Source organism: Streptomyces sp. col6 (assembly GCF_008042035.1).
Lineage (GTDB): Bacteria > Actinomycetota > Actinomycetes > Streptomycetales > Streptomycetaceae > Streptomyces.
On record NZ_RDBL01000002.1, the window covers coordinates 483871 to 540588 of the forward strand.

Annotated in this window: 47 protein-coding genes and 2 pseudogenes (1 of these 49 only partly in view); 28 read left to right on the plus strand and 21 right to left on the minus strand. The window is 73.0% G+C overall.

The window, feature by feature from the left end; genetic code table 11:
- Positions 1-297, plus strand: a pseudogene (locus tag EAO73_RS02260) (hypothetical protein); the annotation flags it as partial.
- Here EAO73_RS02260 and EAO73_RS02265 read toward each other — a convergent pair.
- The 3 genes from EAO73_RS02265 to EAO73_RS02275 form a co-directional block, all read right to left on the minus strand.
- Positions 275-838, minus strand: coding sequence for an N-acetyltransferase family protein (locus EAO73_RS02265; protein ID WP_412074557.1), 564 nt, complete (start codon positions 836-838; stop codon positions 275-277). The pseudogene EAO73_RS02260 and the gene EAO73_RS02265 overlap by 23 nt on opposite strands.
- 44 nt (positions 839-882) lie before the next feature.
- Positions 883-2466, minus strand: a complete 1584-nt coding sequence (locus EAO73_RS02270; RefSeq protein ID WP_147969754.1) for an alpha/beta hydrolase — start codon at positions 2464-2466, stop codon at positions 883-885.
- Positions 2467-2582: 116 nt separating this feature from the next.
- Positions 2583-3629, minus strand: a complete 1047-nt coding sequence (locus EAO73_RS02275; protein ID WP_147969755.1) for an Rv2578c family radical SAM protein — start codon at positions 3627-3629, stop codon at positions 2583-2585.
- Between the two features lie 148 nt (positions 3630-3777).
- Between EAO73_RS02275 and EAO73_RS02280 the strand changes: the two genes are divergently transcribed.
- The 4 genes from EAO73_RS02280 to EAO73_RS02295 all read left to right on the plus strand — a co-directional run bounded on the left by EAO73_RS02280 (position 3778) and on the right by EAO73_RS02295 (position 10280).
- Complete coding sequence (locus tag EAO73_RS02280) at positions 3778-4221, plus strand: SRPBCC family protein (protein ID WP_147969756.1); 444 nt, start codon at positions 3778-3780, stop codon at positions 4219-4221.
- A 185-nt stretch (positions 4222-4406) separates the two neighbouring features.
- Positions 4407-6869 (plus strand): MFS transporter, encoded by a 2463-nt coding sequence (locus EAO73_RS02285; RefSeq protein WP_147969757.1) that lies wholly within the window; start codon positions 4407-4409, stop codon positions 6867-6869.
- A gap of 155 nt (positions 6870-7024) precedes the next feature.
- The gene (locus EAO73_RS02290) at positions 7025-9466 is read left to right on the plus strand and encodes a SpoIIE family protein phosphatase (RefSeq protein ID WP_147969758.1); all 2442 of its coding nucleotides are present in this window, start codon (positions 7025-7027) and stop codon (positions 9464-9466) included.
- Positions 9467-9560: 94 nt separating this feature from the next.
- Positions 9561-10280, plus strand: a complete 720-nt coding sequence (locus EAO73_RS02295; RefSeq protein ID WP_147969759.1) for a class I SAM-dependent methyltransferase — start codon at positions 9561-9563, stop codon at positions 10278-10280.
- A gap of 53 nt (positions 10281-10333) precedes the next feature.
- Here the strand turns inward: EAO73_RS02295 and EAO73_RS02300 are convergent.
- Positions 10334-11225 (minus strand): annotated as a pseudogene (locus tag EAO73_RS02300) (acyltransferase family protein); the annotation flags it as partial.
- Between the two features lie 15 nt (positions 11226-11240).
- Here EAO73_RS02300 and EAO73_RS02305 point away from each other — a divergent pair.
- Complete coding sequence (locus EAO73_RS02305; protein ID WP_224756147.1) at positions 11241-11459, plus strand: hypothetical protein; 219 nt, start codon at positions 11241-11243, stop codon at positions 11457-11459.
- Positions 11460-11478: 19 nt separating this feature from the next.
- Here EAO73_RS02305 and EAO73_RS02310 read toward each other — a convergent pair whose 3' ends face one another.
- Positions 11479-12381: a LysR family transcriptional regulator gene (locus EAO73_RS02310; RefSeq protein ID WP_147969760.1), complete on the minus strand. Its 903-nt coding sequence runs from the start codon at positions 12379-12381 to the stop codon at positions 11479-11481.
- A gap of 154 nt (positions 12382-12535) precedes the next feature.
- Here EAO73_RS02310 and EAO73_RS02315 point away from each other — a divergent pair, with 154 nt between their 5' ends.
- The 7 genes from EAO73_RS02315 to EAO73_RS02345 all read left to right on the plus strand — a co-directional run bounded on the left by EAO73_RS02315 (position 12536) and on the right by EAO73_RS02345 (position 19768).
- Positions 12536-13537 carry an aldo/keto reductase gene (locus EAO73_RS02315; RefSeq protein ID WP_147969761.1) on the plus strand — a complete coding sequence of 334 codons (1002 nt, stop codon included), beginning with the start codon at positions 12536-12538 and terminating at the stop codon, positions 13535-13537.
- 113 nt (positions 13538-13650) lie between these two features.
- Positions 13651-14484 carry a M55 family metallopeptidase gene (locus tag EAO73_RS02320; protein WP_147969762.1) on the plus strand — a complete coding sequence of 278 codons (834 nt, stop codon included), beginning with the start codon at positions 13651-13653 and terminating at the stop codon, positions 14482-14484.
- Complete coding sequence (locus tag EAO73_RS02325) at positions 14477-15820, plus strand: M20/M25/M40 family metallo-hydrolase (RefSeq protein ID WP_147969763.1); 1344 nt, start codon at positions 14477-14479, stop codon at positions 15818-15820. The genes EAO73_RS02320 and EAO73_RS02325 overlap by 8 nt, the downstream gene beginning before the upstream one ends.
- 24 nt (positions 15821-15844) lie before the next feature.
- A complete protein-coding gene (locus EAO73_RS02330; protein ID WP_147969764.1) occupies positions 15845-17833 on the plus strand; it encodes a prolyl oligopeptidase family serine peptidase in 1989 nt (662 codons plus the stop codon).
- On the plus strand, positions 17830-18789 hold the full coding sequence (locus tag EAO73_RS02335; RefSeq protein WP_147969765.1) for a S66 peptidase family protein: 960 nt from the start codon (positions 17830-17832) through the stop codon (positions 18787-18789). The genes EAO73_RS02330 and EAO73_RS02335 overlap by 4 nt, the downstream gene beginning before the upstream one ends.
- 121 nt (positions 18790-18910) lie before the next feature.
- Positions 18911-19150, plus strand: coding sequence for a LapA family protein (locus tag EAO73_RS02340; protein WP_147969766.1), 240 nt, complete (start codon positions 18911-18913; stop codon positions 19148-19150).
- Positions 19151-19213: 63 nt separating this feature from the next.
- The gene (locus tag EAO73_RS02345) at positions 19214-19768 is read left to right on the plus strand and encodes a GNAT family N-acetyltransferase (RefSeq protein ID WP_147969767.1); all 555 of its coding nucleotides are present in this window, start codon (positions 19214-19216) and stop codon (positions 19766-19768) included.
- Between the two features lie 2 nt (positions 19769-19770).
- Here the strand turns inward: EAO73_RS02345 and EAO73_RS02350 are convergent, their stop codons facing one another.
- Positions 19771-21639, minus strand: coding sequence for a transketolase (locus EAO73_RS02350; RefSeq protein WP_147969768.1), 1869 nt, complete (start codon positions 21637-21639; stop codon positions 19771-19773).
- A gap of 226 nt (positions 21640-21865) precedes the next feature.
- Entirely contained in the window at positions 21866-23017 is a 1152-nt protein-coding gene (locus tag EAO73_RS02355; protein ID WP_191133902.1) for a cellulase family glycosylhydrolase, read from the minus strand.
- A 425-nt stretch (positions 23018-23442) separates the two neighbouring features.
- Here EAO73_RS02355 and EAO73_RS02360 point away from each other — a divergent pair, with 425 nt between their 5' ends.
- Positions 23443-24402: an ROK family protein gene (locus tag EAO73_RS02360; protein WP_147969991.1), complete on the plus strand. Its 960-nt coding sequence runs from the start codon at positions 23443-23445 to the stop codon at positions 24400-24402.
- A 226-nt stretch (positions 24403-24628) separates the two neighbouring features.
- Here EAO73_RS02360 and EAO73_RS02365 read toward each other — a convergent pair whose 3' ends face one another.
- The 3 genes from EAO73_RS02365 to EAO73_RS02375 form a co-directional block, all read right to left on the minus strand.
- The gene (locus EAO73_RS02365; protein WP_147969992.1) at positions 24629-25504 is read right to left on the minus strand and encodes a carbohydrate ABC transporter permease; all 876 of its coding nucleotides are present in this window, start codon (positions 25502-25504) and stop codon (positions 24629-24631) included.
- 23 nt (positions 25505-25527) lie between these two features.
- Positions 25528-26499 (minus strand): carbohydrate ABC transporter permease, encoded by a 972-nt coding sequence (locus EAO73_RS02370; RefSeq protein WP_147969769.1) that lies wholly within the window; start codon positions 26497-26499, stop codon positions 25528-25530.
- Positions 26500-26588: 89 nt separating this feature from the next.
- A complete protein-coding gene (locus EAO73_RS02375) occupies positions 26589-27908 on the minus strand; it encodes an ABC transporter substrate-binding protein (RefSeq protein ID WP_147969770.1) in 1320 nt (439 codons plus the stop codon).
- Between the two features lie 267 nt (positions 27909-28175).
- Between EAO73_RS02375 and EAO73_RS02380 the strand changes: the two genes are divergently transcribed.
- Both EAO73_RS02380 and EAO73_RS02385 read left to right on the plus strand, forming a co-directional pair.
- On the plus strand, positions 28176-30584 hold the full coding sequence (locus EAO73_RS02380; RefSeq protein WP_147969771.1) for a glycoside hydrolase family 2 protein: 2409 nt from the start codon (positions 28176-28178) through the stop codon (positions 30582-30584).
- Positions 30581-31606: a LacI family DNA-binding transcriptional regulator gene (locus EAO73_RS02385; protein ID WP_147969772.1), complete on the plus strand. Its 1026-nt coding sequence runs from the start codon at positions 30581-30583 to the stop codon at positions 31604-31606. The genes EAO73_RS02380 and EAO73_RS02385 overlap by 4 nt, the downstream gene beginning before the upstream one ends.
- Positions 31607-31650: 44 nt before the next feature.
- Here EAO73_RS02385 and EAO73_RS02390 read toward each other — a convergent pair whose 3' ends face one another.
- Positions 31651-31986, minus strand: coding sequence for a DUF6204 family protein (locus EAO73_RS02390; protein ID WP_147969773.1), 336 nt, complete (start codon positions 31984-31986; stop codon positions 31651-31653).
- Positions 31987-32204: 218 nt separating this feature from the next.
- On the opposite strand from EAO73_RS02390, the gene EAO73_RS02395 reads away from it, so the two are divergent.
- Together EAO73_RS02395 and EAO73_RS02400 are read left to right on the plus strand one after the other, a co-directional pair.
- Positions 32205-34175 (plus strand): DUF5107 domain-containing protein, encoded by a 1971-nt coding sequence (locus EAO73_RS02395; RefSeq protein ID WP_147969774.1) that lies wholly within the window; start codon positions 32205-32207, stop codon positions 34173-34175.
- Positions 34176-34218: 43 nt separating this feature from the next.
- Complete coding sequence (locus tag EAO73_RS02400; RefSeq protein ID WP_147969775.1) at positions 34219-34755, plus strand: AAA family ATPase; 537 nt, start codon at positions 34219-34221, stop codon at positions 34753-34755.
- 40 nt (positions 34756-34795) lie between these two features.
- Here EAO73_RS02400 and EAO73_RS02405 read toward each other — a convergent pair whose 3' ends face one another.
- The 3 genes from EAO73_RS02405 to EAO73_RS02415 form a co-directional block, all read right to left on the minus strand.
- Positions 34796-35149 (minus strand): VOC family protein, encoded by a 354-nt coding sequence (locus EAO73_RS02405; RefSeq protein ID WP_147969776.1) that lies wholly within the window; start codon positions 35147-35149, stop codon positions 34796-34798.
- Between the two features lie 59 nt (positions 35150-35208).
- Positions 35209-36018 carry a methyltransferase domain-containing protein gene (locus EAO73_RS02410; RefSeq protein ID WP_147969777.1) on the minus strand — a complete coding sequence of 270 codons (810 nt, stop codon included), beginning with the start codon at positions 36016-36018 and terminating at the stop codon, positions 35209-35211.
- 176 nt (positions 36019-36194) lie between these two features.
- The gene (locus EAO73_RS02415; RefSeq protein WP_147969778.1) at positions 36195-37700 is read right to left on the minus strand and encodes a bifunctional phosphatase PAP2/diacylglycerol kinase family protein; all 1506 of its coding nucleotides are present in this window, start codon (positions 37698-37700) and stop codon (positions 36195-36197) included.
- A 127-nt stretch (positions 37701-37827) separates the two neighbouring features.
- On the opposite strand from EAO73_RS02415, the gene EAO73_RS02420 reads away from it, so the two are divergent.
- The 3 genes from EAO73_RS02420 (at position 37828) to EAO73_RS02430 (ending at position 41132) form a co-directional block, all read left to right on the plus strand.
- Complete coding sequence (locus EAO73_RS02420; RefSeq protein WP_147969779.1) at positions 37828-38604, plus strand: IclR family transcriptional regulator; 777 nt, start codon at positions 37828-37830, stop codon at positions 38602-38604.
- A 106-nt stretch (positions 38605-38710) separates the two neighbouring features.
- Positions 38711-39961 (plus strand): aminotransferase class I/II-fold pyridoxal phosphate-dependent enzyme, encoded by a 1251-nt coding sequence (locus EAO73_RS02425; RefSeq protein ID WP_147969780.1) that lies wholly within the window; start codon positions 38711-38713, stop codon positions 39959-39961.
- A 34-nt stretch (positions 39962-39995) separates the two neighbouring features.
- Positions 39996-41132 carry an MBL fold metallo-hydrolase gene (locus EAO73_RS02430; RefSeq protein WP_224756148.1) on the plus strand — a complete coding sequence of 379 codons (1137 nt, stop codon included), beginning with the start codon at positions 39996-39998 and terminating at the stop codon, positions 41130-41132.
- On the opposite strand, the gene EAO73_RS02435 is transcribed toward EAO73_RS02430, so the two are convergent.
- Both EAO73_RS02435 and EAO73_RS02440 read right to left on the minus strand, forming a co-directional pair.
- Positions 41080-41706 carry a DedA family protein gene (locus tag EAO73_RS02435; protein WP_147969781.1) on the minus strand — a complete coding sequence of 209 codons (627 nt, stop codon included), beginning with the start codon at positions 41704-41706 and terminating at the stop codon, positions 41080-41082. The two genes, EAO73_RS02430 and EAO73_RS02435, sit on opposite strands and share 53 nt — an antisense overlap.
- Positions 41703-42485 (minus strand): MBL fold metallo-hydrolase, encoded by a 783-nt coding sequence (locus EAO73_RS02440; protein ID WP_147969782.1) that lies wholly within the window; start codon positions 42483-42485, stop codon positions 41703-41705. The genes EAO73_RS02435 and EAO73_RS02440 overlap by 4 nt, the downstream gene beginning before the upstream one ends.
- A gap of 221 nt (positions 42486-42706) precedes the next feature.
- Here EAO73_RS02440 and EAO73_RS02445 point away from each other — a divergent pair, with 221 nt between their 5' ends.
- Both EAO73_RS02445 and EAO73_RS02450 read left to right on the plus strand, forming a co-directional pair.
- A complete protein-coding gene (locus EAO73_RS02445; protein ID WP_147969783.1) occupies positions 42707-43111 on the plus strand; it encodes a hypothetical protein in 405 nt (134 codons plus the stop codon).
- Positions 43112-43195: 84 nt separating this feature from the next.
- Positions 43196-45286 (plus strand): phage holin family protein, encoded by a 2091-nt coding sequence (locus tag EAO73_RS02450; protein WP_147969784.1) that lies wholly within the window; start codon positions 43196-43198, stop codon positions 45284-45286.
- Here the strand turns inward: EAO73_RS02450 and EAO73_RS02455 are convergent, their stop codons facing one another.
- The 3 genes from EAO73_RS02455 to EAO73_RS02465 form a co-directional block, all read right to left on the minus strand.
- Positions 45287-46339 (minus strand): LacI family DNA-binding transcriptional regulator, encoded by a 1053-nt coding sequence (locus EAO73_RS02455; RefSeq protein ID WP_147969785.1) that lies wholly within the window; start codon positions 46337-46339, stop codon positions 45287-45289.
- A gap of 74 nt (positions 46340-46413) precedes the next feature.
- Positions 46414-47007, minus strand: a complete 594-nt coding sequence (locus EAO73_RS02460; protein WP_147969786.1) for a DUF305 domain-containing protein — start codon at positions 47005-47007, stop codon at positions 46414-46416.
- A 76-nt stretch (positions 47008-47083) separates the two neighbouring features.
- Positions 47084-48073: a DUF1996 domain-containing protein gene (locus EAO73_RS02465; RefSeq protein WP_191133903.1), complete on the minus strand. Its 990-nt coding sequence runs from the start codon at positions 48071-48073 to the stop codon at positions 47084-47086.
- 247 nt (positions 48074-48320) lie between these two features.
- On the opposite strand from EAO73_RS02465, the gene ligA reads away from it, so the two are divergent.
- The 4 genes from ligA (at position 48321) to secD (ending at position 54554) form a co-directional block, all read left to right on the plus strand.
- Positions 48321-50420, plus strand: coding sequence for an NAD-dependent DNA ligase LigA (gene ligA, locus EAO73_RS02470; RefSeq protein WP_191133904.1), 2100 nt, complete (start codon positions 48321-48323; stop codon positions 50418-50420).
- A 229-nt stretch (positions 50421-50649) separates the two neighbouring features.
- Positions 50650-51462: a rod shape-determining protein gene (locus EAO73_RS02475; RefSeq protein ID WP_147969789.1), complete on the plus strand. Its 813-nt coding sequence runs from the start codon at positions 50650-50652 to the stop codon at positions 51460-51462.
- 200 nt (positions 51463-51662) lie between these two features.
- Positions 51663-52220, plus strand: coding sequence for a hypothetical protein (locus EAO73_RS02480; RefSeq protein WP_147969790.1), 558 nt, complete (start codon positions 51663-51665; stop codon positions 52218-52220).
- Between the two features lie 42 nt (positions 52221-52262).
- Positions 52263-54554 (plus strand): protein translocase subunit SecD, encoded by a 2292-nt coding sequence (secD, locus tag EAO73_RS02485; protein ID WP_147969791.1) that lies wholly within the window; start codon positions 52263-52265, stop codon positions 54552-54554.
- A 49-nt stretch (positions 54555-54603) separates the two neighbouring features.
- Here the strand turns inward: secD and EAO73_RS02490 are convergent, their stop codons facing one another.
- Positions 54604-55413 carry a helix-turn-helix domain-containing protein gene (locus EAO73_RS02490; RefSeq protein ID WP_147969792.1) on the minus strand — a complete coding sequence of 270 codons (810 nt, stop codon included), beginning with the start codon at positions 55411-55413 and terminating at the stop codon, positions 54604-54606.
- Positions 55414-55476: 63 nt separating this feature from the next.
- Between EAO73_RS02490 and EAO73_RS02495 the strand changes: the two genes are divergently transcribed.
- Entirely contained in the window at positions 55477-55782 is a 306-nt protein-coding gene (locus EAO73_RS02495; RefSeq protein ID WP_147969793.1) for a 4a-hydroxytetrahydrobiopterin dehydratase, read from the plus strand.
- A 12-nt stretch (positions 55783-55794) separates the two neighbouring features.
- Here the strand turns inward: EAO73_RS02495 and EAO73_RS02500 are convergent, their stop codons facing one another.
- On the minus strand, positions 55795-56718 hold the 3' portion of the coding sequence (locus EAO73_RS02500) for a LysR family transcriptional regulator (protein WP_147969794.1). The gene runs 39 nt beyond the window's last position; the window shows 924 of its 963 coding nt (coding positions 40-963); its start codon lies beyond the right edge, outside the window; its stop codon occupies positions 55795-55797.

The following is a 56718-nucleotide window of genomic DNA, read 5'->3' on the forward strand; positions in this document are numbered from 1 at the left end:
CCCTCACCCCGCCGGCAGCCGGCTGAGTGCATCCCGGGCCGCGTCCGCCAGCCGGGGCCGGGGCAGGGCCGCCTCCTCACCACCCTGCGCGCCCCGGAGTCCGCCCCCGCGCTGGTCACCACCCTGTCCCGGCTGCTCGGCCCGGACGAACCGCACTGGCGGGTCGCCCTGGCGTGCGTCGAGGGCCTGGGATCCCTGGGAGACGCCGCCGCCCGCCCGGTCCTGGAGGCGGCCCTGCCCCGGCCCCGGCTGGCGGACGCGGCCCGGGATGCACTCAGCCGGCTGCCGGCGGGGTGAGGGTGCGCACGTACCGCACCTCCGGCACCGCGGCGCCGTCCACGTCGAAGGGCTCCTCGGCCCCGTCCGCGTGGAAGCCCGCGCGCTCGTAGAAGCGGCGGGCCGGGGCGTTCTCCTTCAGCACCCACAGGGCGAGGTCCGGATACCCGGCCGCGGCGGCGCGCGTGAGCACCTCGGTCATCAGGGCCCGGCCCACGCCCGTCCCGGTCTGTTCCGGGAGGACGTAGATCGCGTACAGCTCCCCGCGTTCGAGCCGGCGTCCGTCCTCGCGGTACGGGCCGAGGGCCGCCCAGCCGACGACGCCGGCGCCAGGCCGCTCGGCGACCACGTTGACGACGCCGTTCCGCGAGGCCAGATGGCGGCGCCGGAGTGCCGCGTCCTCGGCGATGTCCATCGCGTCCAGGTGGGCCTGCGGCATCAGCCCCGCGTAGGCGCTCTGCCAGCCGCGTACCCGGACCGTCGCGACGGCCTCGCAGTCCCAGAGCGTCATGTCGCGGACATGCGGAGCGGGGGCGTGCGCGGGGGCCGGTCGATCGATCACTCGGCCATCCTCGCGCACGCCCCCGGGGAAGGCACTGACTTTTCTCAGCCCCGGAATCCCAGCAGGCCGTGCAGCACGCTGCCCCGGTCGCCGTCCGGACGCGCCGCCGGGCGGGCCGACTTGGCGGTTTCCGGTTTCGGGTCGGGGGTCTTCGCGCAGACCGCGTCCGCGTCGCCGCGGCCGGCGCGGGGGACGGTGCCCGTGGCGAGGTAGTCCGTCAGGTAGCGGTCCAGGCAGGCGTTGCCGCTCAGGGTGACGCCGTGGTTGGCGCCGCCCTGCTCGACGACCAGGCGGGAGCCGCGCAGCTTGCGGTGGAGGGTCACTCCGCCCTCGTACGGGGTGGCCGCGTCGTCCGTCGCCTGGAAGAGGAGCACCGGGGGCAGGGCGTGGTTGGACACCCGTACCGGATTCAGCGGCTCCACCGGCCAGTCGGCGCACGGAGCGTTGTACCAGGTGTTGCCCCAGGCCATGAAGGGCGCCTTCGCGTGCACCCGCCAGGTGTCGTTGCGCCAGGTGTTCCAGTCGCGCGGCCAGGAGGCGTCCCGGCACTGCACGGCCGTGTAGACCGAGTAGCCGTTGTCGCCGTCCGCGTCCACCGCGCCGAACCGTTCGAATGCCGCGACGAGCGGCTTCGCGTCCTTGTCGTTGACGTAGGCGGCGAACGCCTCGGCCAGGACCGGCCAGTAGCCGTTGTAGTAGCCACCCGGCAGGAACGTGTCGTCCAGCTCGCCCGCGCCGACCTTCTTGCCCGCCGGACGCTTCTTCACCGCGTCCCGCATCCGGTACCAGGCGGCCTCGACCTTCGCCGGGTCGCTGCCCAGGTGGTAACTGGCGTCGTACTTGGCGACCCACGCGGCGAATGCCTTGTGCCGGGCGTCGAACGCGTAGTCCTGGGTCAGGTTGTCCTCGTACCAGACGCCCTCGGGGTCCACGTTCGAGTCGAGCACGAGGCGCCGGACGCGGTCCGGGAACAGCTTGGCGTACACCGCGCCGAGGTAGGTGCCGTAGGAGTAACCGAAGTAGTTGAGCTGCCGCGAGCCGGTCGCGCGCCGGATCACGTCCAGGTCCTTGGCCGCGCTCACCGTGTCCATGTACGGGAGCAGGTCCGGGTACTTCTCGCCGCAGGCGGCCGCGAAGTCACGGGCGCGGTTGCGGTTGACCCGCTCGCCCCCGAGGGACTGCGGCACCGGGTCGGGCCGGACCGGGTCGAAGTACCCGGGCACGCAGTCCAGGGCGGGCCGGCTCTTCCCGACGCCGCGCGGGTCAAAACCGATCACGTCGTACTGCGAGGCGACCGCCTTCGGCAGCGACGCGGCGACGAACGGGGCCATCGAGAGGCCGCTGCCGCCGGGGCCGCCCGGGTTCACGAGCAGCGGTCCCTGGAAGGTCTTCGAGGTGTGCGGCACGCGGGTCAGCGCCAGGGTGACCTGACGGCCCGCCGGGTCGTCGTGGTCGAGGGGTGCGCGCACCGTCGCGCACTGGAGCGTGGGGGACGACTTCGTCCCGCAGTCCTTCCAGGCGAGCGGTGCGGCACGCGGTGTCGCGGTGTCCGCCGCGGCCGGTGCGGCGGTCACCAGACCGGCGACCGTCGCCCCGGCGGCGAGCAGCATGACTGGACGGTTCGTCATAGGGCCTCCCGTGATGGGGAACACGGCTGCGGGTGACGCAGCCCCCGCCGCATGTTCCCCGCAATCGGCGCCGGAAGGACCCGTTGTGGTGAGAGATGACCCGTTTGCGCGACCGCTCAGAGCAGGGTCAGCTGGGTGGGCTCCGAACCGTCGAGCGGCGGATGTGTCTCGCGCCGGGGGAGCTTGCGCGCCGTGCCCCGGTGCGAGGGCCCGATGCCGTACTCGGCCGCCAACTCGTGCACGTACCGGGTGATGCGCCGCTGATACCAGGTCGGCGCGTAGGCGCCGTCCGCGTACAGCCGCTCGTAGCGCCGTACGAGGTGCGGGTGGTGGCGGCCCAGCCACTCCATGAACCACTCGCGGGCGCCGGGGCGCAGATGCAGCACGAGCGGGGTCACCGAGGTGGCGCCGGCGGCGGCGATCGCGCGGACGGTGGCCCGCAGCTGCTCGGGGCTGTCGCCGAGATGGGGGATGACGGGTGCCATCAGCACCCCGCACCCGATGCCGGCCTCGCTCAGCTTCCGTACGGCGTCGAGCCGGCGCTCGGGCGAGGGTGTGCCCGGCTCCACGGTCCGCCACAGCTCGGGGTCGACGAAGCCCACCGAGACCGAGACGCCGACCTCGGTGATCTCGGCGGCCTGCCGCAGCAGCTCCAGGTCGCGCAGGATCAGCGTGCCCTTCGTCAGGATCGAGAACGGGTTCGCGTGGTCGCGCAGGGCGGTCAGGATGCCGGGCATCAGCCGGTAGCGGCCCTCCGCCCGCTGGTAGCAGTCGACGTTGGTGCCCATCGCGATGTGCGCCCCGTGCCAGCGCGGCGAGGCGATCTCGCGGCGGACCAGTTCGGGGGCGTTGACCTTGACGACGATCTGCGAGTCGAAGCCGAGTCCGGTGTCGAGGTCGAGATAGCTGTGGGTCTTGCGGGCGAAGCAGTACACGCACGCGTGCGAGCAGCCCCGGTACGGGTTCACCGTCCATTCGAACGGCATCCGGGAGGCCCCGGGCACCCGGTTCACGATCGAACGGGCCCGGACCTCGTGGAAGGTGATGCCGCGGAATTCAGGGGTGTCGAAGGTGCGCGTCGTCACCGCGTCCGCGGCGAAGAGCGCACCCGCACCGCTTGTGGGGGTATTGGCGTTGTTCTCGGCCAGATTGTCCCAGCGCATGGACGCCTCCTCGGTAGTTCTGGACCGAGAATAGAACACTTGTTCCCATGATCGTTTTTTACCCTTCGTCCCGGCCCGGATTTTGAGCGGGACACGCGAGGTGATTGGCTCAGCACACCCCGAACAACCGAGTGCTGGAGGAACAGCCATGGCGCAGGTCGAAGCCACGACGGAGCGGACCATCGCGGCGGACGCGGAGGCGGTGTTCGACGCGCTGGCCGACTACAAGGACGTCCGGGGCAAGGTGCTGCCCGCCCACTTCAGCGAGTACGAGGTGCGCGAGGGCGGCGACGGCGAGGGCACCCTCGTCCACTGGAAGCTCCAGGCCACCAGCAAGCGGGTGCGCGACTGCCTCCTGGAGGTCACCGAGCCGACCGACGGGCAGCTCGTGGAGAAGGACCGCAACTCCTCGATGGTCACGACCTGGACCGTCACCCCCGCCGGCGAGGGCAGGTCCACGGCCGTCGTCACGACCGTCTGGGACGGCGCCGGGGGCATCGGCGGCTTCTTCGAGCGGACCTTCGCGCCCAAGGGCCTCGGCCGCATCTACGACGAACTGCTGGCGAACCTCGCCGCCGAGGTCGAGAACTGACCCTTCGTCCGCCCCACCCGGCCTCACCGGTTCGGGTGGTCTTTGCGGCCGGGCGGTTGTGCGCCGTAGTGCCTCCCACCGGGGGATACGCCCCCTGAGTGCGCCGCCGGCGCCCCCCGTCGCGTTTGCCCTCACTTGTCGCGCGATGCGAGAAATGTGCGGCAGCGCAACGAGGGGAGCGGCACGTGGTGGGTGGCATCACACTGTTGGAGGACGAGCCGGGCGGCCCGGGGGACGCCGAGGCGACGCTCGCGACCGCCCCGCCCCCACCACCGCCCGCCGCGAAGGAGACGGCCGCCGGCGAGCCGGACGGCGGGACCGCGACGGACCCCCGCCGCATCCGGCTGGTCTTCGTCGGGCTGATGCTCACGCTCCTGCTCGCGGCGCTCGACCAGATGATCGTGGCCACCGCGCTCCCGAAGATCGTCGGTGAGCTGCACGGCCTGGAGAAGATGTCCTGGGCGGTCACCGCCTATCTGCTCGCCTCCACCATCGGACTGCCGGTCTACGGCAAGCTCGGCGACCTCTTCGGGCGCAAGGGCGTCTTCCAGTTCGCGATCGTCGTCTTCGTCGTCGGCTCGGCACTGGCCGGCTGGTCCCGCACGATGGACCAGCTGATCGCCTTCCGGGCGCTCCAGGGCGTCGGCGGCGGCGGGCTGATGATCGGGGTGCAGGCGATCATCGCGGACGTGGTCCCGCCCCGTGAGCGCGGCCGGTTCATGGGACTCATCGGCGCCGCGTTCGGCCTCGCCTCGGTGGCCGGCCCGCTGCTCGGCGGCTTCTTCACCGACCACGCCTCCTGGCGCTGGTGCTTCTACATCAATGTGCCGTTCGGCCTGGTCACCCTCGCTGTGATCACCGTCGTGCTCAAGCTGCCCCGGCCCACGGTGCGGCCCCGGCTCGACATCCTCGGCGCCGCGCTCCTCGCCGCCGCCTCCACCTGCCTGGTGCTGCTGACCAGCTGGGGCGGCACGGAGTACGCCTGGGGCTCGGGCACCATCCTGGGCCTCGGCGCCGGAGCTGCCGGAACGACTCTGCTGTTCGTCCTCGTCGAGCGCCGCGCCCCCGAGCCGATCATCCCGCTGCGGCTGTTCCGCGACTCGATCTTCAACGTGACCGCCCTGGTCGGCGCGGTCGTCGGCGTCGCGCTGTTCGGAGCGGCCAGCTATCTGCCGACCTTCCTCCAGATGGTCGACGGGGCCACCGCCACAGAGTCCGGCCTGCTGATGCTCCCCATGATGGGCGGCATCGTCGGGGCCTCCGTCGTCTCGGGCCAGCTCATCTCCCGCACCGGGCGCTACCGCGTCTACCCGATCGCGGGCAGCGCGATCTCGGCGGTGGGCATGTGGCTGCTGTCCCGGCTGGAGACCGACACCCCGCGCTTCGAGTACAGCATCGCGCAGGCGGTCCTCGGCCTCGGGATCGGGCTGATCATGCCGGTGCTGGTCCTCGCCGTGCAGAACTCCGTACGGCCGGCCGACCTCGGCACCGCCACCAGCGCCAACAACTACTTCCGGCAGATCGGCGGCAGCGTCGGCGCCGCCGTCTTCGGCACTCTGTTCGCCGGGCGGCTGGCCGACGCGCTCGTCGTCCGGCTGCCCTCCGGCGCGGATCTCCCCGACCCGGAGTCGATCACCCCGCAGCTGGTGCACGCGATGGAGCCCGCGCTGCGGGACGCCTACATCCAGGCGTACGCCGACGCGATGCCCCGGATCTTCCTCTACCTCGTGCCGGTCCTCGTGCTCGGCCTGTTCTTCGCCTTCTTCCTCAAGGAGAAACCGCTGGTGTCCCACAGCCCCGAAACCACCGCAGGACCCGAGACCACCACCGAATACACCCCGATCCCCTCCGCCCGCACCGACCCCGCCGCCCCGTCCGCCGGATACCTCTCCGGCGTCCCGGTCTCCGGCAGCGTCCAGCACTCCGACGGCACGAAGGTCCCGCGCGCCGCCCTCACCCTCATCGACGTCCAGGGCCAGCAGGTCGGCCGGGGCGCCAGCGGCGAGGAGGGCCGGTACGCGCTCAGCGTGCCGGGCGCCGGTTCGTACGTCCTCATCGCCGCCGCCGGTGGCCACCAGCCGCAGGCCGTCAGCGTCACCGTCGGCGAACGCCCCGTCGAACTGGACGTGGTGCTCGGCGGCGCGGGCCGGCTCGCGGGCACCGTCGTGACGGCGGACGGTGTGCCCGTACGGGACGCGGCCGTCACCCTGACCGACGTGCGCGGCGAGGTCGTCGCCTCCACGCGCAGCGGCCGCGAGGGCGGCTACGTGATCACGGAGCTGGTCGCCGGCGAGTACACCCTCGCCGCCTCGGCCCCGGCGTTCCGGCCCGCCGCGCTCCCGGTCAGCGTGCAGGCGGCCAGGGAGACCCGGCAGGACATCGAGCTGGCCGGCGGCGCCGTGCTGCGCGGCATCGTCCGGGCCACGGCCGGGCGGCCCGTCGAGGACGCCCGCGTCACGCTCCTGGACGCGGCGGGCAACGTGGTCGACACCGTGACCACCGGCCCCGACGGCGCGTTCCGGTTCGTCGACCTGTCCACCGGCGAGTACACGGTGATCGCGGCCGGCTACCCGCCCGTCGCCACCGTCCTCCAGGTCGCGGGCGGCGGACGCACCGAACGGGACCTCCAGCTCGGGCACGAGGACTGAACACCCGGGCCGCGCGGGGGTGGTGCGCCCTCCGGTGCGCCAGGCGCACCACCCCCGGGGGTGATTCCGCCGATGACCCGCGGACGCCGGTCGCGGCCCCGTACCGTGGAGTCACGCGCCGCGGCATGTCGCGGTGAGGAAGGAGCCTTCCCCTCATGGACCTCGGTGTGCCGCCGCAGAGGGCACCACAGCAGCGTGACGCCGCGGCGGGCCGCGTGCCGCTCGCCGTGGCCGTCGTCGACACGGAGGGACGCGTCTCGCACTGGTCGACCGGTGCGAGAAAGCTCTTCGGCGTCGCCCGTGAGGACGCGGTGGGCTGCCCGGCCGGTGAACTCCTCCCCGTATCGGGTGTGCTGGCCGGAGGCGACGGGGCGTACGACGGGCAGGGGCCGACGCTGGACGGCTCGCTCAGCGGGGACTTCGACTACCCGGCGGCGGGCTGTGCCCGCCTCGACGAACCCGGGCGCGGCCGGATCGACGTGCTGTGGTGGGCCTACCCGCTCGTCGGCCCCGGACCGGAACAGCTGCTGGTGCTCGCCGCCGACCGCGCCCACCTGCGGGACGCGGCGGACGGCGAGGACGGCACGGCCCGTACGGTCGCCCCCGGCTTCGCCCGGCACACCGACTTCCCCGGCCACGTGGAGCTGTCCGCGCGGCTGCCGGAGATCCTGCCGAACATGAGCGTCCAGGAGGCCACCAGGATCGTCGGCCAGGTCCTCGAACTGGGCTATCCCATCCTGGAGTTCAGTCACCACGACCGCATCCCCGTCACCCCGGACTGGGGCGTGCCCAAGCGCGCCGGAGTGCCGCCGGCGCGCGAGGAGTGGCACGGCGAGGACGCGAGGGTGGTCCCGCAGCGCGCCGCGCCCCGCCCCGAGCTGGACCTCGAGTACGCGGCGGTCCGCGAGCGGCTGGAATTCCTCAACGAGGTGAGCGGCCGCATCGGCACCTCCCTCGACCTCGAACGCACCATCCGCGAGGTCACCAGCGCCGCCGTGCCCCGCTTCACCGACTTCGCGGGTACGCATCTGCGCGCCGCCGTCCTCGCCGGTGAGGGCTTCCCCGACGGACCGCCCGACGTCACCACCGTCTGGCACCGCGTCTGGGTCGAGCACAACGACGAACCGGGCCGCTGGGACGACACCGTGCCCGTCGGCGAGGCCATCGCCTTCCCGGAGCACACCCCGTTCTTCCAGTGCATGGTCACCGGGGAACCGGTCGTCGTCCCGTACGTCAGCGAGGAGTTGAGCAACCGGATCTCGGGCGAGTTCGAGAAGCGCGACCTGCGCCCCCTGATCACGCACCGCTCCCTGCTCATCGTCCCGCTCAAGGCCCGCGACGTGGTCCTCGGCTTCATGGTCCTGATGCGCCGCCCCGGCCGTGAGCCCTTCGACGACATGGACCGCACCACCGGCGCCGAACTCGCCGCGCGGGCCGGGCTCGTCCTCGACAACGCCCGCATGTACACGTACCAGGAGAACGTCGCCGATACGCTCCAGGACAGCATGCTGCCCAACGTCGAGCCCCGTATGGCCGGTTGCGACATCGCCACCCGCTATCTGCCGGGCACCCGGCTCGGCCGGATCGGCGGCGACTGGTTCGACTCGGTGAAGCTCCCCGGCTCGCGCACCGCGCTGGTCGTCGGCGACGTGATGGGGCACGGGCTCAACTCCGCAGCGATGATGGGGCAGTTGCGGACCGCCGTGCTGACCATGGCCACCATGGAGATGCCGCCGGCCCAGCTGCTGCGCAACCTCGACGACCTGGCCCAGCGCCTCGGCGAGCAGTACCTCGCGACCTGCCTCTACGCGGTGTACGACCCCATCGCGGGCGAGCTCCAGATCGCCAACGCGGGCCACATCCCGCCGGTCCTGGTCCGGGCCGAGGACGGCCGGGCCGAATTGCTCGACCTGCCGACCGGGGCGCCCATCGGAGTCGGTGGCGTCGCCTTCGAGACCGCGACCGTGCGGGTGCGCCCCGGCGACCGTCTCGTCCTGTGCACGGACGGCCTGGTGGAGGTGCGCGGCCAGGACATCGGGGCCGGGCTCGCCGCGCTCTGCGCCTCCGCCGCCCATCCCGCCGCGTCGATGGACGACGCCTGCGACACCATCATCCGCGCCCTGAACACCGGCGGTGGGCGCAAGGACGACGTCGCCCTGCTGATGGCCCGGCTCAACGGCATCGCGGACGAGGACGTCGCGGAATGGCAGTTGGCGCTCGACCCGCGCGAGGTGTCCCGGGCCCGTCGCCTGGTGCGCGGCCAGCTGCTCGACTGGGAGCTGCCCGACGCCGTGGAGGCGGCCGAATTGATGGTCAGCGAGCTGGTGACCAACGCGTTCAAGCACGGGCGCACCCACCACATCGGGCTCCGTCTGGTCCGCACCGACGCGCTGCTGTGCGAGGTCAGCGACGACGAGCCCGCCCCTGCCTCGCTCCTCGGGGTCTCCGAGAGCGACGAGTTCGGCCGAGGTCTGATGGTGGTGAGCAGCCTCGCCAAGGAGTGGGGCACCAGCGGCACCGCGCGCGGCAAGACCGTCTGGTTCGAACTCGCCCTCTCCCGCGTTCCCCGACCCCGGGCCAACAGCCGTCGTCGCTGAGGAGTTTGTGTCCGCACCCTTGCCCCGGGACACCTCTGGGCAGTAGTCCCTGGCTGAGCAAGAAGAGCCTGCACCAAGGGACTTGGGAGTACGCATGGGTGTGTCACAGCAATACCGCGAGGCGTGGGAAGGGTACTGGGCGGCCACGTCGGACGAACCCGGCGAGGCCATCTGGGACGCGGAGCCGGGGCTGAGCGCCGTGCCGCACAGCCGGCTGCTCCTGCCGTACGCCGATGCCACACTGCCCGTCGTCGACCTCGGCTGCGGCAACGGCACGCAGACCCGGCACCTCGCGACCCTCTTCCCCCGCGCGATCGGGGTGGACCTGTCCCACGCGGCGATCGAGCACGCCCGGAAGGCGGACACCGGACAGGTCGCCGAGTTCGAAAGCGTGGACCTCACCTACACCGACGCCGTGCGCGCCCTGCGCGACCGCGTCGGGGACACCAACGTCTACATGCGGGCCGTGATCCACCAGAGCGACCCCGAGGCCCGGCCGGCCATCGCCGCCGCCGTGGCCACGCTGCTGGGCGCACGCGGCCGGGCCTTCGTCGCCGAGCTGACCCCCGCCTCCAAGGACGTGCTGCAACGCGCCTCGCAGGGGCCGGACGGGCCGGGGCCGAAGCTGCGCCGGGTCTTCGCACACGGGCTCAAGCCGGCGAGCGCCACCGACGAGGAGGTCCTCCAGCTCCTGAGTGCCGCCGGGCTGACCGTCCTGGACAGCGGCGACACGGTCCTGCCGCAGACCGAGAACCTGCCCGACGGCACCCGGATCGACCTCCCGGCGAGGTGGTTCGTGCTGGCCGCCGGCTGACCCGGGGCATGGACCGGCCCCGCGCGCACACGCGCCCGGGGCCGGTCCGTCCGTCACGGCAGCAGCCGGGGACGGCGCCTCGCCGCGACGTCCTCGACCCACCCGAGGAGCAGCACGGCGGCCGCGACGAGCACCCAGGCGACACCGAACTGGAACCAGGTGCTGTCGAGCGGCAGATACCTCTCGAAGGCCGGTACCTGCCACATCAGGTCGATGACCACGACGCTCAGCATCAGCGCGACCTCGTGCCACAGGTACACTGTCACCGCGCGGGCGTTGAACACCCGCATCACCCGGTCCCACACCGGCCGGTGCGCGAGCCACCCCACGTCCGGCCGGAACCGCAGGAGCAGCAGGACGAAGCCGGCCGACCACAGGGCCTGGGCGAGCGGAATGTCGTCGAGGTCGTACGAGCCGTCGGGCCGGTGGCTCAACGCCCACCAGCCGCCGGCCGCCAGCAGGACGGGCGCGACGGCGAGGACCCGCCCCTGGGGGATCCGGTCCAGGACCCCGTCGCGGTGGGCGAAGCCGAGCAGCCAGCAGACCAGGAACACCGCCCCGTCGCTCAGCGCGCTCCCCAGCCGCCCGTCCGGCCCCCCGCCCAGCCCGGTCAGCACCAGGACGGGCACGAGGGAGAGCGCCAGCACCGGGAGCGGGGCGAGCCGGAAGACCCGCAGCAGCACCGGTGACAGCAGGACGAACCACAGATACGCGCGCAGGTATCCAGAGCACCGCCCAGGCCTGCTCGCCCCACGCGTCACCCGGCGGATCACCGGCCGGCAGCACCCAGTACAGGACGTCCGCGCCCGGGACCCAGCCGTGCAGCAGCATCGCCGCACCCAGGACCAGGCCGAACACCCACAGCGGGATCAGCAGCCGGCGCAGCCGCCCCCGGACCACCTGCCGGGCCGGCCGCTCCAGGGACCGCGCCATCAGCGACCCGGCCTGCACATCACCGCGATGATCGGCGTCAACGACGTGGCGGGGGAGACCTTCACCCTCGCCGACGCCACATCCCTGCGCGCCTTCGCCCACCGCAACGGCGTGGGCGCCCTGTCGATGTGGGCGTCCTTCCGGGACCGGGCGTGCACCGACGGCGAGGACCCGTCGCGGGCCAACGACACCTGCAGCGGCGTGACCCAGCGGGACGGGGCGTTCGCCGAGGCGCTCAGCGGCTGACCGCCGCCCGGAACCTTCCTCACGACAGGTCCCGGCGCCCGTCGTCCTCCCGCATCAGCGCCATCAGGGCCCGTGCCCCCGGGCTCATCGCCCGCGCCTCGGGAAGGACCGCGGCGCTCTCGTAGTACGCCTCCCGCGCACCGGCGGGCCGCACCGCCGCCAGCCCCCGCGCCTCGGGCTTGCGCGAGAAGTGGTGCGGCACGAGCGCGATGCCCAGCTGCTCCTGGACCAGCTCCAGCAGGCTGTGGACGTCGGTCACCTCCAGGGCCACCGTGCGGCGCACCCCGGCCGCCGTGAACGCCGCGTCGGCCGCGCGGCGCGGACCGAAGTCCGGGTGGAAGTCGATGAACGGCTCACCGGCCAGCTCCGCCCAGTCCGGCCGGTCCGCCGCCGCCAGCCGGTGGCCCGGCGCGCACAGCAGCACCATGGGCTCCCGGGCCAGCGGGACCAGCTCGCCGCGCCAGCCCGCCGGGTCCACCGTCGCGGCGAACGCGATGTCCAGCCGGCCGCCCGCCACCCCGTCCACCAGCTTCGCCGTGCCCTCCTGGCGCAGCCGGATCTCCATGTGCGGATGGGCGTGCCGGAAGGCGGCGAGCAACCGCGGCAGCCGCAGCCCGGCCACACACTGCTCCACCCCCACCGACAGGGTCCCGCGCAGCAGACCCCGTACCGCGTCGACGGCCTCCTTCGCGGCCCGCACCCCGGCCAGCGTGCGTTCCGCCTCGACCAGCAGGGCGCGCCCCGCCTCGGTCAGCCGTACGCTGCGCGTGGTCCGGCTGAACAGCGGGGTCCGCAGCTCCTGCTCCAGCGCCCGTACGGAGGCGGACAGACCGGACTGCGAGACGGCGACCCGCTCCGCCGCCCGGGTGAAATGCCGTTCCTCGGCGACGGCCACGAAATGTTCAAGCTGACGCAACTCCATGATTGAGAACTCTAGGCCCTGAATCCAAGCGGAATCTCCTGTTGGACTGCTGGATCGAAGTGAGCGAGCCTGGAGCGGTGCCCGGATCCCGTCCGGGCCGAGCCGGACCGGCACACCGTCCGGCGAACCGGAACGTCTCTCCCGTGGAGCCCGCATGTACATCCCGTCCGCCGACCGCTACGAGAACATGCCCTACCGGCGCACCGGGCGCAGCGGCCTGAAGCTGCCCGCCCTCTCGCTCGGCCTGTGGCACAACTTCGGCGGGGACCGGACACCGCAGACCCAGGGCGAGATCCTGCGCCGCGCCTTCGACCTCGGGATCACCCACTTCGACCTGGCCAACAACTACGGCCCGCCGCCCGGCTCCGCCGAGACCGCGATGGGCCGGGCGCTCGCCACGGACTTCGCCGCCCACCGGGACGAGATCATCGTCTCCACCAAGGCCGGCTACCTGATGTGGGACGGCCCGTACGGCGAGTGGGGTTCGCGCAAGAACCTGCTGTCCTCGCTCGACCAGAGCCTCGGCCGGCTCGGCCTGGACTACGTCGACATCTTCTACTCCCACCGGCCGGACCCCGAGACCCCGCTCGAAGAGACCATGGGCGCGCTCGACGCGGCCGTACGGCAGGGCAAGGCGCTCTACGTGGGTGTCTCCAACTACTCACCCGAGCAGACCCGCGAGGCCGCCCGCATCCTGAAGGACCTCGGCACCCCGCTCCTCATCCACCAGCCGCGCTACTCGATGCTCGACCGCCGGCCCGAGGACGGACTGCTCACCGCCCTGGACGAGCTGGGCGTCGGCTCCATCGCCTACTCCCCGCTGGAGCAGGGCATCCTCTCCGACCGCTACCTGGACGGCATCCCGGAGGGCTCCCGCGCCGCGGGCAGCAGCCCCTTCCTGTCGGCCGAGGCGGTCACCCCGAACCTCGTCTCCCGGCTCCGCGAACTGAACGAACTCGCCGCCGCGCGTGGCCAGTCGCTCGCCCAGCTCGCCCTGGCCTGGGTGCTGCGCGGCGGGCGCGTCACCTCCGCCGTGGTCGGCGCGAGCAGCGTCGCCCAGCTGGAGAACAACGTCGAGACGGTCCGCAACCTGGACTTCACCGACAAGGAACTCGCCCGCATCGAGAAGCTGCTGAAGGGTGCCAAGCGCGGCTGACGGCCGGTGCCCCCGGCGGCCCGCACCGGCCGCCGGGGGTGTCATTGGAATGGACCTGTGGCGTGTCCGGCACCCCTGGCCTGCGCGTTCATCGACGCGTACCGTGTGGCCGCATGAAGATCCTCGTCAGCGCCGACATGGAAGGCGCCACCGGCGTGACCTGGCCGGCCGACGTGCTGCCCGGCACGTCGCAGTGGGAGCGGTGCCGCTCCCTGTTCACCTCCGACGTCAACGCCGCCGCCCTCGGCTTCTTCGACGGGGGAGCGGACGAGGTGCTGATCAACGAGGCCCACTGGACCATGCGCAACCTGCTGCTGGAGCACATGGACGAGCGCGTCCAGATGCTCACCGGCAAGCACAAGTCGCTGAGCATGGTGGAGGGCATCCAGCACGGTGACGTCGACGCGGTCGCCTTCGTCGGCTACCACACCGGCGCCGGCACGGAAGGCGTCCTGGCCCACACCTACCTCGCCAACTCCATCACCGGCGTCTGGCTGAACGGGGTACGGGCGAGCGAGGGCCTGCTCAACGCCCATGTCGCCGCCGAGTACGGCGTGCCCGTCGTCCTCGTCACCGGGGACGACCTGACCTGCGTGGACGCCGAGGGGTACGCCCCCGACGCGCGGAAGGTCGCCGTCAAGGACTACGTGTCGCGTTACGCCGCCGTCTGCCGCACCCCCGCCCGGACCGCCGCCGACATCCGGGCCGCCGCGGCCGGGGCCGTCTCCCTGGCCGGCCGGTACACACCGGTGGAGGGCGGGCCCTTCACCGTGGAGCTGGAGTTCGACGCCGAACACCTGGCCGCGGCGGCCACCGTCGTCCCCGGGGTCGCGCCGAGCGGCGAGAGGCGGGTCTCCTACACCAGCGCGACGATGTACGAAGGTATCCGCACGTTCAAGGCGGTGACGACGATCGTCTCGTCCGCCGTGGAGGAACAGTATGGCTGAGGCGACCGCCCCCCAGGACTCCGTCGACGCCCTCGCGCTCGACGAATCGGTGACGTTCACCTCCGAACTGATCCGCATCGACACCACCAACCGGGGCGGTGGCGACTGCCGCGAACGGCCCGCCGCCGAGTACGTCGCCGAGCGCCTCGCCGCCACCGGCCTCGAACCCGCGCTCCTGGAACGCACCCCCGGCCGTACCAACGTGGTCGCCCGGATTCCCGGCACCGACCCGGCCGCGCCCGCGCTCCTGGTCCACGGCCACCTGGACGTCGTGCCCGCCGAGGCCGCCGACTGGACCGTGCACCCCTTCTCCGGCGAGGTGCGCGACGGCACCGTCTGGGGGCGCGGCGCCATCGACATGAAGAACATGGACGCGATGGTCCTCGCCGTCGTCCGGTTTTGGGCCCGCGCCGGCATCCGCCCCCGCCGCGACATCGTCATCGCGTACACCGCCGACGAGGAGGCCAGCGCCGAGGACGGCTCCGGCTTCCTCGCCGACCGGCACGCCGGCCTCTTCGACGGCTGTACGGAGGGCATCAGCGAGTCCGGCGCCTTCACCTTCCACGCCGGGCCGAACCTGCCGCTCTACCCCATCGGCGCCGGCGAGCGAGGCACCGGCTGGCTGAAGCTCACCGCCCACGGCAAGGCCGGCCACGGCTCCAAGGTCAACCGCGCCAACGCCGTCAGCGCGCTCTCGGCGGCCGTCGCCCGCATCGGTGAGTACGAGTGGCCCGTCCGGCTCACCCCGACGGTCCGTGCCGCGCTGATCGAGATCGCCGCACTCCACGGCATCCACCCCGACCTCGACGCCCCCGGCTTCGACGTCGACGAACTCCTCGGCAAGATGGGACCGGCCGCCGACCTCGTCGCCCCGACCGTCCGCAACAGCTCCAACCCGACGATGCTGGAGGCCGGTTACAAGGTCAACGTCATCCCGGGGCACGCCACCGCCCACATCGACGGCCGGACCGTCCCCGGCGGCGACGAGGAGTTCCGCGCCACCCTCGACCGGCTCACCGGCCCCGCGGTCGACTGGGAGTTCGCCCACCGCGAGGTCGCCCTCCAGGCCCCCGTCGACTCGCCCACGTACGCCAAACTCCGCGCCGCCATCGAGCGGTTCGACCCGGACGGGCACGTCGTGCCGTACTGCATGTCCGGAGGCACCGACGCCAAGCAGTTCTCCCGGCTCGGTATCACCGGCTACGGTTTCTCGCCGCTGAAGCTGCCCGTCGGCTTCGACTACCAGGCCCTCTTCCACGGCGTGGACGAGCGCGTCCCCGTCGACGCGCTGCACTTCGGCGTCCGGGTCCTGGACCACTACCTGCGCACCGCCTGAACCACTCGGGGGAGACCGACACCCATGCCATCCACACAGTCCTACGGCAGCTGGCCCTCGCCCATCGACGCGGCCCTGGCCGCCTCCCACGACGGCCGCCCCGAGTACGCGGGCGCGGTCGGCGACGAGCTGTGGTGGACCGAACCGCGCCCCGCCGAAGCCGGCCGGCGCGCCCTCGTCCGCCGGGCCGCCGACGGCACCACCACCGAACTGCCCGCACCCTGGAACGCCCGCAGCCGCGTCATCGAGTACGGCGGACAGCCCTGGGCCGGCACCGCACGCACGCAGGGCGGCCCGCTGATCGTCTTCGTCCACTTCGACGACCAGCGGCTGTACGCGTACGAACCCGACGGCGACCGCGCACCGTGGCCCCTCACCCCCGTCTCCTCCGCCGGCGGCGGACTGCGCTGGGCCGACCCTCGCCCGCACCCCGGCCGGGGCCCGGCGGGCGAGGTCTGGTGCGTCCTGGAGGAGTTCACCGGCGACGCGCCCACCGAACTGCGCCGCGTCCTCGCCGCCGTACCGCTGGACGGATCGGCGGCCGAGGACCGTACCGCCGTACGCGAACTCACCGACGAGCGGCACCGGTTCGTCACCGCGCCCGAGGTCTCGCCCGACGGACGCCGCGCCGCGTGGATCGGCTGGGACCACCCGCGCATGCCCTGGGACGGCACCGAGGTCCTGGTCGCCGCGATCGGGGACGACGGCACCTTCCACGACGTCCGCACCCTCGCGGGAGGCCCGGACGAATCCGTACCGCAGATCCAGTGGGCCCCCGACGGGCGGCTGCTCCTCGCGAGCGACCGCAGCGGCTGGTGGAACCTGTACCGCCTGGACCCTGACAGCGGCGCCACCGAGGAACTCTGCCCCAGGGAGGAGGAGTTCGCCGGACCGCTGTGGAAGATCGGGCTCGCCTGGTTCCGGCCGCTGGAGAACGGGCTGATCGCCACCGTCCACGGCAAGGGCACCACCACCCTCGGCATCCTCGACCCGGAGACCGGCGACCTCGTCGATGTCGCCGGACCCTGGACCGAGTGGGCCGCCACCCTCACCGTGCGCGGCAGCCAGGTCATCGGCGTCGCCGCGAGCCCGCACAGCGCGTACGAGATCGTGGAGCTGGACACCGCGACCGGGCACACCCGGATCATCGGCGCCCCGCACGAGGACGCGGTCGACCCCGCGTACTACCCGCAGCCCGTCGTCCGCACCTTCACCGGGCCCGGCGGGCGCGAGATCCACGCCCAGGTCTACCCGCCGCGCAATCCCGGACACACCGGCCCCGACGGCGAGTCGCCCCCCTACGTGGTGTGGGCGCATGGCGGGCCCACCGGCCATGCCGCGCTCGTCCTGGACCTGGAGATCGCCTACTTCACCTCACGCGGCATCGGCGTCGCCGAGGTCAACTACGGCGGCTCCGCCGGATACGGCCGCGACTACCGAAACCGGCTGCGCGAGCAGTGGGGCGTCGTCGACGTGGAGGACTGCGCCGCCGTCGCCGGGGCGCTCGCCGCCGAGGGCACCGCCGATCCCGGACGGCTGGCCATCCGGGGCGGCAGCGCCGGCGGCTGGACCAGCGCAGCGTCCCTGACCGGCACCGACGTCTACGCCTGCGGCACCGTCATCTACCCCATCCTCGACCTCGCCGGCTGGGGCACCGACGAGACCCACGACTTCGAGTCCCAGTACCTGGAGTCGCTGGTCGGTCCCCTCGCCGAGGTCCCCGAGCGCTACCGCGAACGCTCCCCGGTCACCCGCACCGACCGGCTCACCGTGCCGTTCCTGCTGCTCCAGGGCGAGGACGACCCCATCTGCCCGCCCGTGCAGTGCGAACGCTTCCTCGCCGCCGTCGAGGGGCGCGGCATCCCGCACGCGTACCGCACCTACCCGGGCGAGGGCCACGGCTTCCGCCGCGCCGACACCATGATCGACGCGGTCGAGTCCGAACTCTCCCTTTACGCCCAGGTGTTCGGCTTCGAGCGGTCCGACGTGCCGCCGCTGGAGCTGAAGAAGTGACCCTCCCCCCGTCGCCCCTCGCCCCGCTGACCCGACCCGCCCGGCTGCGCCCCGGGGCCAGGGTCGCCGTCGTCTCCCCGAGCGGACCCGTGCCCGCCGAACGGCTGGAACCCGGTCTCGACATCCTGCGCGGCTGGGGCCTGGACCCCGTGCCGATGCCCCATGTCCTCGATGTGCACCGGCAGTTGGACTACCTCGCCGGTGCGGACGAGGCGCGGGCCCGGGACTTCCGGGACGCCTGGTGCGACCCGTCCGTGGACGCGGTGATCTGCGCGCGCGGCGGCTACGGGGCACACCGCATGGTGGACCTGGTGGACTGGGCGGCGGTGCGGGCGGCCGGCCCCAAGGCGTTCGTCGGCTACAGCGATGTCACCGTGCTCCACGAGGCGTTCGCGCTGCGGACCGGGTTCACCACACTGCACGGGCCCATGGTGGGCACCGAGACGTTTCTCAAGGACCCGCGCACCCAGGAGTCGCTGCGCGCCACCCTCTTCGCGCCGGAGACGCAGCTGACCCTGGGCCTGGAGGAGGCGCGGGCGCTGGTGCCGGGCCGGGCGCGCGGCATCACGTACGGCGGCTGTGTCAGCCTGCTCGCCGCCGACCTGGGCACCCCGCACGGCCGCGCCTCGGCCCGGGGCGGGCTGCTCGTCATCGAGGACACCACCGAGGACCCGTACAGCCTCGACCGCATCCTCACCCAGCTGCTGCGGGCCGGGGCGCTGGACGGCGTCGCCGGGGTGGCCTGCGGGTCCTGGGCGGGGTGCGGACCGTACGAGAAGGTGCGGGCGGTCCTGGCGGACCGGCTCGGCGGGCTGGGCGTCCCGGTCGTCGAGGAGCTGGGCTTCGGGCACGGGCCCACCGGGCTCACGATCCCGCTCGGGGTGGCGGCGGTGCTCGACGCCCCGGCGGACGGCGGCCCGGCCACCCTCACGATCGAGGTGCCCGCACTGGTCTGACCTGCTGCCGACCCGGCCCCCGTCACCCGAATGGCCGTACATCTGTGCTGCCGGGGACGGGGGCGGCGCCATCCTGGAGCCCCGGGGCGACGGCCGTTCAGGGCCGGGAAAGGGGCTGCTCATGAGCCCGAAGGACGTGTCGAGCAGCGGGAAGAGCGGCAGCGGGGCCTTCACCCCGGGCCGCATCCTAGTCCTCGTCATCGCGGTGCTCTCGGTCGTGTTCATCGCCGAGAACACCCAGGATGTCAAGGTCCGTCTCATCGTCCCGCTGGTCACCGCGCCGCTCTACGTGTGGCTGGTCGTGATGTTCGTGGCGGGCATGGCCTGCGGCGCGTACGTCTTCCGCAGGCGGCCCAAGTAGCGGCGACGGCCGTGGGTCCAGGGCGGTCAAGCCCTGGACCCACGGCCGTTCTACGCTGGGGCGATGTCCGACACCCGCTATCCGGCCGAGGGATCGCGCACCGCGATCCGCCCCTTCACCCTCGGCGACGCCGACGAGTTCACCACCCGGGCCCGGGAGAGCATCGCGCTGCACCGGCCCTGGCTGTTCCCGCCCACCACTCCCGACGCCTACGCCGCCTATGCGGGCGCACTCATCGACGACCCGGCGCGAGCGGGTTTCCTCGTGTGCGAGCGAGGCCCGGCGGGCGGACCCGGCGACGGCGCGATCGCCGGGTTCATCAACATCAACAACATCGTCGCCGGTGCCTTCCGCTGCGGCGCGCTCGGCTACGGCGGCTTCGCCCACGCGACCGGGCGCGGTCTCATGAGCGAGGGGCTGGGCCTCGTCCTGGACCACGCCTTCGGCCCGCTCGGTCTGCACCGTCTTGAAGCCAACATCCAGCCGGACAACGAGGGTTCGATCGCGCTCGTGCGCCGGGCGGGCTTCCGTCTCGAAGGCTATTCGCCGGACTTCCTCCACATCGACGGCGCGTGGCGGGACCACGAACGCTGGGCGATCACCGCCGAGATGCGCTGACGCTACTTGACCAGCCGCTGTGCCGCCTCCGCGATGTGCGTGCGGGAGATCCCGGCGGCGTCGAGCAGCTCGCCCGTGGTGCCGGAACCGGGGAGGTTATTCCCGGCGAGGTGGACGAAGGCCGGGTGGCTGCCGGACTCCGCGAGCGAGGACAGCACCGCCTCGCCGATCCCGCCCTCGGGGTGGTGGTCCTCGACGACGACGAGGGCCCCGGTCTCGCGCGCCGCGCGGGCCAGCGCGTCGGCGTCGAGCGGCTTGACCGAGTAGAGGTCGATGACCCGGGCCCGTACGCCCCGCTCGGCCAGCAGCTCGGCCGCGGCCAGGCACTCGTGCAGCGTGACACCGGCGCCGACCAGGGTGACCTGGTCGTCGTCGCCGTGGCGCAGGGTCTTGGAGCCGCCTACGGGGAACGTCTCCTCGCTCCCGTAGAGCACCGGGTAGGCGCCGCGCGTGGTGCGCAGGTACGAGATGCCGTCGATGTCGGCCATCGCCACGGTCAGGGCCGCCGCCGAGGTGGCGTCGCTCGGGTAGAGCACGGTCGAGCCGCGCACCGCGCGCATCATGGCCAGGTCCTCGACGCCCATCTGGGAGGGGCCGTCCGCGCCGATCTCCACCCCGCTGTGGGTGCCACACAGCGCCATCGTGATGTCCGAGACGGCGGCCATGCGGATGAAGTCGTGCGCCCGGGTGAGGAACGCGGCGAACGTGGTGGCGTACGGACGGAAGCCGCGCACGGCCATGCCGACGGCCTCGGCGATCATCTGCTGTTCCGCGATGTACGTCTGGAAGAAGCGGTCGGGGTACGCCTTCTTGAAGTCCTCGGAGTGCGTGGAGTTGCCGACCTCCGCGTCCAGGGCGACGACGTCGGGCCGCACGCCCAGGGCGACCAGCGCCTTGCCGAAAGCGACCCGGGTGGCGATCTCGTCGCCCTTCTCGAAGCGCGGCAGCTCCACGGTGGCGCCGGTGCGCGCGGGGGCGGGCTCCGCCTTCGGGGGCCTGGGGCCCTCCACCCGCAGATCGCGGTCGCCGCCCAGCTCCTCCACCGCCCGCTCGGCCAGGTCCTCGGGCAGAGGCTTGCCGTGCCAGCCTTCCTTGTCGGCGACCTCGCTCACCCCGCACCCCTTGACGGTCTTCGCCACGATCACGGTGGGTGCGGTGCCGTCGGCGGCGGTCTTCATCGCGCGGTCGATCGCGGTCAGGTCGTGGCCGTCGACGACGAGGGCACGGCAGCCGAACGCCTCGACGCGGCGCGCGTAGGTGTCGGTGTCCCACTGCAGCTCGGTGGGGCCGGACTGCCCGAGGCGGTTGACGTCGATGATCGCGGTGAAGTTGCCCAGCTTGTGCTGGCCGGCCTTGTCCAGGGCCTCCCACACGGACCCCTCGGCCATCTCGCTGTCGCCGCACAGCACCCACACCCGGTACGGCTGCTTCTCCAGGTCCCGCCCGGCGAGCGCGATGCCGACGCCGTAGGCGATGCCCTGCCCCAGTGAGCCGGTGGCCACGTCCACCCAGGGCAGCTCCGGTGTCGGGTGGCCCTGAAGCCGGTGTCCGAAGCGGCGGTACGTGGTCATCAGCTCCTCGTCGCCGATGGCACCGGCCGCCTTGAACATGGCGTACAGGAGCGGCGAGGCATGGCCCTTGGAGAAGACGAGGTGATCGCCAGCCGGATTGTCGGGGGCGTTCCAGTCGTAGCGCAGATGGCGGGTCATGAGGACGGCCATCAGATCGGCCGCGGACAGGCTGGAGGTGGGGTGCCCGGAGCCGGCCGAGGTACTGGCGCGCACCGAGTCCACCCGCAGCTGCTGGGCGAGCTCGAAGACCTCGGTCAGGTCGCTGTCGGGGCCGAGTGTGGTGGCCTGTTCGGTGGTCATGGGGGCCGGACCTTTCGTAGGGAGTCGGATGACGGAACGGGTTCCCGAATCCGTCCGGTCCATCACCTTCCGGGCGCAGGTTGCCCCCTTTGCGCCGGGGAGGCGGTCCTCGTGGACACGCGTCCCCGGGGAAACGTCACGGTGTGTGACCGGGGCGGCGAGTCGGCTGGAGCCCTTGCGTCCGGCGCGTGCCGCACGCCAGACGGAAGGGCTCCAGCGGTACGGGTCAGCGGTCGGCCGAGCTCCCGCGCACGACGCAGGAGCGGCTGTTCTCCCAGCCCCAGCCGTCACCGTCGGGGTCGGACGAGGCGCTGACGCAGTACGGGTAGCCGTTCGGGGCGGTGCCGGTGCCGCCGGTCGAACCGCCTCCGTAGACCGTGGCGCGCACGGAGGTGGCGACGATGCCGTTGCCGCCGTTGAACAGGCGGTCGCCCCAGCTGGTCAGCGAGTTCGGATCGAAGCCGTTGACCAGGTCGAGGTATTCGATCCCGCTGCCGTTGCCGCTCCACGACCATCCGAGGTATCCCACCCGCAGGGACTGGGCCGTGGCCATGATCGCGTCCTCGTCGGGGTTCCCGTCGCTGTGCATGTTCCCGAACTCACCGACCACGAGGGGCAGGTGGTTGTTGACGAAGTGGTTCAGGTAGTCCTGCACCTCGGTGGCCGTGTCGTAGACCCCGTACATGTGGATGGAGAAGACGGTGTTCCGGTCCGGGTCGGCGGCGAACACCGAAGCGGCGTTGTCCCGCATCGTGCCGGACCAGTCCTGGCCCCAGTTCGGGGCGTCCACCATCAGGGCGTGCCGCAGCCCGGCGCCCCGGAGCTTGCCGATGGCGCTCTTGGTCGCCGAAGTCCAGCCCTCGTAGCCGGTGTTGCCGAAGGGCTCGTTGCCGATGTTGACGACGACGTAGTCCTCCTGGCCCTCCAGCGCGCTCTTGACGCCGATCCAGTAGTCGGCCGCCTTGTCCAGGGTGGTGGCGGCGGAGTCCTCGCCGTAGCCGGTGGTGTCGTGCACCTCCAGGACGCAGATGACCTTGGCGGCCTTGCACCGGCCGATGATCGAGGAGACCTCGGACGCGCTGGTCCGCGTCCACCGGTCGCCGCTGCCCAGGACGACCCGGACGGTGTTGGCGCCCTTGGCGGCGATGTCGGAGATGGCGCTGGTCCGCTCCGGGTACCAGGCGTGCGCGTGGTTGACGCCGCGCATCACGAACTCGGTTCCGTTGGCCTCGTACAGACGGCCGCCGCTGACATGGAGGCCGGTGTCCGCGGCCTGGGCGGGAGACGCGGGGCCGAGGACCGGGAGCAGGGCGGCCGCCATACCGGTGACCAGTGCGGCCACGGCGGCGAGCAGGGACCTTCGGAGTGGCTGCTTCATGGCTCTCCTCGGTTCAAGGGGGTGATGGGTGCAGGGTTCGACGGCCGTTCCGCCCGGCGGACGCTCACACGGGACAACGTTGTCAGGCTGGTTGGGGCCGGGTGACGGGGCGAGATGCTGGGGCGCCGGGCCGTGGTGCGTGTTTCCGCTCCGGCCCGTGACCGCCCCCATATGAGGCATCGGGTGTTCCGGTCATGTCAATAGATGGGTCATCCGCATTTCGCGCCCCGCTCGCGGCCGGGCGGAATGCGTCGGGCTTTCCGGCCTGTTCGGAGTGCCTTTCGTGGGATTCGAGGACGCTCCGAGAAAAGTGAGGCATTGCTAAACGATTACTCAACTAAACCAGCACACTAGACAACGTTGTCACCGCCCGGCAGAGTACGGCTGGGGGCGAGGTGCGCTCCCTCGTGAAAGGGCGGGACGTGATGGTGTACGGAGCACTTGACATCGGCGGGACCAAGATCGCCGGAGCGCTCGTCGATGAGAGCGGGACCCTGATCGCGCGGGCGCGCCGTGCCACCCCGGCGCGGCGGCCGGCGGACGAGCCGGCCGCCGCCGTCACCGCCGTGCTGGACGAGCTGGCGGCACATCCGGCCTGGGCGGAGCTCACCTGCCTCGGCATAGCCAGCGCGGGCCCGGTCGACGCGGCCGGAGGCACCGTGAGCCCCGTGAACATTCCGGCCTGGCGCGGATTCCCGCTGGTCGAGCTGGTGCGCACGCATCCGGCGACGCCGGCGGGCATCGGGCCCGTGCTCGTCGGCGACGCGGTGGCGATGACCGCCGCCGAACGCTGGCTCGGCGCCGCACGCGGCGTCGCCAACGCCCTGTGCATGGTGGTCTCCACCGGAGTGGGCGGCGGGCTGGTCCTCGACGGACGGGTGCACGAGGGCCGGACGGGCAACGCCGGTCACATCGGCCACATCACGGTCGACCTCAACGGCCCCCGCTGCCCCTGCGGCGCGCCCGGGTGCGTGGAGACCTTCGCCAGCGGGACGGCCATCGCGGCGCATGCCCGCGCTCTGGGGTGGACGGCTCCCCACGGTGGCGCTTCCGACGCCGCGGCGGTCGCCGAAGCGGCGCGGGGCGGTGACGAGCGGGCGCGTGCTGCCTACGAGCGGGCCGCGCAGGCCCTGGCCGCCGCTATCGCCGCGACGGCTGCGCTCGTGGAGCTGGAGCGTGTGGTTATCGGGGGCGGTGTCGCCCAGGCCGGGGAGGTCCTGTTCGCCCCGCTGCGGCGCCGCATGGCCGATTACGCCGTACTCGACTTCGTCCGGGGCCTGCCCGTCGTTCCCGCCGCCCTGGCGCTGGACGCCGGGCTCGTCGGCGCGGCTGCCGCGGCCGCAGGTGCGCGGGTCGCCGGCTCCGTACCCGTCCTGCGCCTCTGATCCCGGCCGGATCGCCGTGTGCGATGAGCCCCTGGAGCTGAACCGGTTTTGTGAAGTCGCGCCGCCTTCTTGCGCCCATTCCCATCCGTCGCCGTCATGGGGTCGGACAGGGCGCGAGGAGGCGGTTTTCCCTTTCCTTGGCGCGTCCGTCCGGCGTTACGGAACACCGGTGCACCGGCCCACGAGCGGGGGGCCGGTGCCGGCGGACGGTGTGCGGGCGGGAGCGCTACTTCGTGGCTCCCTGGGCGAAGCCGTTGTAGATGTAGCGCTGGAGGAACAGGAAGGCGATCAGTGTGGGCACGATGACGAGCACGGCCCCCGCCGAGATGTTCTCCCAGTGCGCTCCGAAGGGCCCCTTGAAGCGGAACAGGGCGGTGGAGACCGTGCCGAGTTCCTGGGACGGCATGTAGAGGAAGGGGATGTAGAAGTCGTTGTAGACGGTGATCCCCTTGATGATGACCACCGTCGCGACCGCCGGCTTGAGCAGCGGAAAGATGATCTTGCGGTAGATCGTGAACGAGTTCGCCCCGTCCAGTCGTGCAGCCTCGTCCAGGGACACGGGGATGCCCCGGATGAACTGCAGGAAGATGTAGATCGAGACGATGTCCGTCCCCATGTACAGCAGGATCGGGGCCCAGCGGGTGTCGAACAGGCCGAAGCTGTTCACGACCTGGAAGGTGGCGACCTGCGTGGTGACCCCGGGCACGAGGGTGGCGACGAGGAAGAGGGCCATCACGAGCTTCCTGGCCCGGAAGTGGAAGCGGTCGATGGCATAGGCGGTCATCGAGCCGATGAGCACGGTGCCCGTGATCGAGAAGAGCAGGATGAACAGGGTGTTGCCGAGGGCCGTGAGCATCTGGCCGTCGGAGAAGGCGGTCGCGTAGTTGTCGAAGTTCAGCCAGTTGCCCGGGAGCGACAGGGCGCCGCCGTCGGTCGCCTCCGAGGAGGTCTTGAGCGAGGTGAGGAGGACGACCGCGAGCGGGAGGACCACCACCAGCGAGGCGACGACGAGCGATACGTAGACCAGCGTCTGCCCGATGCGGCCACGCAGCCGGACGCGTCGCGGGCCGGGTGCGGTGCGGGAACGGCCCGCGGTCTTCATGGCCGTGGTCTGCGGAGCCGTGGTCATACGAGGTCCACCTTTTCGTCGGGCACGAGCCGGCGCTGGATCCAGGTGATCAGCAGAATGATCAGCAGCAGCACCACGGCGGCCGCCGATGCCAGCCCGGTCTTGTTGAACTGGAACGCGAGCTTCACGGTCTGGATGACGAACGTCGAGGTGCCCGTCGCACCGCCGGTCATGATCCAGGGAATCTCGAACACCGCGAGCGACCCGGAGATCGCGAGGATGACGCTCAGGCTCAGCACGGGCCTGATGCTCGGGGCGATGATGTGCCGGAACTGCTGCCACCTGGTCGCGCCGTCCAGTTGGGCCGCCTCGTACAGCTCGCCCGGAATGGACTGGATCGCGCCGAGGAACAGCACGAAGTTGAGGCCCGTGTAGCGCCACACCGAGACGCCGGCGAGTGAGGTGTTGGCCGAGCCGGCGTCACCCAGCCAGGAGTGATCGGGGTTCTGGCCGAACCAGGACAGCACCGTGTCCAGGGTGCCGCCGTCCTGGAAGAAGTACAGGAAGACGAACCCGATGGCCACGCCGTTGATGAGGTAGGGGAAGAAGAGCAGCCCCTTGAACAGGTTGCGGAACCGCAGGTCGAAGCTGAGCACCGTGGCGAAGTAGAGCGCGATCACGATCTGGACCGCGGACGCCGCCAGGTAGTAGACGCTGACGAAGAACACCCGGAAGAGCTCGGGCCGGGTGAAGATCTGGACGTAGTTGTCCAGGCCGGTGAAGTTCCGGTCGGGGCTGATCCCGTCCCAGTCGGTGAAGCTGTAATAGATCATGTTGCCCACCGGCACGTAGGTGAACGTGATCAGGAGGGCCAGCGGCGCCGTCAGGAACAGCCAGGGCGTCGCACGGCGGAGCGCCCGGCCCCGGGACCCGGGTATGCGTGGGCTGCCGCCGGTGGGGGAGGGGCCGCGCCGCGAAGGTGTCGCACGGTGCGTCTTCACGCTCACCGCCTCGGTCGTCTCGGTCATGTCGGACCTTTCGTCATCCGCGTCGGGCTCGCGGCGTACGCGGGAGGGCGGGGCCCCGCCGGTGTCGTGCGGCCGGGCCCCGTACCGGGTCAGGAGCCGATGGTCTTCGCGGCCTCGTCCCACTTCTTGTTGAGCTCGGCGAAGTAGCTCTCGGCGGTGCCCTTCTGCGCGCCCCGGGCGATGTCGACCAGCTTCTGGCGGTAGTCGGGCGTGTTGAGACCGATCTCCGCGGCCTTGTCGATGTCGTTCACCGCACCCGTCTTGCTCTCCGAGCGCTCGACGAATGTGACATCGTTGTCAACGAACTCCTTCAGCGTGTCGGGCATGGGCGCCGACTTCAGGGTGGGCACGGCGCCCTCCTTGGCGGAGTAGCCGGACTTGTCCGTGAACCAGTCGATCCAGGCCCGCGCCGCTTCCTTGTGGTCCGAGTGGATGTTGACGGCCTGCTGGTAGTCCGACACGAGGGTGGCGCACTGCCCCTCCTCGCGCTGGACGGGGACCGGCATGTAGCCGATGTCGTCGGGGTTCTTCCCGGCCTTCTCGGCGGCGTCCCGCATCTGGCTGATCGCCCACGAGCCGACCATCATGGAGCCGATCTCACCCTTGGCGAGCTTGCTCTTGGACGCCTCCCAGTTGGTGGTGCTGGGATCCTTCTCGGAAAGGCCGTCCTTGACGATGTCGAAGAGCAGGCTGTCGATCACGGCGAGTTCGCTGCCGGCCTTCCACGGCGAGACGGGGCCGGCCAGCTTGTTGTTCGCCTCCTCGCTGCAGGTGACGGAGCCGATGTTGGCGGACCACTGCACCAGCGGCCAGCCGTCCTTGAAGTTGGTGTAGTACGGGGTCGATCCGGTCTTCGACTTGATGGCCCGCAGGTCGGCGATGAACTCCTCCGGCGTGTGCGGCCAGGCGGTGACGCCGGCCTTCTTCCAGAGGGCCTTGTTGTAGACGAAGCCGTTGGCGGTGCCGAACTGGGCGATGCCGTAGGTCTTGCCGTTGACCTCCGACTTGTCGCTGAAGCGGTACTTGTCCGACATCTCGATGGACGAGCCGAGCGGCGCGAAGAACTTGGGGTAGTCGTTCTTGGCCACCGCCCCCGGGATCATGAGGACGTCGCCGTACTTGTCCGTGTTCATTCGGATCTTGACTTCACCCTCGTAGTCGGTGAGGCCCTCGAACTTCACCTCGATCTTGGGGTAGACCTTGTTGAACTCCGCCGCGTAGGCCTTCATCGCCCCGCTCTTGATCAGGTCCGTCCGCTGCGTCAGGACCGTGATGGTGCCGCTGGCCGTGCTCGCGTCGGCGGGCGCGGAGGCCGTCTCGGCCGACGGCGCACCGCTGCCGCTGCAGCCCGTGACGGTCAGTGTCGCGATGGTCAGGAACGCACCTGTGAGTGTCCTGGTCTTCCCCATGTGCCCAACTCCTTCGGACGGCGGCTCGGGTCTGCGCCGGATGTCGGCACTATGGCAGGGCGGAAGTGAACCGGTAAAGCTCTTGTTTCCCCTGCGATGCCGAATCGTTACCTCATTCCGAGTTCTTGCAGGTAGAAGGCATGTGCCTGGTCGCGCACGTTGCCGCAGCGTGACTAGACCGGTTTATGGACAGTGATCGATCGGCGGGCTAAGTTGTGCGCGTCGTACATCTGTCAGCGTGCGCACTGGGCCGATTGGAGCCGCACCATGAAGGACATCACCCCGCTCACCGAAGGCTGGAACCTGCGCTACGACCAAGCGCTGCTCCCCGCCGAGGTCCCCGGCTGTGTCCACACCGACCTGCTCGCCGCGGGTGTCATCCCGGACCCGTTCCTCGACCGGAACGAGACCGAGGTGGCCTGGGTCGGCCGCCGCGCGTGGACGTATCTCACCGAGGTCTCCCACGAGAGCGCGCACGAGCGCACCGACCTCGTCTTCGAAGGCCTGGACACCGCCGCGCGGATCACGTTCGACGGCCGGGAACTCGGAACCACCCGGAACATGCACCGCACCCACCGGTTCGACGCCACCGGGCTGACCGGCCGGCTGGAGGTGCACTTCACCTCCGCCTACGACGAGGCCGAGGCGGTCCGCGCCCTCACCGGTGACCGGCCCAACGTCTATCCCGAACCCTTCCAGTACATCCGCAAGATGGCGTGCGGCTTCGGCTGGGACTGGGGGCCGACGCTCGTCACCGCCGGCATCTGGCGCCCCGTACGCCTGGAGCACTGGTCGACCGCCCGTCTCGCCTTCGTCCGCCCCCTCGTCACCGTCGACGACGGCCGGGGGAGCGTCGAGGTGCGGCTCCGGGCGGAGCGTACGGAGTCCGGCACGGCGGCCGCCCTCCGGGCACGGGCCACCGTGGCCGGCCAGGAGGCGGAGGCCGTCTTCGAGGGCGACGAGGCCGTGCTGCGGCTGACCGTGGACGCCCCCCGGCTCTGGTGGCCGCGCGGATACGGGGACCAGCCCCTGTACGACCTCGACGTCACCCTGCTCGACGACGCCGGTCCGCTCGACACCTGGCACCGCCGCATCGGCTTCCGCACCGTTGAACTGGACCGCACCCCCGACGAGCACGGCACGGGCTTCACCCTCGTCGTGAACGGCGAGCGGGTCTTCGCCCGGGGCGTCAACTGGATCCCCGACGACGTCTTCCCCTCGCGCATCACCCCCGAGCGCTACCGCACCCGCCTGCGCCAGGCGGCCGACGCCAACGTCGACCTCGTCCGTATATGGGGCGGCGGCATCTACGAGGACGAGGCGTTCTACGACGCGTGCGACGAGCTGGGCCTGATGGTCTGGCAGGACTTCCTCTTCGCCTGCGCCGCGTACCCCGAGGAGCAGCCCCTGCGCGGCGAGGTCGAGGCCGAAGCCCGCGACAACGTTGTCCGGCTCATGCCGCACGCCAGTCTGGTCCTCTGGAACGGCAACAACGAGAACCTCTGGGGCTTCCGCGACTGGGACTGGGAGCCCGGCCTCGCCGGTGACTCCTGGGGCGAGGGCTACTACCTCGGCGTGCTGCCCCGCATCGTCGCCGAACTCGACCCCACCCGCGCCTACAGCGCGGGCAGCCCCTGGTCCGGATCGTGGGACCACCACCCCAACGACCCGGACCACGGCACCTACCACTCCTGGGAGGTGTGGAACCGCCAGGACTACGCGGAGTACCGCGCGAACGTCCCCCGGTTCGTCTCCGAGTTCGGCTGGCAGGCGCCGCCCGCGATGGCCACGCTCCGGCGCGCCCTGCCCGGCGAGGACCTGGCCCCCGACTCGCCCGGCATGCTCCACCACCAGAAGGCCGATGACGGCAACGGCAAGCTCGACCGCGGCGTCGCCCGACACTTCGCCCCGCCCGTCGGCGACTTCGACCGCTGGCACTACCTGACGCAGGTCGTCCAGGCCCGCGCCGTCGCCGCCGGCATCGAGCACTGGCGTTCCCACTGGCCGGTCTGCGCGGGCACCGTCGTCTGGCAGCTGAACGACTGCTGGCCGGTCAGTTCCTGGGCCGCCGTCGACGGGGACGGCCGCCTCAAGCCGCTCCACCACGAGCTGCGGCGGGTGTACGCGGACCGGCTGCTGACCCTGCAACCCGCGGGCGAGGGCGACGAGGGACTCGTGCTCGCCGTGATCAACCAGTCCGCGACGCCCTGGCACACCGAGGTGACCCTGCGCCGCGTCGAGGCCGGCGGAGCCGTCACCGGCCACGGCGTGCAGGAGGTGTCGGTCGCCGCCCGCTCCGCCGTACGTATCCCGGTGCCCGCCGGGCTCGCGCCGGCCGGGGGCACCACCGCGGAGTTCCTGGTCGCCGACGCGGACGGGCTGCGGGCCACCTGGTTCCCGGTCCCCGACAAGGAGTTCGGCTACGAGCCGCCGGCCTTCGACGTGAGCGTGGAACCCGTCCCGGACGGCGGTGGTAACGTCCACGTGGTGGTCAACGCGCACACCCTCGTCAGGGACCTCCTCCTCCAGGCAGACCGGCTCGGCCCCGCGGCCACGGCGGACCGGGGGCTCGTCACCCTGCTGGCCGGCGAGCAGGTCCGCATCCGGGTCGACGGCTGCGGCGACGTGACCGCCGACGACGCGCGAGCCGCCCTGTTCTGCGTGGGGACGAAGTGACCGCTCCGGCCCGCGTCACCATCAAGGACGTCGCCGCCCGCGCCGGCGTGTCCAAGGGCGCCGTCTCGCTCGCCTTCAACGGCAAACCGGGTGTCTCCGACGCGACCCGGGAGCGCATCTTCGAGGCCGCCCGGGTGCTGGGCTGGGCACCGAACCAGACGGCGCGCAGCCTCTCCGGCCGGCGCGTCGACATCGTCGGCCTCGTCCTGTGCCGGCCGGCGCGCCTGCTCGGCCTGGAGCCCTTCTACATGGACTTCATCTCGGGCATCGAGGGCATCCTGGCCGAGCGGTCCTGCTCCCTGCTGCTGCGGCTGGTCCGTGATGTGGACGAGGAGATCGAGCTCTACCGCACGTGGTGGCGCAGCCAGACCATCGCGGGTGCCGTTCTCGTCGACTTCCGGGTGGACGATCCGCGGGTGCCGGCGCTGGAATCCATCGGGCTCCCTGCGGTCGCCGTCGGCCATCCGTCCCTGACGGGCGCCTTCCCCGCCGTGTGGACCGACGACGCCACGGCGACGGCGGAGGCCGTCCGCTATCTGGCCGCACTCGGCCACCGGCGCCTGGCGCGGGTCGGCGGCCCGGCCGGTTTCGGCCACAGCGCGATCAGGACCCGGGCCTTCGACGCCACGGTGCGTGAACTCGGCCTGGAGCAGGGGACCCAGATCGCGACCGGCTTCGACGAACGGGAAGGGGCACGCGCGACACGCTCCCTGCTCCTGGCGAAGGACCGGCCGACCGCGATCGTCTACGACAACGACATCATGGCGGTGGCCGGCGCCGGCGTCGCCGCCGAGATGGGGTTCGTGGTCCCGGACGACGTCTCGCTGCTCGCGTGGGACGACTCCCAGCTGTGCCGGATCACCCATCCCACCCTGTCCGCGATGAGCCACGACATCCACCACTTCGGCGCCGAGGTGGCCCGCACCCTGTTCTCCCTGCTGGAGGGCACCGACACCGGCCCCCTCCAGGTGCCGACCCCCTCGCTCACCCCGCGGGGCTCCACGGCACCCGCGCCCCAGTAGAGGAGCGCGCCGCGCGACCGGGCCGCCCGGTCGCGCGGCGGGGTTCAGCGACGCTTGCGGTTGATCTTCATCGTGTCCATGTCCGTCGCCGTGGACCGCAGTTCGCCGTGGCCGTAACCCGCCTCGCGCAGCGCCGTCAGCGCCCGGTCCTCGGCGATCACGGACGCCATCTCCTCGCCGTCCCCGGCGTCCGAGACGACGACGTAGCGGAAGCTGAAGTGCTTGAGGACCCGGTCGTAGGTGAGCGACCCCTCCTCGGTGAACTGCATCGCGGCGAGGCCGTGCTCCTCCACCTCGGCCAGCAGCCGCCCGCGCGCCGCGTCCGTCAGATCCTGGAAGGTGCCGCGCACGATCACCCGGTACGTGTGCTGCGTGCTCATCTGTCGCGCTGTTCCTCTCGCCTGCCGCGTTCCGTGTCCGGGGCGAGCGTACGGGGGTCCGGAGCGGGACGGAAACGGAATTCCGGGCGGGCGGCGGGCCCACGCGCTTTGCCGAAGAGTGACGCCGGATCCCCTGGCCGGGAGCCCGGGGGCCGTGTTCCATGGTCATCGGGGGGCGCCCGGACCTGCGGCGGCCCGCGCGAGGGAGCGAGGTTGCCTTGGCCACCACCGTACGACGTGCCGTACTGACCCTGCCCGCCGCGGCGACGGGGCCGCAGAATCCGCTGCCCGCGCTGCGGCCACTGGACGAGACGCACGTCATCGACGACCGGGACCGGTCGGGACTTCCGCGCGACATGGCCCGGCAGCTGGGCCACGCCCCGCTGCCGACCGTTCTGCCCGTCCGCCTCCTCGACGGCTACGGGCGCGACCGCGTCGCCACGGACCTCGACGCGATCGTCATCGAGAACGACCATCTGCGCGCCACCGTGCTGCCCGGCCTCGGCGGCCGTATCCACTCCCTCGTCCACAAGCCGTCCGGCCGCGACCTCGTCTACGCCAACCCGGTGCTCCAGCCCGCCGACTTCGCGCTCAACGGCGCCTGGTTCTCCGGCGGCATCGAGTGGAACATCGGCGCGACCGGCCACACCACCCTCTCCTGCGCCCCGGTGCACGCGGCCCTCGTCCCGGCGCCCGACGGCGGCGACATGGTCCGGCTCTGGGAGTGGGAACGGCTGCGCGACCTGCCCTTCCAGGTCGATCTGTGGCTGCCCGCCGACTCCGCGTTCCTGCACGTCGGCGTACGGATACGCAATCCGCACGAGCAGCCCGCGCCCGTCTACTGGTGGTCCAACATCGCCGTCCCCGAGGACGCGCGCACCCGGGTGATCGCACCCGCCGACGAGGCCTGGCACTTCGGGTACGAGCGCACGCTGACCCGCGTCCCGGTCCCCGCGAGCGGCGGCACCGACCGCACCTACCCGCTGCGCAGCGAGTACCCCGCCGACTACTTCTACGAGGTGCCCGACGGCGCCCGCCGCTGGATCGCCTCCCTGGACGAGCACGGCCACGGACTCGTCCAGACCTCCACCGACCTGCTGCGTGGCCGCAAGCTGTTCCTCTGGGGCAGCGGGTCCGGCGGGCGGCGCTGGCAGGAATGGCTCACCGAACCCGGCACCGGCGGCTACGCGGAGATCCAGGCGGGACTGGCCCGCACCCAGCTGGAGCACGTACCGCTGGAGCCGGGGGCCGAGTTCAGCTGGCTGGAGTCCTACGGTCCGCTCGCGGCCGACCCCGCCACCGTGCACGGCGACGACTGGGCGGCGGCCCGCGCCGAGACGGAGCGGCGGCTCGCGGACGCCCTGCCCCGCGCCGACGTGGACGCCGCCTACACCGCCTGGCGCGCCCACGCCGACACCGAACCGGGCGAACGCCTCGCCACCGGCTCCGGCTGGGGAGCCCTGGAGGTGCGGCGCGGGCGGTACGAGCTGCCGGGCACACCGTTCACCGACGACACCCTGGGCGAGGAGCAGGCGCCCTGGCTGGAGCTGCTGGACCAGGGCACGTTCCCCGGCCTCGCGGGGGCGGTCCCGCCCGGACCCACGCTGGTCTCCTGGCACTGGCGCGACATGCTGGAGACGGCCCCCGCCGAACCGCTCACCGAGTACCACCTCGGCATTGCGCAGTGGCACGCCGACGACCGCGCCCAGGCGGTGCGCAGCTGGGAACGCGGCCTGGGCAGGGCCGACTCCCGCTGGCCGCTGCTGCGCTGCCTGGCCGTCGCCGCCCGGGTGAGCGGCCAGCGCGAACTGGCCGCCGAGTACTACGCGGAGGCGTTCGACGGGCTGTGCGCCGAGCGGAGCGCCGGCGACGAGGCGTGGACCGCCGCCACCGCCGCCCTGGGCCGGGAGGCGATCGAGGCGCTGCTCGCGGCGGGCCGGACCGAGGCCGCCCGTACGGTGTGGGCGGGGTTGGCGCCGGAGATCCAGGAGCGGGGCCGTTTCCGGCTGCTGGACGCCCGGTTGCTGATCGCGGAGGGCCGGACCGACGCCGCGAAGGCCGTGTTCGACGCGGGCTTCGAGGTCGCCGACCTGCGGGAAGGAGCGGAGATCCTGGAGGAGGTGTGGAACCGGCTCACCGACGAACCGCTGCCGGACCGGTACAACTACCGCATGCGCCCCCGCGTCTGACGGGGCGACGGCACGCCGGCACAAGGAACGGGAGCGGCACGACATGATCATCTGGATCAACGGGGCCTTCGGCAGCGGCAAGACCACCCTGGTCACCGAACTGCACCGCAGACTGCCGGACGCCCTGCTCTTCGACCCGGAGGACATCGGCTTCGTACTGCGCGGGATCGTCGACGTGCCGGAGGGCGACTTCCAGAACATCCCGCTGTGGCGCGCGCAGGTGGCGTCGATGGCCCAGGGGCTCGTGGAGGGGTACGGCCGGCCGGTCCTGGCGCCCATGACCCTGGTCCGCCGGGACTACGCCGACGAGATCTTCGGCGCCCTGGAGAAGGCGGCCGTGCCGGTGCACCACTTCTTCCTCGACGTGCCGGCCGCGGTGCTCGAACACCGCCTGGACCACCGGGTGGTGGCGCCCGACGATCCGGAGCGCGACGAGGCGGCACGGCGTTGGACGAAGGAGCGGATCCCCGAGTGCGTGGCGGCGGTGGCCGGCCTGCGCGAGGACACCGTGCTGCTGGACGGTGAACTGCCCACCGACGAGCTGGCCGACCTGGTCCTGGAGCGGACCGGCCTGGCCTAGAGCCTGTCGGCGAACTCCCCTCCGCCACGCAACGCCTGGCCTAGGCGGGCGCGTTGCGGTCGACGTACTCGAAGACCGAGCCGTCCGGGTGCACGGCGATCAGGTTGCGGCCCACCGGGGTCGGGACGGGGCCCGCGACGACGCGGGCGCCGACCCGGGTCAGGGCCTCATGGGCCTCGTCGACGTCCTTCACGGCGATGGTCGCGGTGACCTTGCGCAGGATCTCCAGCTCCGATTCGGGGCCGCTCATCAGCAGGAAGCAGCTGATCGCGGCGACGGACACCCCGCCGCGCTCGAAGCGGAGGGCGGGCGCGCCCGTGAGCTCCTCGTAGAAGGCCACCGCGGCCTCCAGGTCGTCGACGCAGATACGCAGCGTGGTTCCCAGGATCTCCATGGCGGCCAGGTTAGTTGGCCGCCCGCCGCCATGTGATCCATTCGGTCCCCGCCGTGCGCTCAGGCCCGGCAGAGCACCTCGCCGTGCGGGACCATGAACCAGCCGTCGCCCTCCTCGCCCCAGGCACGCCACGCCTCCGCGACCTCCGCCAGCTCCCCGGCCGTGGCGTGCCCGCCGTCCACCGCGCGGTTCGCGTACGCGGAGGCGACGGTGCGGTCCGCCCACAGGCCGCTCCACCACGCACGGGTCTCCGGGGTGGCGTAGCACCAGGAACCGGCCGTGGGCGTGATGTCGGTGAACCCGGCCCGGCGGGCCCAGGACAGCAGCCGGCGCCCGGCGTCCGGTTCGCCGCCGTTGGCGCGGGCGACGCGGCCGTACAGCTCTTGCCAGCGGTCCAGGCCCGGCGACTCGGGGAACCAGGTCATCGCCGCGTAGTCGCTGTCGCGCGCCGCGACGACGCCCCCGGGGCGGCACACCCGGCGCATCTCCCGCAGCGCCTGTACCGGGTCGCCCACGTGCTGGAGGACCTGATGGGCGTGGACCACGTCGAAGGAGTCGTCCGGGTAGTCCAGGGCGTGGACGTCCGCGACGGCGAACTCCACATTGTCCAGGCCGCGTTCGGCGGCGGCCTCGGCCGCCTGGGCCAGGATCTCGTCGGTGGTGTCCAGGCCCGTCACCCGGCCCGGGGCGACCAGCGCGGCCAGGTCGGCGGTGATGGTGCCGGGCCCGCAGCCGACGTCCAGCACGGACAGGCCGGGCCGCAGTTCGCCGACGAGGTAGGCCGCGGAGTTGGCGGCGGTGCGCCACCGGTGCGAGCGCAGCACCGACTCGTGGTGGCCGTGGGTGTAGACGGCGGTCTCCTTCGACATGACCGTGCATCCTCTCTCGAAACGCGAACCGCGAAAGCGCTGATCGGTAGGACCACCGTAGAGCCTGTTGCCGAATAATGAGATGGTCATCTTGCTATGTGGACAGACGTGAGGTGCGGAAAAGGGGCGGCCGACTGTGCGTCGGCCGCCCCTTCTTGGCCTTTCGGGCCTGTTCCCTACACCGGCCGCGGGCAGTACACCGTCAGCGCCTCCGGCAGCTTGTCGATCATCAGCTCGCTGCCGCTGTGGGCCACTTCGCCGTCGTACGCGTACGGCGTCCCGGGCTTCAGTCCGGAGATCCGCACCCGCTGCCGGCGCACCGCCGCGTGCATGGGGGAGCGGGTCAGCGGGCCCGCGACCGCCGCCGCGAGCAGTCGCAGGGCGGGGGTCCGGCCGCCGTGCACGACCCGTACGTCCAGCAGTCCGTCCGCGAGGTTGTGCCGCCGGCCCGGTGCCGGGCCGACCCGCTGGAACAGGCCGTTGCCGACGAACAGCAGCCACAACGGGCGGTTCCTGCCCTGGAGTTCGGCCTCCAGCGGGCGCTCGCCGCGCAGTACGTGCAGGGCCGCCAGGACCCCGGCCGGCCAGCCGCCGATCCGGGGCGACCAGCGCTCCCGCATCCGCACCAGCTCCGGATACACGCCCAGGCTGAAGGCGTTCAGGAAGTAGCCGTGCGCGCCGCCCTGCCCGTCCGGGCCCGGACGGAAGCGGCCGAGGTCCACCCGCACCGCGCTTCCGGCGACGAGCGCGGAGGACACGTCGGCGACGGTCTCGATGCCCAGGTCGTACGCGAAGTGGTTGAGGGTGCCGCCGGGGAACACCGCGAGCGGCAGCCCGTGCACCGCCGCCACGGCCGCGGCCTGGTTGACCGTGCCGTCCCCGCCGCACACGCCGAGAGCCCGGCCCCGGCCCGCCGCCTTCTCCAGCTCGTCGGAGAGCAGACCGGGCGAGCACTCGATGATCTCCGCCTGCGGCAGCGCGTCCCGCACCAGCGAGGCCGTCGCCGTCGCCGTCCCCGACCGCTGGTTGACGACGACCACCAGGCCCTCCCCGTCGGGCAGCACGGGTGCGTCGGCCGGAGGTCTGCCCGGTGCGGGCAGCTGGTTCCTCGTCGGTATCACGCCCCGCAGGGCGAACGCCGCCCCCACGCCCAGGGCCGCGCCGGCCACCACATCGCTCGGGTAGTGCACCCCGGTGTAGACCCGGGACGCCGCCACGGACAGCGCGATGGGCGCGACGACCGCACCCCAGCCCTTCGACTCCAGCGCCACCCCGGTGGCGAACGCGGCGGCCGACGCCGCGTGCCCCGAGGGGAACGACGTGGTCACCGGCTGCCGCTTCAGCTGCCGTATCACCGGCACGGCGTCCAGGATCGGCCGCTGCCTGCGGACCGCCCCCTTGCCCACCGTGTTGATCGCGGCCGAGGCCACCGCGAGCGAGGCGATGCCCCGCAGCGCGGCCCGCCGGGCCCGCGCACTGCCTCCGAAGGCGGCCATACCGGCCGCGGCGCCGACCCACAGCAGCCCGTGGTTGGCGCTGCGGCTCAGCCGGGGCAGCACCGGACCCGCGGCGGGCCAGTGCCGCTGGGCCAGATTCTGGAACACGGCGACATCGCGCCGGTGGAACCGGTCGCGCAGCCCGGCGATCCGGGACGGGACGGAAGCATTGCTCGCTGACGACATGCGACAGCGGATACCCCGCCTCACCGCTCCGAACCAGCAGCCACGCCGCGGGTAGCCTGAGGTTCGTCACACCGGCCGCCGGCCGGCACACCGGACACAGGACCGAACACGAGGGGGACGCGGGGCCATGGGGCGACTCGTGCCGGCGGTGAGCAGGGCGTTCGACGTCCTCGAACTCTTCCTCCACGGCGACGGCACGCTCTCCGCGCCCGAGGTCACCCGCAGACTCCAGCTGCCCCGGACCACCGTCCACGAGCTGCTCACCACGCTCGCCGCCCGGTCGTACCTGGTCACGGACCCGGACCGCCCCGGGCGGTACCGGCTGGGCGTGCGCACCTACCAGCTCGGCAGCCGGTACGCGGAACAGCTCGACCTCGCCGCCGAGGGCCGGCAGGTGGCCCGGCGCATGGCCGCCGACTGCGGCGAGAGCGTGCATGTGGCGATCCTCGACGGCACCGACGCCGTCTGCGTCGCCCAGGCCGACTCCACCCACGCCGTGCGCACGGTCTCGTCGGCCGGGCACCGGCTGCCCGCCCACTGCACGTCCGCCGGCAAGATGCTCCTCGCCTCGCTGCCTGCCCCGGAACTCGACGCCCGGCTCGACGGCCTGGAGCTGACCGCCCTGACCCCGCACACCCTCACCGGCGAACGGGAACTGCGGGCCGCGCTCGACGCCGTACGGGAACGGGGCGTCGCGGCGGAGCACCAGGAGTCGGACCCGGGCGTCAGCTGTGTCGCCGCACCCGTGCACGACCGGTCGGGGCGGGTCGTCGCCGCGCTCTCCGTCTCGGTCCCCATGATCCGCTGGAGCGAGGAGCGCGAGCGGGAACTCACCGCCCTCGCCGTCGAGGGCGCCGGCGAGCTGTCGGGCCGCCTGGGGCACGACCGGAGCATCGCCGGCTGACCGGCCGGACCGCCCGTCCCGCTCCAGGGCGGGCGCGCCGCCCCGTTCCCTCGTATAAAGGTCCGGAGGGCGAACGGCGGGTCGGATCGGCGGCGAAGGAGGCCCGATGGGCCGGGAGCGGACCGGGCGTCAGGAGCGGGCCACGCACACGGTGCGCGAGGACCGCGGGCCCGTACGGTACGGACCGCCGGCACCCTGGCCGGGGCTGCCCGTGCTGCCGGAACTGGCCGAGGTGCTGGCCTCCGCCGCCGGCCGCGCCGCCCCCGAACCCGCCGGCGGATCGGCCGCCGTGCGCGAGGCCGCCTGCGCCTACTGGGAGCGGCGAGGACTGCACGGCGGCCCCGAACACGTTGCCGCCGCTCCCGGCACCGCACCGCTGCTGCTCGCGCTGATCGCCGCGCACGGGGGCGACGTGCTGCTGCCGCGCCCCTGCCCCGCCTCCTGGATCCCGCAGGCCCGGCTGCTCGGCCGGCCCGCCTACCAGGTGCCGACGCCCGCCGAGTGCGGCGGTGTGCCCGACCCGTACGCGCTCCTCGAAACCGTACGCAGAGTGCGCGCCGAGGGCGGACGGCCCCGGCTCCTGCTGCTCTCGGTGGCCGACGACCCCACCGCCACGGTCGCCCCGCCGGAACTCCTGCGCGAGGCCTGCGAGGCCGCCGTGGACGAGGGGCTGCACATCGTCAGCGACGAGACCTGGCGCGACACCCTGCACCGGCCGCACGACACGGTCCTGGTCAGCCCCGCCGAGATGTGTCCGGACGACGTCACCGTGGTCTCCGGCCTGTACGGCGCGCTGACCCCGGCCGCCTGGCCCGTCGCCGTCGCCCGCTTCCCCGGCACCGCGCGCTCCGCCGTACGCCACGCCCGCACGCTCGACGTCCTCACCGCGCTCGGCGCCTCGGTCGCGGGCCCGGTCGCCGCCGCGGCGGCCCACGCGCTGCGCGAACCGCCCGCCGTCACCGAACGCGCCCGGCGCGCCGCCGCCCTGCACGCCCGCCTCGCCACCGAGGCCCACCGCGCCGTCCTCGGCTGGGGCGCCGTCGCCCGCCCCCCGCAGGCCGGCCGCCACCTCTACGCGGACCTCGGGCCGCTGCGCTCCCGGCTCGCCGCCCGGGGAGTCACCGACTCACTGGAGCTGGAGGAGTACCTCTCCGAACGGCTCGGCGCCCCCACCCCCGGCGGCCACCGCTTCGGCGACGAACTCGGCGCGCTCCGGGTGCGGCTGGGCACCGGCTCGCTCCTGGGGACGACCCCGGAGCAGCAGACCGCGGCCCTCACCGCCGCGGACCCCCTCGAATTGCCGCACATCGCGGCAGCGCTGAGCATTTTCCGAGCAGCCCTCGACGCACCGCGCTGACCCACCGCCCGCGCACTCCTGGACGGGAGCCCCGATGACGGACCAGACCGAGCGTCCCCCGGTGCCTGTCCGGCAGACCTCCGCCGGACAGGCCCACACCCGGGACGCACCCCCCGTGGTCTGCGGCGAGGTCGTCGCACCGCGTCCCCTCGGCGAGGTGCGCACCTGGCCCAGGAGCTTCGCGGACCGGCTCACCGCCCCGCTCCCCGGCGTCAGGGGCGTGTCACGACTGGCCCGCGAGCACGCCATCCGGCCCAACGCGGAGGGCCTGCGGCACATCCACCGTCTGCCGTACGCCCCCGAGCCCCTGCCGCCCGTCCCGGCCGGGGCCGGCTGCGTCACCTGGGCCGGACACGCCAGCTGGATCATCCGCACCGGCGGCCTCACCGTCCTCGCCGATCCCGTCTGGTCCCGCCGCATCCTCGGCACCCCGGCCAGGATCACCCCCGTCGGCGTCCGCTGGGAGGACCTGCCGCCCGTCGACGCCGTCGTCATCAGCCACAACCACTACGACCACCTCGACGCCCCCACCCTGCGCAGACTGCCCCGGCACACCCCGCTGTTCGTCCCGGCGGGTCTCGGCCAGTGGTGCCGCCGCCGCGGCTTCGCCACCGTCACGGAACTCGACTGGTGGGAGTCGGCACAGCTGGACGGCGTCCGCTTCGACTTCGTGCCGTCCCACCACTGGTCCAAGCGCACCCTGACCGACACCTGCCGCTCGCTGTGGGGCGGCTGGGTCATCCAGGACACCACCGGGGAGGGGCACGGCGGGCGGATCTACTTCGCCGGCGACACCGGATACGGCCACTGGTTCACCGAGATCGGCCGCCGCCACCCCGGCATCGACCTCGCCCTGCTGCCGATCGGCGCGTACGAGCCCCGCTGGTGGCTCGGCGACGTCCACACCGACCCCGAGGAGGCGGTTCAGGCGTACGAGGACCTCGGCGCCCGCGCCATGGCCCCGATGCACTGGGCGACCTTCCTGCTCTCCGCGGAACCGGTCCTCGAACCGCTCACCCGGCTCCGTACCGCCTGGCAGCGCGCCGGCCACCCCCGCGACCGTCTCTGGGACCTGCCCATCGGCGGCTCACGCCTGCTGGAACCCCGGCCGGCCGACGTCACCGCGCCCACCGCGCCCGCGTCCGGCGCCACACCGCGGGCGCCCCGCTGATCAGCAGGGTCAGGCCCACCGCCGCGACCACCCCCTGCCACGGCTCCGGGAACAGCGAACCGCCCAGAATGCCGATGAGCTGATACGTCGCCGCCCACGCCAGACACGCCGGCACGTCGCCCCGGGCGAACCGCCGCAGCTCCATCCGGCCCAGCAGGCACGCCAGCATCACCGGAATCCGCCCGGCCGGCACCAGCCGCGACAGCACCAGCACCATCGCCCCGTGCTCGTCCAGCTTCTGCTGCGCCTGCTCAAGGCGTTCCGGCGCCGCCCGGTCCCGGATCGTCCGCAGCCACCGCGACCCGTGATTCGACCGCACCCCCCGCTGCCCCAGCCAGTACAGGGATATGTCCCCCAGGAACGCCGCCGACGACGCCACCGCGAACACCACCAGCAAGGAGAACGGCGACGACTGGTGGAACGCCACCACGGCCGCCGAACTCACCAGCGCGCCCGTCGGCACCACCGGCACCAGAGCGCCCAGCGCCACCAGCAGGAACAACGACGGATAACCGACCGCCTGCTGCGTCGACTCCGCGGGGAGCCGCGCCGTCTCCCGCAGGAACTCGATCACCCGGAGCACCCCGGCCGCACCCGCTCGCCGTGCGCCAGCCGGTGCACCACGACCTCCGGCGCCGCCATCGCCGCCTTCCGCACGAACTCCTCGCCCGGCGCGTGGAACTCGTGCGGCCGGACCCCGTCCATCCCGATCGGCCAGTACGTGCCGTAGTGCACCGGCACCGCCGCGCGCGGCCGAAGCCGGGTCAGCGCCTGCGCCGCCCGCCCCGCGTCGAGGTGCCCGTGGCCCAGATAGGGCCCCCAGCCGCCGACCGGCAGCAGCGCCACGTCCACCGGGCCCACCGCCCGCGCCATGTCGTCGAAGAGCCCGGTGTCCCCGGCGAAGTACGTACGCGCCGCGCCCTCCACCACGTACCCCAGGGCGGGGGAGCGGTGCGGGCCCAGCGGCAACCGCCTGCCGTCGTGCAGCGCGGGGACGGCCCGGACCCGCACCCCGCCGACGCGCATCTCGTCGCCCGCCACCACCTCGGTGATCCGCAGCCCCCGCGCCCGGCGCAGCAGCCGCAGCCCGGGAACCGACCGGACCGAGCCACGCGGCACAAGCACCCGGGCCCCCGGGGCGACGCGCGCGAGGGACGGCAGATGCAGATGGTCGGAGTGCAGATGGGAGATCAGGACCACATCGGCCACGGCCGCGTCCGGACCGGGCAGCGCACCCCGGCGGCGCCGCAGATGCGCGAAGCGCCGTACGAACAGCGGATCGGTCAGGAAGCGGACCCCGGAGTCCTCGATCGTGCACGTGGCATGACCCCACCAGGTGATCTCCACCGGCACGCCACCGCCTCCTTTGCTCATGGACCCCTGCGACCCCACCACACCTGCCCCGACGAGCCTACGACCAGTCCTGTCCGGGCGGCCCGCGCACCCCGGCGCACCCGTGGATCACGGTTCCGGTCCCGTGCCCCCGTGCGCCCCCTCACCGCCCCGGAACGCGCCCTCGGTCACGGTGTGCGGCCGCATAGGGTCGGGGAACGCCGAGCACGGGGAGAAGGGCCATGGGGGACGTACGCGTGGCGGCCATCGCCAGCCTGACGCCGCTGGAGGAACTCGACAGCGATCCGTTCCTCGTGGACACCCGGGGCCAGCACGCCATGTGCGCCCGCTGGGCCGCCGACCAGGGCTACGTCGTCACCCGGCAGCTGCGCCTCTACGGGCTGCGCCCCGACCACCCCGCACTCTGGGCCGACATCGACAGCGGTGAGGTCGAGCTGTTCGTCGCCCCCAGCGACCGGGTCCTCGCCCGCGCCCTGGCCTCGGTGCCGCAATTCACCGCCGAGTGCGAGCGGCGCGGCGTACGCCTGGAGATCGCCGGGTTCGACGAGCCGTCCTACACCGCCGACGGCAAGGCCGGCGTCCACCGCAGGCTCTCCATGCCGACCGCCGGCTACGACGGCTGCTGACCGGCCGCGGGACCGCCCGGACCGCTGTGAAAGGCTGGGGCGGGCCCCGGAACGGCAGGGCCCGGACGTGAGGTGACGAACGGCGTGGGCGACAGGCGATGGCGGCGGGCCGGCAGCGCCCTGATGCGCGTGATCGCGGTCTGGGCCGTCTCGACGCTCACGATGCTGGCGCTCGCGGGCATCCTCCCCGACTTCCGGCTCCAGTCGCCCGACGGCGACAGCATCACCAGGACCGCCTTCGCCGCGGCCTGGGGCGCGGGCGCCTTCGGACTGCTCTCCGCCCTGGTCTGGCCCGTGCTCGTACGGGCGCTGCTCATCGTGCCGGCCTTCGTCCTCGGCCTGCTCGTCTTCTTCCTCAACGGCTCGCTGCTGCTGGTCGCCCTCCGCCTCATCCCGGACGGCCGGGGCGCCGCCGCCCCGGAGACCGCCGTCGCCGTCGCGGCCGTGATGTCCGCCGTCGCCTCCGCCACCTCCACCGCCCTCGCCGTGCGCGACGACAACGCCTACCGCCGCCGCCTCTCCCGCCTGGCCGACCGGCGCCGCCGCCGCACCGGCACGGGCGACGCGCGCGGCGGCCCGCCGGGCACCGTCTTCATCCAGCTGGACGGGGTCGGCCACGACGCCCTCGTGGCGGCCGCCGCCGGGGGCGTGATGCCGACCGTCGCCCACTGGCTGGCGGAATCCGGAGGACACCGGCTCACGCCCTGGCGCACCGACTGGTCCAGCCAGACCGGCGCCAGCCAGCTCGGCATCCTGCACGGCAGCAACCACGACGTGCCCGCCTTCCGCTGGTACGAGAAGGAGACCGGCGTCGTCATGGTCTCCAGCAAGCCCGCCAGCGCCCTGGAGCTCCAGCGCCGTGCCATCACCCGCACCCGGGACGGCGGACTCCTCACCCTCGACGGCGCCAGCCGCGGCAACCTCTTCAGCGGCGGCGCCAACCAGCTCGCGCTCGTCCTGTCCATGGCCGCCCGGCTCGGCAAGGGCCGCCGGTCCCGCGCCGGGTACTTCGCCTACTTCTCCGACCCCGCCAACGCCGTCCGCACCGCCGGCTCCTTCGCCGCGGAGGTCTGCCGGGAGATCGCCCAGTCCACCCGCTCCCGCCTCTGCAAGGAGACGCCCCGCATCAAGCGCGGCGGCCTCTACCCCTTCATCCGCGCCTTCGCGACCGTCGTCGAACGCGATGTGGTGGTCGCCGCCGTGATCGGTGACATGTTCGCCGGACGGACCGCGGTCTACGCCGACCTCGTCGCGTACGACGAGGTCGCGCACCACTCGGGACCGCGCAGCCGGGACGCGGAGAAGGTGCTCGCCCGCCTCGACCGGGCGCTCGCCCTGATCACCAAGGTCGCCGAGCAGGCCCCGCGCGCCTACCGGATCGTGCTCCTGTCCGACCACGGCCAGAGCCCGGGGGACACCTTCGCCGGCGTGTACGGGCTGACCCTCAAGGACCTCGTGCGGGCGGGCAGCGGACTGCCCGTGCCCCGGCGCGCGCAGCGCACCCGCAGCGCCTCCGAGGCACGCGACGCGGTCCGGATCGCGCTCCACCGGCCCGTCACCGAAGGCCGGGAGGAGCAGGTCGCGACCCCCTCCGACCCGGTCGTCCTCGCCTCCGGCAACCTCGGCCTGATCTCGTTCCCCGACATCGAGGGCCGCGCGACCCTGGAGCAGTTGGAGCACCGCCACCCCGCGCTGCTCTCCACCCTCGCCAGCCACCCGGGCATCGGCTTCCTGCTCGTCCGCGGCGAGCGGGACGGCTCGGTGGTGCTGGCCCGCGACGGGGTCCGGGTGCCGGTGGCGGAACTGGCGGACGGGAAGGGACCGCTGGCCCCGTTCGGTCCGGGCGCGGCTGACGCGGTCCGGCGCACGGACACCTTCCCGCACGTCGCCGACGTCATGGTCAACTCCATGTACGACCCCGCCACCGGCACCGTGCACGCCTTCGAGGAGCAGATCGGCTCGCACGGCGGCCTGGGCGGCGGCCAGTCCCGGCCGTTCCTGCTGTGGCCGCGCGAGCTGACGGACCCGCTGGACGCCGTCACCGACGAGGACGGGAAGCGCCCGGACGAACTCGTCGGCGCCGAGGCCGTGCACCGGGTTCTGCGCCACTGGCTCCAGGAGGCGTCCGGCCCCCAGGTGCCGGTGTCCTCGGACGGGGAGCCCGGCCGCGCGTGATCAGGCCGACTGCCGCCGTACGAGTGTCGGGTGGAAGATCACGGAGGGCGGCGGGTCCGCCGGCTTGCCGATCTGCCTGAGCAGCAGCCGGGCCATCTCCGCCGACATCTCCTCCACAGGCTGGCGGACCGTCGTCAGCGGCGGATCGCAGGCCAGCGCCGCACTGCTGTCGTCGAACCCGACGAGCGCGACGTCGTCCGGGACCTCCTTCCCGGCCCGCAGCAGCACCGGTACGGCCCCGAGCGCCATCAGGTCCGAGGCGATGAACACCGCGTCCAGGTCCGGACGCTCCGCCAGCAGCCGCCGCATCGCCGCCGCGCCCCCGGCATGGGTGAAGTCGCCCTCGGCGGTCGCCACGTCCCGGATGCCGTGCGCCGCGAGCGCGTCCAGGAATCCGTCGAGGCGCGCCTGACCGGCGGGCATGTCCTGCGGGCCCGACACCGTGCCGATCCGGCGGCGGCCCAGCGCGGCGAGATGGTCCGCGGCCAGCCGCGCCCCGGCCCGCTGGTCCGCCTCGACATAGGTGAGCGGGGTCGGCCTGCGGGGCTGCCCCGCGAGGACGGCGGGCAGCCGGGTCCCGTGCAGCAGCCCGGGGAGCGGATCCTCCGCGTGCGACGAGATCAGCACCACCCCGTCGACGTGCCCGTGGCGCAGGTACGACAGGAGCTGGTCCCGCGACTCCCGGTCGTCGGCCAGCATCAGGACCAGCTGGATGCCCGCGGGGCGCAGTACCTCCAGGAGCCCGGCGACCACGCGCCCGAAGTACGGATCGGAGAACATCCGGCCGACGAACGGCTCGGGCACGGTGCGCCGTTCCCGCTCCGAGACGACCAGCGCGATCGAGTCGGTCCGCCGGGTCACCAGCGAACGGGCGGCGCGGTTGGGCACGTAACCGGTGGCGTCCACCGCGGCCTCCACGGTCCGCCGCAGCGCCGGGTCCACCGTGGTCGCCCCGTTGATCACCCGGGACACCGTCGCCCGTGACACCCCGGCCACTCCGGCGACGTCCTCCAAGGTCACGGGACGGGCGGGCGGCGGCGCGTCGGCAGACATGCAGTCTTTATACCGGGTGGTACGACCGGTGCGGTAACGGCCGCCGGGGCCTTGGGACTACGTTGACCCCGAGGTCAGCCGGAACCTTCGGACAGGGCGGGCAGCCGGGCGATTTCGGACGTGCGGGCCGAGACCAGCGAGGCGGCGAGCCGCTTGGCGTCCTGCCGGGTACCGGCCCCGGTCTCGGAGCGTGACACCTGGGCGGTCTGGCGCAGATGGCCCCCGATCCGCTCCACCAGGAACTGGTCGAAGGCCGCGCCCTTCAGCGTGCGGGCTCGTTCGAGGTCGTCCTCCGTCACCATCCCCGGCATGTGGTGGCCCTCGTGCACATTGGTGTCCGGAAGCCCCATCCGGGCCAGCAGCGGGCGCATCCGGGCCAGTTCACCGTCCTGCGAGGTCCGCAGGTCGGCCGCCCAGCGCCGTACGCCGGCGTCGGCGGAGCGGTCGGCGGCGAGCGAGAGGAGAGCCACGGCCGACTCGTTCATGGGGGCCATCAGCTGCACCCAGGCGGCGTCGGTCGGATCGGCGGGGGCGCCGGTGGCCGGCGGGGGAGTGCTGGCCGTCCCGGCCGGCGGAGGAGTGCGCTCCGGCTCGGCCGCCGGGGAGCCGCAGCCGGCGAGGAGGAGCAGCAGCAGGGTGAACGCCGCCGCACTGCGGGTCGCTTTCATCAGGGGCTCCCTCGGGGGAAGCCCGTCCGGGGCGCACGGCCCCGGACGGGCGGGTGGGGACGGGAGTGCGGAGGGATCAAGGGGTGCCGTCGGCCCCGCACTTGATGATGGCGTTGATGCAGTCGCGGACGCGCTGCGCCAACTGGTCGTCGGGCCACACGTTGAAGAAGTCGCCGTGCATCGTGTAGCCGGGACCGGACGCCAGCCGGAACCGGGACGGGTCGCCGTTGACCGGGTACCGCAGCACCTGACGGAGCTTGGGCACCGGCACCGGGTGGGTGGCCGGGCACTCGCCGTTGACCGGGTAGGACATGTGGCTCTTGTGGTCGGCCGAGTCGAGGTCCTTGCCGTTCCAGCACTGCGGGAAGTCGAGGTACGACTCCAGCATCGCGTCCGCCGGGCAGTTGACGAAGTCGTGCGACGGGTTGACCTCGCCGTGGTGCAGGCACGACCACCGCGAGATGGTGTTGTCGTTCGGCCCGGTCGCCTTCGCGTTGCCCGCGACGATCCGCAGGCCCCGGGGGAAGGGCTTGATCTGCCGGATGACGTCGTCGCGGACGCCCTCGCCGAGGTAGTAGAACGTGGTGCCGGTGGGCTCCACCTCCTTGTCACCGTCGTACAGGGTCGGCACCCAGTACGACGACAGGTCGATGTCGGGTGAACAGGTGCTCCGGGCCTTCTCCAGCGAGGCGAGGTCGGAGTGGCCGTTCGTGGAGTCGTTGCCGAAGAAGCTGTGCATGTGCGACGCGCCGGGCAGGCCCGGGAAGACGATCGGGTCGTCGGGCGCCCGGTGGGTGTAGGGGCACTCGGCCAGGAACTCGGCGACCCGGACGACGTCGGCGGCCGCCTTGGGGGCGGGGGCCGTGGCGTCGGCGGGGCCGGCGGACGCGCTGTTGGTGGTGGCCTGTAGGAAGGTCAGGGCGAGCGCTGCGGCGGCGAGCGCCGCCGTGCGGTACCGCCGGCGCGGTGGGGTTCCGCGGTGGCTGTCGTCGCCACTGCGTCGTTGACGGAAGAAGAGCACGGCACTCCTGTTCGGGGAAGCGGTGGGGGGATGTGCCCTGATCATGGGCGGGCTGATCAGGTGAGAGAGCGCTCTCTGTGGGGGGAACGTAAGAGCATGGCGAGGGCATGTCAATACAGGTGACGAAGCTTGAATTACGCGCGATGCGGGGCCGGATGAGGGCTGCTCGGGGCGGGAGAGCGCTCTCTCGTGGATTGCGTGGCCGAACCTGCGGGGTTCCGGGCCGATAGAGCGCTCTCCAAGGGGCCTCGGCCCTCGGTGGCCGGGGGCGTTGTCAGTGGTGGACGGCAGGATGGAGGGCATGACGAACTCAGCAGTCGTGCTCGCCGACCATGCCTCCTACGCCGCCGCCGTCGACGAGGCCGCGCAGGCCGCCGCCGCGTACTACGCCACGGGCGAGAGCACGCTCGACGACGACGCCTACGACCGGCTGGCGCGCGGCATCGCCGCGTACGAGGAGGAGCACCTGCAGGAGGTGCTGCCGGCCTCGCCGACCGGCAAGGTGGCCGGCGGCGCGGCCGTGGGGGACGTGCCGCACACCGTGCCGATGCTCTCCCTCGACAACGTCTTCTCGGCCGAGCAGTTCGCCACCTGGACCGCCTCGCTGGAGCGCCGGATCGGACGGCCCGTCACCGCGTGGAGCGTCGAGCCGAAGCTCGACGGCCTGGCAGTCGCCGCCCGGTACCGCGAGGGCCGTCTGGAACGGCTGATCACCCGGGGCGACGGGACCGCCGGTGAGGACGTGTCCCACGCCATCGGGACCGTCGTCGGCCTCCCCGCCCGGCTCGTGGAGCCCGTCACGATCGAGATACGCGGCGAGATCCTGATGACCACCGAGCAGTTCGAGCAGGCCAACACCGTCCGCACCGAGCACGGCGGCGCCCCCTTCGCCAACGCGCGCAACGGCGCCGCGGGCACCCTGCGCGCCAAGGACCGCGCGTACACGGTGGAGATGACGTTCTTCGCGTACGGGGCCCTGCCGCTGCCCGAATCCGGTGACCTGGCCGCCGAGCTGTCCGAGCTGCCGCACAGCCAGGTCCTCGGCCGCGTCGCGGACCTCGGCGTGCACACCGCCGGGGACACCGAGGTCGCGCCGCGCACCGTCGCCACCGTCGAGGAGGTCCAGGCCCGGGTCGAGGAAGTCGCCGCGCTGCGTGCCGCGTTGCCCTTCGGAATCGACGGCATCGTCATCAAGGCGGACCTGGCGGCCGACCAGCGCGACGCCGGCACCGGCACCCGGGCGCCGCGCTGGGCCATCGCCTACAAGCTGCCGGCCGTCGAGAAGGTCACCCGCCTCCTCGGCGTCGAGTGGAACGTGGGCCGTACCGGCATCATCGCGCCGCGCGCGGTGCTGGAGCCCGTCGAGATCGACGGCTCGACCGTCAGCTATGCCACGCTGCACAACCCCGCCGACATCACCCGACGGGACCTGCGCGTCGGGGACCACGTGATGGTCTACAAGGCGGGCGACATCATTCCCCGCATCGAGGCCCCCGTCGCCCATCTGCGCACCGGCGACGAACAGCCCGTCGTCTTCCCCGAGGTGTGCCCGCAGTGCGGTTCGGAGATCGACACCAGCGAGCAGCGCTGGCGCTGTGTGCGGGGCCGCGACTGCCGCCTTGTCGCCTCCGTCTCGTACGCGGCCGGGCGCGATCAGCTCGACATCGAAGGGCTCGGCACGACCCGGGTGGTCCAGCTCGTCGACGCGGGCCTGGTCACCGACTTCGCGGACCTGTTCACCCTGGAGCGCGAACAGCTGCTGTCCCTCGACCGGATGGGGGAGACCAGCACCGACAACCTGCTGGCCGCGATCGATGCCGCCCGCACCCAGCCGCTCTCCCGGGTGTTCTGCGCCCTCGGCGTGCGCGGCACCGGCCGTTCCATGTCGCGCCGCATCGCCCGCTACTTCGCGGAGATGGACCGCATCAGGGCCGCCGACGCGGAGGAGCTCCAGCGGGTCGACGGCATAGGCAAGGAGAAGGCGGCGGCCGTCGTCGCCGAACTGGCCGGGCTGGCCCCGCTGATCGAGAAGCTGATCGCGGCCGGGCTCACCATGACGGAGCCGGGCGCGACCCCGCCGCCGCCCCCGGGCGAGGAGGCCGACGAGGAGGCCGCCGGCAGCACCGAGGGCGCGCCGCTGTCCGGGATGACCGTGGTGGTCACCGGGGCCATGACGGGCGCGCTGGAGAAGCTGTCGCGCAACCAGATGAACGAGCTGATCGAGCGGGCCGGCGGCAAGTCCTCCTCCAGCGTCTCCAAGCGCACCGCGCTGCTGGTGGCCGGTGAGAAGGCGGGCTCCAAGCGGACGAAGGCGGAGGACCTGGGGGTGCGGATCGCGACACCGGAGGAGTTCGCGGAGCTGATCGGGGAGTTCCTGCCCGTGGACGCGTAGCGCGTGCGCGGGGGGAGGCTGGCGGTGCGGCCGTCCGGGGCGTCCGCACCCCGATGCCGCGTGGCCGGCATGGCGGCGCGGGGCGATGGCGCCCCGGCCGGTCCTTCGATTTGCGAGGGAGTGGCTTTCTTTGCCTCCCTATTGCATAGTGAGGGCTCGGCCATGCCTCGCGATCAGCGGGTCACTGGGTGTGTGTACGGCCGCGGCTGCGTGCCGGGGGTGAGGGGCGATGCGTTCTTTGCGCGACGTACGGCGGCTCGACCGCTCCGTCCACCGGCACCACCGGGGCGCCACCCGGGGCCTCGCCCTCGACCTCGGCAGCTCCCGGACCCGCGCCTGGGTCCCGGGCCGTGGTGTCGTCACGGACACCGGCGACGAACACGGTGAGTACGGCCGGGGCCGGCCCGTCCGGCGCGGCCGCATCGTCGACCCGGACTCCTGCGGGCGCATGCTGGCCCGCATCGCGGACCGGGCGCTGGGCGACCGCCGTGAGGACGCGGTCATCGTCCTCAGCCACCCCGTCCTCGTCGGTCCCGGACACCGCGACGCTGCCCGGGACCTGCTCCGCGCACTCGGCGCGTGGGACGTCATCGCCCTGGACAGCGCCAGGGCCGCCGCGGCGTGTGCCGGGCCCGGCGACGGCGGCCCGTTCCTCGTCGTCGACGTCGGCGCCGAGCTGACCGAGGCGACCCTGCTCGTCGACGGCATGGTGCGCGACGCGCGTCTCGCCGAGACCGGGCTCGGCGATCTGGAACCAGGCGAGCCGCCCACCGTCGTCGTCCGGGCCGTCCTGGACATGGTCATGGCCATGTGGCGCCAGGACCGGCACGGTGCGCTGCTCGGCGCCCTGCGCCGGGGGCCGTTGCTCGCCGGCGGCGGTGCGCTGCGTCCCGACGTCACCAACCGGATAGCGGTCCGCCTCGGCGTCCCGGTCCGGCTCACGGACGACCCGGCGACCACGGTCGTACGCGGGGCGGGGCTGGTCCTCGGCTCCGTCCTCCGCCACGCGGCGGCGCCCGCACTGCCGGGCCGATCCGGGTGACGCCCCGCCCGGGGCCGCCTCCGGGGAACACGGAGCCCGGAACCCGTCCGGACGAGCGGGTACGCGGCACGCGGGCGCTGTTCGCCGTGGCGCGCGGCGCCCGGTCGCATGCGGAACGCGCCCCCGCCGAGCGGGCGTCGCTTGCGACCACGCGTGCCTGGCCGCGCTCGGAGCCCGCCCCCGCCGTGTCGGCGTTGCCCATGACGACGCGCACCTGGCCGCACCCCGAACCCGCCCGAGCCGCGCGGTGCTTCCTCGTCGCGCTGCTCCTCGCCGTGCTCGCCCTCGTCGGTGCCGCACCGGCCGCGACGGGTGCGACCCTCCCCGTACGCGCCACCGCGGCGCTCCCCGGGACGGTCACGACGACGGCCCCCGGCCTCCCCGTACGCACCCCGAACCCACGCGGGTCCGCCGTACCCGACACCGCACCCCGGTCCGCCGCACCCGCTCCGGCCCCCGAACCCCCCGCCACCGCCGAGCGCGGCGCGCACACCACCCCGTGGGCCGCCGCCGAGCACCCCCGTACCGCGCACCAACTGCCGCCGCCGGGACCGGGCGGACTTGTCCCGTGCCCGGCCGGCGTCCCGCTGCCGTTCCCCGTCCCCGGGTCCGTCGCCGTCGCCCCCACCTCCGCCGTGCAGCGCCTGCGCGTGGCGCTGCACGGCGTGCGCGGGCCTCCGAGTGCCGGTGTCCACCGGCCCAGGGACCGCTTCCCGGTCCCGTGCACCATCAACGCCGTGCCTCTCCCGCTGTCCTAGCCGGGGCGGGGGGCGCCCGGCGCCCCTCGGAGGGAACCCGCAATGACGCGCGCCACCACGGTGCGGGCGGTTCTGGCTGCGGCCGTACTGCTCGTCTCCGTGCTCATCACGCTGACCATGTCCCCCAGACTCGGCCTCGATCTCCAGGGCGGCACCCGCATGGTGCTCCAGGCCGAGGACTCCGACACCGCGAAGGCCGACCGCGAGAGCACCGACCGCACCCTGGAGGTGCTGCGCCGGCGCATCGACTCGCTCGGGGTGACGGAACCGGTCCTCACCAGGTCCGGCGAGGACCGGATCATCGTCGAACTCCCGGACGTCCAGGACCCCCGCAAGGCCGCCCAGGTCATCGGCAAGACCGCCCAGCTGACCTTCCACGCGGTCCAGGGCCCGGGTGAGGCGGACAAGGACGGCAAGGGGCTGACCCTGCCCGACGAGCAGGGCCGCCAACTGGCCCTCGGCCCCGCCGCGCTGTCCGGCGCCGGCGTCAAGGAGGCGTCCGCCTCGTTCGACGCCCAGCAGGGCGCGGGCTGGACCGTCTCGCTCGGCTTCCACAAGGACGCCGGCCGGGACTGGACCCGGCTGACCGGCAAGGCGGCCTGCCATCCGGTTCAGGACGCGCGGCGCCGCGTCGCCATCGTGCTCGACAAGAAGGTGATCTCCTCGCCGCAGGTCTCGCCGACCGTCTCCTGCGGTGCGGGCCTGCCCTCGGGCTCCACGCAGATCACCGGTTCGTTCAGCGCGGACGAGGCCCGCGAACTCGCCCTGCTGATCGAGGGCGGCGCCCTGCCCGTGCCCGTCGGGATCGTGGAGCAGCGGACGGTGGGGCCGACGCTCGGTGCCGCCGCGATCGACGCCAGCGCGCGGGCCGCCCTGATCGGCGCGGCGGCCACCGCCCTGTTCATCACCGTCGTCTACCGCCTGTTCGGCGCGCTCGCCGCCGTCGCGCTCGGCGCCTACGGCGTCATCTCGTACGCGGCGCTCGTCGGCCTCGGCGTGACGCTCACCCTGCCGGGGCTCGCCGGATTCGTCCTGGCCATCGGCATGGCCGTCGACGCGAACGTGCTGGTCTTCGAACGGGCCAGGGAGGAGTACGCGGGGCGCCCCGGCAAGAGCCTGCGGTCCTCGCTCACCGCGGGGTTCAAGGGTGCCTGGACCGCCGTCGCCGACTCCAACGTGACGACGCTCATCGCGGCCGGGCTGCTGTTCTTCCTCGGCTCCGGACCGGTCAAGGGCTTCGGGGTCACGCTCGCCATCGGTGTCCTGGCGTCGATGTTCTCCGCGCTCGTCATCGCCCGCGCCCTCACCGAGACCGCGGCCCGCTCCCGGTTCGTCGCCGACTACCGGGGCGTCAACGGCATCGCGAACCCGGGCCGGGTGCGGACCTGGCTCACCCGGCGCGACCCGCAGCTCATGCGCTTCCCGCGCCGCTGGCTGACCGTCTCCGCCGTCCTGATCGCGGTGGCCGTCGCGGGCATCGTGGTGCGCGGGGTGAACCTCGGCGTGGAGTTCACCGGCGGACGCCTCGTCGAGTACTCCACCAGCCGCCCGGTGGACGTCGAGACCGCCCGCACGGCGCTGGCGGGCGCCGGGTTCGGCGACGCGGAGGTGACCACGGCCGGCGCGGGCGACCTCTCCGTACGCACCGGGGAACTCGGCAACGACGACGAACACGCCCTGCGGGCCGCGCTGGCCGCCGAGGGAGGCGAGACCACCAAGGTCCGCGACGAGCTGATCGGCCCCAGCCTCGGCGACGAACTGCGGCGCAACGCCCTGATCGCCCTGGGCATCGCCGTACTCGTCCAGCTGGGCTATCTGGCGATCCGGTTCCGCTGGACGTTCGCCGTCGCCTCGGTCGGCGCGCTGGTGCACGACGTGATCATCCTGGTCGGGGCGTTCGCCTGGCTGGGACGCACCGTCGACGGCATCTTCCTGGCGGCGCTGCTCACCGTCATCGGGTACTCCGTCAACGACTCGGTCGTGGTCTTCGACCGGGTGCGCGAGCTGTGGGCGAAGGCCCGCAGGAAACCCCTCGCGGAGGTGGCGAACCGGGCGGTCCTGCAGACCGTGCCCCGGACGGTGAACACCGGGATGGGCGCCCTGTTCATCCTCACCGCCCTCGCCGCGCTCGGCGGTGACTCGCTGGAGGACTTCGCGCTGGCCCTGCTGATCGGCATCGTCGTCGGTACGTACTCCTCGGTGATGACCGCCGTACCGGCCGCGCTGCTGCTGGAGCGCACCAGCAAGGTCCCGCCTCCCGCCCGCACCCGGGCCCCGCGCGCCGGACGGGGCGCCGGACGCCGCGACCCGCACGACAACGGCGCGCGGGTGTGACGCCCGGGGCCCGTGTCTCCCGTAGCGGCGGACACGGGCCCCTCCGTCGTCAGGGCATCAGTGAGCGCAGATACGCGGCGGTGTCCGGGTCGGCCGGCAGCAGCGTCTCGATGGCCAGCTCCGCAACCGTCACATCCATCGGCGTGTTGAACGTGGCGATCGAGGCGACGAACGACAGCACCCGCCCGTCGTGCTCGATGACCAGCGGCAGGGCGAACGGTACGGAGGCCGAGGGCGGCTGTCCGTCCCGCTCCCCGTCCCGGCCCGCCGGCGCCGGGTAGGCCGCCACCTCCTCGTACAGGGCGCGCAGCTCCGCCGAACGGACCAGCGCGATCTGGCGCTCCATCTGTGCGAGGAGGTCCGCCCGCCACGCGCGCAGGTTACGGATGCGCGGGGCCAGGCCCTCCGGATGCAGCGTGAGGCGCATCGCGTTCAGCGGCGGGGCGAGCAGGTGGTCCGGGACGCCCTCCAGCAGCCGGGTCATCCCCTGATTGGCCGCCACCACCGTGTACGTCCCGTCCACGACGAACGCCGGATACGGTTCGTAGCCCCGCAGCAGCCGGTCGAGGCCGTCGCGCAGCGCCCCCATCGCCGGGTCGTCGAGCGCGGTCTCCGCGTAGTGCGGGGCGTAACCCGCCACCACCAGCAGGGCGTTGCGCTCCCGGACCGGAACCTCCAGATGCTCGGCCAGCCGCAGCACCATCTCCTCGCTGGGACGCGAGCGCCCCGTCTCGACGAACGAGATGTGCCGGGCCGAGGAGCCGGCCCGCAGCGCCAGCTCCAGCTGACTGATCCGGCGCCGCTCCCGCCAGCTGCGCAGCAGCGGCCCTACCCCCGTGTCGAGCGCGACAGTTGTCATACGGAGACCGTAACGTCACCGGCACCGCCGACCGGTACCGACCACCAGTGAGGGAGCCGCCCCATGCCCGCCGCACCGCTGCCGCAGAACGAGATCGAGGACCGGCTGCGCGACCTGCCCGGCTGGTCGCTGGAGGGCGACCGGATCGGCTGCACCTACCGCCTGCCCTCGCACGTCGCCGCCGCCGCGTTCACGATGCACATCGCCGCGATCCAGGACGAGCTGGACCACCACAGCGACCTGACGCTCGGCTACAACACCGTCGCCCTGTCGGTGAACTCCCACGACGCGGGCGGCAAGGTCACCGAGAAGGACCTCGGCCTGGCCGCCCGCGTCACCGCGGTGGCACCCGGCCACGGGGCGAAGTAGCGCCCGCCGTCCTCAGGGCGCGGCGCCGAAGCCGGGGTGCGCGGCGAGCCAGCGTGTATAGCTCTCGCTGCGCTCCACCGCCTGGGTGTACGCCGCCCGGGTGTGCCCGCCGACGGTTCCGGCCGCCGCCGACGCGGTGGCCGAGCGCGGGTGCCGGCCCAGCAGATGGCGCCAGCTGAGCGGCGCCCCGCCGATCGGACGGGTGACCACGCCCGGGGTCGGCGGGAAGGTCGCCCGGCACAGCCCGACCGCCCGTCCCACCTGGACGAGATGGACGACGGACGTTGTGTCCGTCTCGTACACCGAAGCCGGGCTGAAACCGGCGCGGGCGCACGCCGCCACGAAACAGTCCGCGAAGCAGCCGTCACCCGGCACGTCCGCCCAGCACTCCTGCGCCAGCTCGGACAGCTCCAACTCGTCCCGGCCCGCGAGTGGATGGGTCTCCGGCAGCATCACGAAGACCGGATCGATCCCGATGAGCTGCCACTCCAGCCGGTCCGCGTCCGGCGGCGCGCTCTCGCCGCAGGTCCCGATGAGCGCGAAGTCCAGCCGTCCGTCGACCAGTTGCGAGGCCAGCTCGGCCACCGACCAGGAGGTGTACGTGGACACCGGCGCGGCCGGGTGCGCGGCGGCCAGCCGGTCGACGAGCCCGCCGAGCAGCGGGCCGTGCGTGCCGCCCAGCCGGAACCGCTCCACGGTCCCCCTCGCGTTGGCGAACCGCACCGCCTCCTCCTGGAGCTCGCTGACGGCGGGCAGCACCACCCGGGCCCGCTCCAGCACCAGTTCGCCCAGCGGGGTCGCCCGCGCGCCCGTGTGGTCCCGGACGAACAGCGGGCCGCCGAGCGCCTTCTCGATCCGGCGCAGCTGTGCGCTGAGCGCGGGCTGCGCGAGGCCCAGCACGGTGGCGGCCTTGGTCAGGCTGCCGGTGTCGGCGAT

Excerpts from the sequence above, each read along its gene's own strand:
- EAO73_RS02365 (WP_147969992.1), bottom strand. The coding sequence starts at position 25,504 with ATGAAGACCGCGGGCCGTTCCCGCACCGCACCCGGCCCGCGACGCGTC.
- EAO73_RS02465 (WP_191133903.1), bottom strand. The coding sequence starts at position 48,073 with ATGATCAGGGCACATCCCCCCACCGCTTCCCCGAACAGGAGTGCCGTG.
- EAO73_RS02350 (WP_147969768.1), bottom strand. The coding sequence starts at position 21,639 with ATGACCACCGAACAGGCCACCACACTCGGCCCCGACAGCGACCTGACC.
- EAO73_RS02495 (WP_147969793.1), top strand. The coding sequence starts at position 55,477 with ATGCCCGCCGCACCGCTGCCGCAGAACGAGATCGAGGACCGGCTGCGC.
- EAO73_RS02305 (WP_224756147.1), top strand. The coding sequence starts at position 11,241 with ATGATCGGCGTCAACGACGTGGCGGGGGAGACCTTCACCCTCGCCGAC.
- EAO73_RS02340 (WP_147969766.1), top strand. The coding sequence starts at position 18,911 with ATGAGCCCGAAGGACGTGTCGAGCAGCGGGAAGAGCGGCAGCGGGGCC.
- EAO73_RS02290 (WP_147969758.1), top strand. The coding sequence starts at position 7,025 with ATGGACCTCGGTGTGCCGCCGCAGAGGGCACCACAGCAGCGTGACGCC.
- EAO73_RS02325 (WP_147969763.1), top strand. The coding sequence starts at position 14,477 with ATGGCTGAGGCGACCGCCCCCCAGGACTCCGTCGACGCCCTCGCGCTC.
- EAO73_RS02275 (WP_147969755.1), bottom strand. The coding sequence starts at position 3,629 with ATGCGCTGGGACAATCTGGCCGAGAACAACGCCAATACCCCCACAAGC.
- EAO73_RS02445 (WP_147969783.1), top strand. The coding sequence starts at position 42,707 with ATGGGGGACGTACGCGTGGCGGCCATCGCCAGCCTGACGCCGCTGGAG.
- ligA (WP_191133904.1), top strand. The coding sequence starts at position 48,321 with ATGGAGGGCATGACGAACTCAGCAGTCGTGCTCGCCGACCATGCCTCC.
- EAO73_RS02490 (WP_147969792.1), bottom strand. The coding sequence starts at position 55,413 with ATGACAACTGTCGCGCTCGACACGGGGGTAGGGCCGCTGCTGCGCAGC.
- EAO73_RS02320 (WP_147969762.1), top strand. The coding sequence starts at position 13,651 with ATGAAGATCCTCGTCAGCGCCGACATGGAAGGCGCCACCGGCGTGACC.
- EAO73_RS02355 (WP_191133902.1), bottom strand. The coding sequence starts at position 23,017 with ATGAAGCAGCCACTCCGAAGGTCCCTGCTCGCCGCCGTGGCCGCACTG.
- EAO73_RS02460 (WP_147969786.1), bottom strand. The coding sequence starts at position 47,007 with ATGAAAGCGACCCGCAGTGCGGCGGCGTTCACCCTGCTGCTGCTCCTC.
- EAO73_RS02410 (WP_147969777.1), bottom strand. The coding sequence starts at position 36,018 with ATGTCGAAGGAGACCGCCGTCTACACCCACGGCCACCACGAGTCGGTG.
- EAO73_RS02405 (WP_147969776.1), bottom strand. The coding sequence starts at position 35,149 with ATGGAGATCCTGGGAACCACGCTGCGTATCTGCGTCGACGACCTGGAG.
- EAO73_RS02400 (WP_147969775.1), top strand. The coding sequence starts at position 34,219 with ATGATCATCTGGATCAACGGGGCCTTCGGCAGCGGCAAGACCACCCTG.
- EAO73_RS02420 (WP_147969779.1), top strand. The coding sequence starts at position 37,828 with ATGGGGCGACTCGTGCCGGCGGTGAGCAGGGCGTTCGACGTCCTCGAA.
- EAO73_RS02315 (WP_147969761.1), top strand. The coding sequence starts at position 12,536 with ATGTACATCCCGTCCGCCGACCGCTACGAGAACATGCCCTACCGGCGC.
- EAO73_RS02330 (WP_147969764.1), top strand. The coding sequence starts at position 15,845 with ATGCCATCCACACAGTCCTACGGCAGCTGGCCCTCGCCCATCGACGCG.
- EAO73_RS02375 (WP_147969770.1), bottom strand. The coding sequence starts at position 27,908 with ATGGGGAAGACCAGGACACTCACAGGTGCGTTCCTGACCATCGCGACA.
- EAO73_RS02480 (WP_147969790.1), top strand. The coding sequence starts at position 51,663 with ATGACGACGCGCACCTGGCCGCACCCCGAACCCGCCCGAGCCGCGCGG.
- secD (WP_147969791.1), top strand. The coding sequence starts at position 52,263 with ATGACGCGCGCCACCACGGTGCGGGCGGTTCTGGCTGCGGCCGTACTG.
- EAO73_RS02370 (WP_147969769.1), bottom strand. The coding sequence starts at position 26,499 with ATGACCGAGACGACCGAGGCGGTGAGCGTGAAGACGCACCGTGCGACA.
- EAO73_RS02280 (WP_147969756.1), top strand. The coding sequence starts at position 3,778 with ATGGCGCAGGTCGAAGCCACGACGGAGCGGACCATCGCGGCGGACGCG.
- EAO73_RS02390 (WP_147969773.1), bottom strand. The coding sequence starts at position 31,986 with ATGAGCACGCAGCACACGTACCGGGTGATCGTGCGCGGCACCTTCCAG.
- EAO73_RS02455 (WP_147969785.1), bottom strand. The coding sequence starts at position 46,339 with ATGTCTGCCGACGCGCCGCCGCCCGCCCGTCCCGTGACCTTGGAGGAC.
- EAO73_RS02415 (WP_147969778.1), bottom strand. The coding sequence starts at position 37,700 with ATGTCGTCAGCGAGCAATGCTTCCGTCCCGTCCCGGATCGCCGGGCTG.
- EAO73_RS02475 (WP_147969789.1), top strand. The coding sequence starts at position 50,650 with ATGCGTTCTTTGCGCGACGTACGGCGGCTCGACCGCTCCGTCCACCGG.
- EAO73_RS02380 (WP_147969771.1), top strand. The coding sequence starts at position 28,176 with ATGAAGGACATCACCCCGCTCACCGAAGGCTGGAACCTGCGCTACGAC.
- EAO73_RS02430 (WP_224756148.1), top strand. The coding sequence starts at position 39,996 with ATGACGGACCAGACCGAGCGTCCCCCGGTGCCTGTCCGGCAGACCTCC.
- EAO73_RS02360 (WP_147969991.1), top strand. The coding sequence starts at position 23,443 with ATGGTGTACGGAGCACTTGACATCGGCGGGACCAAGATCGCCGGAGCG.
- EAO73_RS02345 (WP_147969767.1), top strand. The coding sequence starts at position 19,214 with ATGTCCGACACCCGCTATCCGGCCGAGGGATCGCGCACCGCGATCCGC.
- EAO73_RS02295 (WP_147969759.1), top strand. The coding sequence starts at position 9,561 with ATGGGTGTGTCACAGCAATACCGCGAGGCGTGGGAAGGGTACTGGGCG.
- EAO73_RS02425 (WP_147969780.1), top strand. The coding sequence starts at position 38,711 with ATGGGCCGGGAGCGGACCGGGCGTCAGGAGCGGGCCACGCACACGGTG.
- EAO73_RS02270 (WP_147969754.1), bottom strand. The coding sequence starts at position 2,466 with ATGACGAACCGTCCAGTCATGCTGCTCGCCGCCGGGGCGACGGTCGCC.
- EAO73_RS02310 (WP_147969760.1), bottom strand. The coding sequence starts at position 12,381 with ATGGAGTTGCGTCAGCTTGAACATTTCGTGGCCGTCGCCGAGGAACGG.